At 34.1% G+C, this 56,256-nt stretch carries 50 protein-coding genes and 6 pseudogenes; 44 read left to right on the top strand and 12 right to left on the bottom strand.

The features are described from left to right. The 21 genes and pseudogenes from ACFVQC_RS25830 to ACFVQC_RS25730 all read left to right on the top strand — a co-directional run. A pseudogene (locus ACFVQC_RS25830) lies at nucleotides 1–424 on the top strand (hypothetical protein); the annotation flags it as partial. An 18-nt stretch (nucleotides 425–442) separates the two neighbouring features. Beyond that, complete coding sequence (locus ACFVQC_RS25825) at nucleotides 443–3,013, top strand: VirD4-like conjugal transfer protein, CD1115 family (protein ID WP_377899621.1); 2,571 nt, start codon at nucleotides 443–445, stop codon at nucleotides 3,011–3,013. A gap of 58 nt (nucleotides 3,014–3,071) precedes the next feature. Beyond that, complete coding sequence (locus ACFVQC_RS25820; protein ID WP_002166624.1) at nucleotides 3,072–3,281, top strand: hypothetical protein; 210 nt, start codon at nucleotides 3,072–3,074, stop codon at nucleotides 3,279–3,281. 23 nt (nucleotides 3,282–3,304) lie between these two features. Further along, a complete protein-coding gene (locus ACFVQC_RS25815) occupies nucleotides 3,305–5,992 on the top strand; it encodes a pLS20_p028 family conjugation system transmembrane protein (protein ID WP_377899620.1) in 2,688 nt (895 codons plus the stop codon). Nucleotides 5,993–6,039: 47 nt separating this feature from the next. Further along, nucleotides 6,040–6,327: a DUF5592 family protein gene (locus ACFVQC_RS25810; RefSeq protein WP_002130425.1), complete on the top strand. Its 288-nt coding sequence runs from the start codon at nucleotides 6,040–6,042 to the stop codon at nucleotides 6,325–6,327. Between the two features lie 14 nt (nucleotides 6,328–6,341). Next, entirely contained in the window at nucleotides 6,342–7,154 is an 813-nt protein-coding gene (locus tag ACFVQC_RS25805; RefSeq protein ID WP_377899619.1) for a hypothetical protein, read from the top strand. A 15-nt stretch (nucleotides 7,155–7,169) separates the two neighbouring features. Continuing rightward, nucleotides 7,170–9,107, top strand: a complete 1,938-nt coding sequence (locus tag ACFVQC_RS25800; RefSeq protein ID WP_377899617.1) for a VirB4 family type IV secretion system protein — start codon at nucleotides 7,170–7,172, stop codon at nucleotides 9,105–9,107. A gap of 4 nt (nucleotides 9,108–9,111) precedes the next feature. After that, the gene (locus tag ACFVQC_RS25795) at nucleotides 9,112–10,239 is read left to right on the top strand and encodes a bifunctional lytic transglycosylase/C40 family peptidase (RefSeq protein ID WP_377899616.1); all 1,128 of its coding nucleotides are present in this window, start codon (nucleotides 9,112–9,114) and stop codon (nucleotides 10,237–10,239) included. A 27-nt stretch (nucleotides 10,240–10,266) separates the two neighbouring features. Further along, nucleotides 10,267–10,845, top strand: a complete 579-nt coding sequence (locus ACFVQC_RS25790; protein ID WP_377899615.1) for a MerR family transcriptional regulator — start codon at nucleotides 10,267–10,269, stop codon at nucleotides 10,843–10,845. A 21-nt stretch (nucleotides 10,846–10,866) separates the two neighbouring features. Beyond that, nucleotides 10,867–11,763: a hypothetical protein gene (locus ACFVQC_RS25785; RefSeq protein WP_377899614.1), complete on the top strand. Its 897-nt coding sequence runs from the start codon at nucleotides 10,867–10,869 to the stop codon at nucleotides 11,761–11,763. A 259-nt stretch (nucleotides 11,764–12,022) separates the two neighbouring features. Then, nucleotides 12,023–12,283 carry a hypothetical protein gene (locus ACFVQC_RS25780; protein WP_377899613.1) on the top strand — a complete coding sequence of 87 codons (261 nt, stop codon included), beginning with the start codon at nucleotides 12,023–12,025 and terminating at the stop codon, nucleotides 12,281–12,283. Then, nucleotides 12,276–13,469, top strand: a complete 1,194-nt coding sequence (gene mobP2 / locus ACFVQC_RS25775) for a MobP2 family relaxase (protein WP_377899612.1) — start codon at nucleotides 12,276–12,278, stop codon at nucleotides 13,467–13,469. The genes ACFVQC_RS25780 and mobP2 overlap by 8 nt, the downstream gene beginning before the upstream one ends. Continuing rightward, entirely contained in the window at nucleotides 13,470–13,901 is a 432-nt protein-coding gene (locus tag ACFVQC_RS25770; RefSeq protein ID WP_377899610.1) for a hypothetical protein, read from the top strand. It abuts the gene before it with no gap. 42 nt (nucleotides 13,902–13,943) lie between these two features. Further along, entirely contained in the window at nucleotides 13,944–14,219 is a 276-nt protein-coding gene (locus tag ACFVQC_RS25765) for a hypothetical protein (protein WP_377899609.1), read from the top strand. Beyond that, entirely contained in the window at nucleotides 14,212–16,713 is a 2,502-nt protein-coding gene (locus tag ACFVQC_RS25760; protein ID WP_377899608.1) for an LPD25 domain-containing protein, read from the top strand. Before ACFVQC_RS25765 ends, ACFVQC_RS25760 begins: the two co-directional genes overlap by 8 nt. Before the next feature lie 145 nt (nucleotides 16,714–16,858). Further along, a complete protein-coding gene (locus ACFVQC_RS25755) occupies nucleotides 16,859–16,993 on the top strand; it encodes a hypothetical protein (protein WP_377899607.1) in 135 nt (44 codons plus the stop codon). Between the two features lie 15 nt (nucleotides 16,994–17,008). Next, nucleotides 17,009–19,666 (top strand): type IA DNA topoisomerase, encoded by a 2,658-nt coding sequence (locus tag ACFVQC_RS25750; RefSeq protein WP_377899605.1) that lies wholly within the window; start codon nucleotides 17,009–17,011, stop codon nucleotides 19,664–19,666. Between the two features lie 97 nt (nucleotides 19,667–19,763). Continuing rightward, a complete protein-coding gene (locus ACFVQC_RS25745; RefSeq protein ID WP_377899604.1) occupies nucleotides 19,764–20,741 on the top strand; it encodes a DUF3991 domain-containing protein in 978 nt (325 codons plus the stop codon). Further along, entirely contained in the window at nucleotides 20,734–21,396 is a 663-nt protein-coding gene (locus ACFVQC_RS25740) for a restriction endonuclease (RefSeq protein ID WP_377899603.1), read from the top strand. Before ACFVQC_RS25745 ends, ACFVQC_RS25740 begins: the two co-directional genes overlap by 8 nt. Before the next feature lie 303 nt (nucleotides 21,397–21,699). Further along, complete coding sequence (locus ACFVQC_RS25735; RefSeq protein ID WP_264541326.1) at nucleotides 21,700–21,888, top strand: hypothetical protein; 189 nt, start codon at nucleotides 21,700–21,702, stop codon at nucleotides 21,886–21,888. A 297-nt stretch (nucleotides 21,889–22,185) separates the two neighbouring features. Beyond that, entirely contained in the window at nucleotides 22,186–22,428 is a 243-nt protein-coding gene (locus tag ACFVQC_RS25730) for a helix-turn-helix domain-containing protein (protein WP_002130397.1), read from the top strand. A gap of 707 nt (nucleotides 22,429–23,135) precedes the next feature. On the opposite strand, the gene ACFVQC_RS25725 is transcribed toward ACFVQC_RS25730, so the two are convergent. Together ACFVQC_RS25725 and ACFVQC_RS25720 are read right to left on the bottom strand one after the other, a co-directional pair. After that, nucleotides 23,136–23,339, bottom strand: a complete 204-nt coding sequence (locus ACFVQC_RS25725; protein ID WP_377896363.1) for a hypothetical protein — start codon at nucleotides 23,337–23,339, stop codon at nucleotides 23,136–23,138. 85 nt (nucleotides 23,340–23,424) lie between these two features. Then, nucleotides 23,425–23,625 carry a hypothetical protein gene (locus tag ACFVQC_RS25720; RefSeq protein WP_016084107.1) on the bottom strand — a complete coding sequence of 67 codons (201 nt, stop codon included), beginning with the start codon at nucleotides 23,623–23,625 and terminating at the stop codon, nucleotides 23,425–23,427. A gap of 283 nt (nucleotides 23,626–23,908) precedes the next feature. On the opposite strand from ACFVQC_RS25720, the gene ACFVQC_RS25715 reads away from it, so the two are divergent. The 5 genes and pseudogenes from ACFVQC_RS25715 to ACFVQC_RS25695 form a co-directional block, all read left to right on the top strand. Next, complete coding sequence (locus ACFVQC_RS25715) at nucleotides 23,909–24,766, top strand: hypothetical protein (protein ID WP_377899601.1); 858 nt, start codon at nucleotides 23,909–23,911, stop codon at nucleotides 24,764–24,766. 714 nt (nucleotides 24,767–25,480) lie between these two features. Next, on the top strand, nucleotides 25,481–26,590 hold the full coding sequence (locus ACFVQC_RS25710) for an RICIN domain-containing protein (RefSeq protein WP_377899599.1): 1,110 nt from the start codon (nucleotides 25,481–25,483) through the stop codon (nucleotides 26,588–26,590). Between the two features lie 596 nt (nucleotides 26,591–27,186). Further along, the gene (locus ACFVQC_RS25705) at nucleotides 27,187–28,311 is read left to right on the top strand and encodes a competence protein CoiA family protein (protein WP_377899598.1); all 1,125 of its coding nucleotides are present in this window, start codon (nucleotides 27,187–27,189) and stop codon (nucleotides 28,309–28,311) included. A 62-nt stretch (nucleotides 28,312–28,373) separates the two neighbouring features. Next, nucleotides 28,374–29,540 carry a PDDEXK family nuclease gene (locus tag ACFVQC_RS25700; protein WP_377899639.1) on the top strand — a complete coding sequence of 389 codons (1,167 nt, stop codon included), beginning with the start codon at nucleotides 28,374–28,376 and terminating at the stop codon, nucleotides 29,538–29,540. A gap of 812 nt (nucleotides 29,541–30,352) precedes the next feature. Further along, nucleotides 30,353–30,823 (top strand): annotated as a pseudogene (locus ACFVQC_RS25695) (hypothetical protein); the annotation flags it as partial. On the opposite strand, the pseudogene ACFVQC_RS25690 reads toward ACFVQC_RS25695, so the two are convergent. Together ACFVQC_RS25690 and ACFVQC_RS25685 are read right to left on the bottom strand one after the other, a co-directional pair. Continuing rightward, nucleotides 30,813–31,478 (bottom strand): annotated as a pseudogene (locus ACFVQC_RS25690) (IS4 family transposase); the annotation flags it as partial. The pseudogenes ACFVQC_RS25695 and ACFVQC_RS25690 overlap by 11 nt on opposite strands. Nucleotides 31,479–31,681: 203 nt before the next feature. Next, entirely contained in the window at nucleotides 31,682–32,227 is a 546-nt protein-coding gene (locus ACFVQC_RS25685; RefSeq protein WP_377899597.1) for a transcriptional regulator, read from the bottom strand. Between the two features lie 124 nt (nucleotides 32,228–32,351). Here ACFVQC_RS25685 and ACFVQC_RS25680 point away from each other — a divergent pair, with 124 nt between their 5' ends. The 6 genes from ACFVQC_RS25680 (at nucleotide 32,352) to ACFVQC_RS25655 (ending at nucleotide 36,273) form a co-directional block, all read left to right on the top strand. Then, complete coding sequence (locus tag ACFVQC_RS25680) at nucleotides 32,352–32,591, top strand: PLD nuclease N-terminal domain-containing protein (RefSeq protein WP_001175967.1); 240 nt, start codon at nucleotides 32,352–32,354, stop codon at nucleotides 32,589–32,591. Beyond that, nucleotides 32,588–33,493: an ABC transporter ATP-binding protein gene (locus tag ACFVQC_RS25675; protein ID WP_377899596.1), complete on the top strand. Its 906-nt coding sequence runs from the start codon at nucleotides 32,588–32,590 to the stop codon at nucleotides 33,491–33,493. Before ACFVQC_RS25680 ends, ACFVQC_RS25675 begins: the two co-directional genes overlap by 4 nt. Beyond that, on the top strand, nucleotides 33,490–34,278 hold the full coding sequence (locus ACFVQC_RS25670; RefSeq protein WP_377899595.1) for an ABC transporter permease subunit: 789 nt from the start codon (nucleotides 33,490–33,492) through the stop codon (nucleotides 34,276–34,278). Before ACFVQC_RS25675 ends, ACFVQC_RS25670 begins: the two co-directional genes overlap by 4 nt. A 545-nt stretch (nucleotides 34,279–34,823) precedes the next feature. Beyond that, nucleotides 34,824–35,027, top strand: coding sequence for a DUF4083 domain-containing protein (locus tag ACFVQC_RS25665; protein ID WP_377899594.1), 204 nt, complete (start codon nucleotides 34,824–34,826; stop codon nucleotides 35,025–35,027). 24 nt (nucleotides 35,028–35,051) lie between these two features. Beyond that, nucleotides 35,052–35,483 carry an SMI1/KNR4 family protein gene (locus ACFVQC_RS25660; RefSeq protein ID WP_377899593.1) on the top strand — a complete coding sequence of 144 codons (432 nt, stop codon included), beginning with the start codon at nucleotides 35,052–35,054 and terminating at the stop codon, nucleotides 35,481–35,483. Nucleotides 35,484–35,619: 136 nt separating this feature from the next. After that, on the top strand, nucleotides 35,620–36,273 hold the full coding sequence (locus ACFVQC_RS25655) for a serine hydrolase (protein ID WP_377899591.1): 654 nt from the start codon (nucleotides 35,620–35,622) through the stop codon (nucleotides 36,271–36,273). A gap of 108 nt (nucleotides 36,274–36,381) precedes the next feature. Here ACFVQC_RS25655 and ACFVQC_RS25650 read toward each other — a convergent pair whose 3' ends face one another. Next, the gene (locus tag ACFVQC_RS25650; RefSeq protein ID WP_001061243.1) at nucleotides 36,382–36,510 is read right to left on the bottom strand and encodes a hypothetical protein; all 129 of its coding nucleotides are present in this window, start codon (nucleotides 36,508–36,510) and stop codon (nucleotides 36,382–36,384) included. Between the two features lie 466 nt (nucleotides 36,511–36,976). On the opposite strand from ACFVQC_RS25650, the gene ACFVQC_RS25645 reads away from it, so the two are divergent. The 5 genes and pseudogenes from ACFVQC_RS25645 to ACFVQC_RS25625 form a co-directional block, all read left to right on the top strand. Continuing rightward, nucleotides 36,977–38,329: an ABC transporter permease gene (locus ACFVQC_RS25645; RefSeq protein WP_377899590.1), complete on the top strand. Its 1,353-nt coding sequence runs from the start codon at nucleotides 36,977–36,979 to the stop codon at nucleotides 38,327–38,329. Between the two features lie 11 nt (nucleotides 38,330–38,340). Beyond that, complete coding sequence (locus ACFVQC_RS25640; RefSeq protein ID WP_377896110.1) at nucleotides 38,341–39,021, top strand: ABC transporter ATP-binding protein; 681 nt, start codon at nucleotides 38,341–38,343, stop codon at nucleotides 39,019–39,021. Nucleotides 39,022–39,140: 119 nt separating this feature from the next. Next, entirely contained in the window at nucleotides 39,141–39,395 is a 255-nt protein-coding gene (locus ACFVQC_RS25635; RefSeq protein ID WP_377899589.1) for a hypothetical protein, read from the top strand. A 299-nt stretch (nucleotides 39,396–39,694) separates the two neighbouring features. Beyond that, nucleotides 39,695–39,904 carry a hypothetical protein gene (locus tag ACFVQC_RS25630; protein WP_377899588.1) on the top strand — a complete coding sequence of 70 codons (210 nt, stop codon included), beginning with the start codon at nucleotides 39,695–39,697 and terminating at the stop codon, nucleotides 39,902–39,904. Between the two features lie 339 nt (nucleotides 39,905–40,243). Continuing rightward, a pseudogene (locus ACFVQC_RS25625) lies at nucleotides 40,244–40,825 on the top strand (IS6 family transposase); the annotation flags it as partial. 10 nt (nucleotides 40,826–40,835) lie between these two features. On the opposite strand, the gene ACFVQC_RS25620 reads toward ACFVQC_RS25625, so the two are convergent. Both ACFVQC_RS25620 and resA read right to left on the bottom strand, forming a co-directional pair. Then, nucleotides 40,836–41,579 (bottom strand): amidohydrolase family protein, encoded by a 744-nt coding sequence (locus ACFVQC_RS25620; protein ID WP_377899587.1) that lies wholly within the window; start codon nucleotides 41,577–41,579, stop codon nucleotides 40,836–40,838. Between the two features lie 700 nt (nucleotides 41,580–42,279). Next, a complete protein-coding gene (resA, locus tag ACFVQC_RS25615) occupies nucleotides 42,280–42,807 on the bottom strand; it encodes a thiol-disulfide oxidoreductase ResA (protein ID WP_377899586.1) in 528 nt (175 codons plus the stop codon). An 853-nt stretch (nucleotides 42,808–43,660) separates the two neighbouring features. Here resA and ACFVQC_RS25610 point away from each other — a divergent pair. Further along, a complete protein-coding gene (locus tag ACFVQC_RS25610; protein WP_377899585.1) occupies nucleotides 43,661–43,996 on the top strand; it encodes a transposase in 336 nt (111 codons plus the stop codon). A 22-nt stretch (nucleotides 43,997–44,018) separates the two neighbouring features. Beyond that, on the top strand, nucleotides 44,019–44,207 hold the full coding sequence (hfq, locus tag ACFVQC_RS25605) for an RNA chaperone Hfq (RefSeq protein ID WP_377899584.1): 189 nt from the start codon (nucleotides 44,019–44,021) through the stop codon (nucleotides 44,205–44,207). A 369-nt stretch (nucleotides 44,208–44,576) separates the two neighbouring features. On the opposite strand, the gene ACFVQC_RS25600 is transcribed toward hfq, so the two are convergent. The 3 genes and pseudogenes from ACFVQC_RS25600 to ACFVQC_RS25590 all read right to left on the bottom strand — a co-directional run bounded on the left by ACFVQC_RS25600 (nucleotide 44,577) and on the right by ACFVQC_RS25590 (nucleotide 48,618). Then, a complete protein-coding gene (locus ACFVQC_RS25600; protein WP_377899583.1) occupies nucleotides 44,577–46,004 on the bottom strand; it encodes a serine hydrolase domain-containing protein in 1,428 nt (475 codons plus the stop codon). Between the two features lie 283 nt (nucleotides 46,005–46,287). Further along, a pseudogene (locus tag ACFVQC_RS25595) lies at nucleotides 46,288–47,717 on the bottom strand (IS4 family transposase). Between the two features lie 346 nt (nucleotides 47,718–48,063). Continuing rightward, nucleotides 48,064–48,618 carry a cysteine hydrolase family protein gene (locus ACFVQC_RS25590; protein WP_377863289.1) on the bottom strand — a complete coding sequence of 185 codons (555 nt, stop codon included), beginning with the start codon at nucleotides 48,616–48,618 and terminating at the stop codon, nucleotides 48,064–48,066. Nucleotides 48,619–48,743: 125 nt separating this feature from the next. Between ACFVQC_RS25590 and ACFVQC_RS25585 the strand changes: the two genes are divergently transcribed. Together ACFVQC_RS25585 and ACFVQC_RS25580 are read left to right on the top strand one after the other, a co-directional pair. Beyond that, nucleotides 48,744–49,160 (top strand): Lrp/AsnC family transcriptional regulator, encoded by a 417-nt coding sequence (locus ACFVQC_RS25585; RefSeq protein ID WP_377899582.1) that lies wholly within the window; start codon nucleotides 48,744–48,746, stop codon nucleotides 49,158–49,160. A gap of 405 nt (nucleotides 49,161–49,565) precedes the next feature. Continuing rightward, on the top strand, nucleotides 49,566–50,021 hold the full coding sequence (locus ACFVQC_RS25580; RefSeq protein ID WP_098540440.1) for a MarR family winged helix-turn-helix transcriptional regulator: 456 nt from the start codon (nucleotides 49,566–49,568) through the stop codon (nucleotides 50,019–50,021). 259 nt (nucleotides 50,022–50,280) lie between these two features. Here the strand turns inward: ACFVQC_RS25580 and ACFVQC_RS25575 are convergent, their stop codons facing one another. Next, entirely contained in the window at nucleotides 50,281–51,711 is a 1,431-nt protein-coding gene (locus ACFVQC_RS25575; protein WP_377899581.1) for an IS4 family transposase, read from the bottom strand. Between the two features lie 116 nt (nucleotides 51,712–51,827). Here ACFVQC_RS25575 and ACFVQC_RS25570 point away from each other — a divergent pair, with 116 nt between their 5' ends. Beyond that, nucleotides 51,828–51,974 (top strand): hypothetical protein, encoded by a 147-nt coding sequence (locus tag ACFVQC_RS25570; RefSeq protein WP_377899580.1) that lies wholly within the window; start codon nucleotides 51,828–51,830, stop codon nucleotides 51,972–51,974. Between the two features lie 130 nt (nucleotides 51,975–52,104). Next, nucleotides 52,105–52,989, top strand: coding sequence for a peptidase MA family metallohydrolase (locus ACFVQC_RS25565; RefSeq protein WP_377899579.1), 885 nt, complete (start codon nucleotides 52,105–52,107; stop codon nucleotides 52,987–52,989). A 417-nt stretch (nucleotides 52,990–53,406) separates the two neighbouring features. On the opposite strand, the pseudogene ACFVQC_RS25560 reads toward ACFVQC_RS25565, so the two are convergent. Beyond that, nucleotides 53,407–54,303, bottom strand: a pseudogene (locus ACFVQC_RS25560) (IS4 family transposase); the annotation flags it as partial. 300 nt (nucleotides 54,304–54,603) lie between these two features. On the opposite strand from ACFVQC_RS25560, the gene opuD reads away from it, so the two are divergent. Continuing rightward, on the top strand, nucleotides 54,604–56,154 hold the full coding sequence (gene opuD / locus ACFVQC_RS25555; RefSeq protein WP_377899578.1) for a glycine betaine transporter OpuD: 1,551 nt from the start codon (nucleotides 54,604–54,606) through the stop codon (nucleotides 56,152–56,154). Nucleotides 56,155–56,256: the final 102 nt, after the last annotated feature.

Raw genomic sequence — 56,256 nt, 5'->3', positions numbered from 1 at the left:
AACAGATCCAGAAAAGCCAACAGATCCAGAGAAACCAACAGATCCAGAAAAGCCAACAGATCCAGAAAAGCCAACAGATCCAGAAAAGCCAACAAATCCAGAGAAACCAACAGATCCAGAAAAGCCAACAGATCCAGAAAAGCCAACAGATCCAGAGAAACCAACAGATCCAGAGAAACCAACAGAACCGGAAAAACCAACAGATCCAGAGAAACCGACAGATCCAGGTAAACCAACAGAACCGGAAAAACCAACAGAACCAGAAAAGCCAACGAATCCAGAGAAGCCAACAAATCCAGAGAAACCAACGAATCCAGAGAAGCCAACAAATCCAGAGAAACCAACGAATCCAGAGAAGCCAACAAATCCAGAGAAACCAACAGAATTAAATAAACAAGAATCAAAATCAGATATAACGGTTTAAAGGGGGATTTACTTACCCATGTATAAAGATGAAATATCAATTAAATATAAGTTAGCTGAAAAAAAAGTACTCATTCCATTGAGTACTTTTTTGTTTGTTGGAATGTTTTTAGTCGCTAATTTTTTACTCAATTTGACTTTAGAGTTAATAAGAACAACATTTAGTGATTTATTACATCCAAAACCATTTCATATGGATATAGGATTTCTTTTTCAAATGCCGATTGCAGAGCATCCGATTTATTACATGCTTGTTTTCCTTGTAGTAATTGGAACCATAGTAAGAACAGTGTACAAATTGAAATCTTCCTTTAAAAACTTAAATAATCATCAGAAAGGATCTAGTCGTTTTACAACAGTTGAAGAGCTGAAAAAGCAATATCGAGCCGTACCAGATCGAGAGAAATCATTTAAAGGTGGCGGTGGTGTTGTTATCTCTCGACTAGGTGACAAAGTATTCATTGATGATAGTCCTGTAAACAATTTAATCATTGGTACAACCCGCTCTGGTAAAGGGGAAACCTTTGTATTTCCTACAATTGATGTCTATTCTAGAGCGGAACATAAGCCATCTTTAATTTTTAACGATCCAAAGGGGGAATTATTCAGTGCATCGAAAGAAACGCTGGAAGAACGAGGGTATCACATTGAAGTTTTGAACTTGTTAAACCCACTTGATTCTATGAGTTATAACTTATTGCAACTAGTAAAAGATGCCTATAAAGACGGAGATTATTCAACAGCGCAAGCACTATGTAAAACACTTTCTCACACTTTGTATTACAACCCAACTGTCAAAGATCCTTTTTGGCAACAGTGTGCGATGAGCTTGTGCAATGCCATGATATTAGCTGTTACGGATAAATGTATTGCAGAAGGAACAGAAGAAAAAATCACAATGTATGCAGTAGCAAATATGTTATCAGAACTTGGTTCAAAAGAGGTAATCGTAGAACCGGAAGCCGATCCACAAAATGCATTAGATTTATACTTTGAAGGTTTGCCAGCAGATAGTGTTGCGAAAATGCAATATGCAACCTCAAACTTCTCGAAAGGAACGACACGAGGCGGAATCTTCACCCAAACAATGAACGGACTCTCTATCTTTACGTTTGATGAAATCGCAAAAATGACTTCGAAAAACAGTGTGGATTTAAAACGTGTAGGGTTTGGAAAAATGATAAAAGGAAAAGTAACATCTAGAAAACGAGTAGAAATTGTATTTCCGGATGGCTCAAAGGAGTCTATCAAAGCAGATATCACAGGACGTTTTGCATTGGATTATAAGCAAGTAGTAAAAGTCGGGGATACAATCCAATGTAATGAAAAGGGAAATGATAAAAAGAAAACATCTATTTCTATTACGAAAATAGATGAAAAGACGGGTCATACAGAGTTTAAAGTAGTAGAAAAAAATGAAGATATCCAGGTAACTACAGTGGATTATTTCGATAAACCAGTTGCTATTTTTATGATTACACCAGACTTTGATTCTTCTAATCATGTCATTGCTTCTATTTTCGTGAGACAGCTCTATTTTATATTAGCTAAGGGTGCATCCCTCGCTCGTGGAGGGAAATGTCACCGTGAGGTGGTTTTTTGCCTTGATGAGTTTGGAAATATGCCGAGTATTGAAGGAATGGCGAATATTATTACGGTTTGTCTTGGTAGAAATGTTCGTTTTAACCTTGTTATCCAGGCGTATGCACAATTGAAAAATAAGTATGGAGATGATGCAGATACCATTGATGGAAACTGTGGGAATACCATCTACATTCTAACAAACGATCAAGAAACAGCCGAAAAAGTGTCCAAAAAGCTTGGGAATAAGACAATTAACCTACCTTCCCGAAGTGGAAAAGGTCTTTCTACTGATAAAAATAAAACGGAAGGTCTAGATCAACGACCATTGTTAACATCAAATGAACTGATGAGTTTTAAGGAAGGAGAAAGTGCTGTTATTCGTGTCATAAAACGTCAAGATAATGAGCGGAAACGAATTAGACCACGACCAATTTATAATACAGAAGAAACAGCCTTAAAATATAGATGGGAGTACTTGGGAGTAGAGTTCGATACAGATAAATCTATTTTAGATATAGATATTGATTCCCTACATGATGATGTAGATCCGAAAACACTCATTGTAGATTTTTTAGGAGAGAGAAAGGCAGAACAAACCAAGAAAGAAGCACCAGAGCCAGAACAGGAAACTTCTTCACCAGTAGAGCCACCGCAGCCAACAGAAGAACCTAAAATGATGGGGATTGATGAAGACATTCCAGAAGAGGCGTTTCAGCAAGAAGATAATCCATTTGATTCACTCACTATTGAAAATTGGAAATCGAAAACGGTTATTGAATTTTTTGAAACTGATTTAGCGGTTTTGAAACTGGTTGATAAGTTCTTTTTAGCACAGTTAGGGAAAGCCATAGATGAGGTTGAAAATCAAGAAATGGGCGAGTTTTACAGTGAATTTCAAATGTTGGCTCACAATGACCATATCGACAAAGGTGTTTATCAAGCAGTTGAAAATAAGATTAATCGAATTTTACGTGATTTAGAAGAAAAAGAGCACGTAACGAGTTAGAAAAGCACTCAATTATTTGAGTGCTTTTTTGAATCCAAACATAAAGGAGGAAGAGAGAATGAGTGTACCGATAATAACGGATAAAATGCAATTGATTTTAGATAGTTACTCGCCGTTTGTAACAGAAGAAAATGAGGTCATTCTTGGTCTAGAAGATGCGGTTCTTTTCCTTTCAGTAGATCGGGAACAAAAAGGGAAATTGATTATTCGTATTGACAGACTGAATGAAAGGGTGAATTGGACAGCAAAGGAAGTATTAGGGCAGTAGTAAGCAAGAGAGGAGGATAAATGGTGAAAGATGAAGAGATTTTAAAAACGATAGAAGCGTTCTCGGATTATCTTCAAGTAGGAGACATCGTGAATTATGTATTCCGTTGGATAGGATGGTTCCTAATTGTAGGTTTATCTTTAATTGTAGATGCTTTAGAAGGTGTCACAGATGCCATACTGGGAATTAAAGGATTCTTTAATTCACCGGAAATACAAAATTTTGTTGATATGTTATATCCATTGTTTGTCGTTCTTTTAGCCATATCGTTTTTATATATTGGCTACATGTTCATTATGAACAAACAAATGAACCGTTCTCAAATTATCATCAATATTTTTGTAACACTGAGTGTACTTTGTTTATTAAGTACTGGTATGACAAAGGTTGATAAGTTTACCGATGATGCCATAGCAGTTGTAAAATCAGAACAAAAAGGTTCTTTGAGTGATGAAATTATTAAGAAGAACATAACAGATATTGCAGTAATAGATCAAAATAAGTGGAAAAAGAAAGAGGATATGAATCCGAAAAATAATATTCCCGAGAAAAACATTAGGCAGATAGATATTACCGAAAAAATAGATAAAGATTTTGAGTTCACAAAGGATAAAAATTTATCGGATGATGGTCAGAAAATTTTGCAGAATAAAAGAGTAATGGATGCGTTAGGAGTCGCATCTTTAGCCGAATTGAAAGATGGATGGTTTGATTTCTTTCCTGAAAAGTATTATCGCTGGCATTGGAACTTTTGGAATATATTCTTTACTTTACTGATAACAGGCGCAACGTTGTTATTGGTGAGTATTAAATTAGCTAGATTATTTTACGAATTAGCATTTAACTACTTGTTAGCGAACATATTAGCACCAGCCGATGTTGCGAATGGTCAGAAGTTAAAAGCTGTATTATCCAATATACTCAATATATTTATAGCAACGATTATGATATTCCTATCTTTGAAGCTATATATAATGGGAACGGCGTTTCTACATGACAAACTAAGTGGTGTACCGTATCTGATTGCATTAGCCGCATTTAGTATGGCAGTTCTAGATGGCCCGGCAGTAGTAGAAAGGCTATTTGGAATAGATATTGGATTAAAGAGCAGTTGGGGCATGTTAGTAGGTGGTTTCGCACTTGGTAAAGGAATTGGTGCTCTTGCAAATTCTAAACCAATGAAGGGTCTAGGAAATATGATTGGAAAAGGAACGAAAGGTGCAGCGGAAGGAACTGGTGTTGCAGCGGCTAAAACCGCAAGTGCAGCAGCGATGGCAACAGGTGGCGTGGCTGGTCTTATAAGTGGCATGAAAAAAGGTAATGAGTCTGAAAATAAAGAGTCCTTGCAAGATCAAATGAAAAAAGCAGATCAGAAGAAAGCAAATGGAAATGATTTAGCAAAAAATGAAAAAGAAAAAGGTAACTTAAATAAGGAAGAAGATAAAAAGAATGGTGGCTCGCCATCTATTCAAGAAGATATGAAAAAAGAAGGGAACGAAAAACCAGAGGTAGCAAATGGGCAAGAATCGGGAACAACAAGTCTTCAAGATGAAATGAAAGAAGCTGGAAAAGCAAATGGAGCGAGTGAAGGAAGTCAAACAGCAGGAGGAGTAAGACAAGGAACAAGTGAAGGAAATCCAAAAACAGCAGGAACAGTAAGACAAGGAGCAAGTGAAGGAAGTCAAACAGCAGGAGGAGTAAGACAAGGAGCAAGTGAAGGAAGTCAAACGGCAGGAACAGTAAGACAAGGAGCAAGTGAAGGAAGTCAAACAGCAGGAGGAGTAAGACAAGGAGCAAGTGAAGGAAGTCAAACGGCAGGAGGAGTAGGACAAGGAGCAAGTGAAGGGAACCCAACGGCAGGAACAGTAAGACAAGGAGCAAGTGAAGGAAGTCAAACGGCAGGAGGAGTAAGACAAGGAGCAAGTGAAGGAAGTCAAACAGCAGGAACAGTAAGACAAGGAGCAAGTGAAGGAAGTCAAACAGCAGGAACAGCACCAAGCGGAGGAAACCCGGCACCAATGGAAACATCAAGACCAGTAACAGGTGGAGGAAGCCCGGCACCAATGGAAACATCAAGACCAGTAACAGGTGGAGGAAGCCCGGCACCAATGGAAACATCAAGGCCAGTAACAGGTGGAGGAAGCCCGGCACCAATGGAAACATCAAGACCAGTATCAAGTGGAAGTAGCCCGGCACCAATGGAAACATCAAGACCAGTAACAGGTGGAAGTAGCCCGGCACCAATGGAAACATTAAGACCAGTATCAAGTGGAAGTAGCCCGGCACCAATGGAAACATCAAGACCAGTAACAGGTGGAAGTAGCCCGGCACCAATGGAAACATCAAGACCAGTATCAAGTGGAAGTAGTCCCGCACCAGTGGAAACATCAAGACCAGTAACAGGTGGAGGAAGCCCGACACCAGCCGATATCGTAACGGTGACACACAGTAGCCCAATTATTCCTTATGAAAGTGATAGAGAAGTGGCAGCAAGTAGTAGTCATGAAACACGGACATTAGGACAATATACAACGGATAAAGTTAAAAATACGACATCATCCATGAAACAAAAAGTAAAAGGAGTGCAAGAACGAATTAATAATACTGAAACGGTACAAAATACAAAGCGTTTTTATCAGATGGGTCAAAATACAGGTAAAAGTTGGAGAGATATTGTAAGCAAAAATAAAAATAATACAGATAAAAAATAAGCGTAATCGTACGCTTATTTTTTATTGTCGAAAAGGAGGAAATCCCGATGAGAAGCTATCGGATTCCGAAGGAAATCAGTACAGAATTACGGATTAATAAAGTGCTTTATTTAATAGACTTCTTTTTATTAATTGGTTTATTAGTTGTAACGATGATTCTTAGGAATTTCGTACATGATTCCTTTCAGTTACCATTTGTTATTTTCATGGCAGCTATTGCAATAATTATGATTTGGCGACCAAGTACGAATCCTCAAAAACGAATGTATGAAGTGTTGATTATTACATTGTTAAGAAGAAAAGGTGCATATTGTGCCATTGATAACGATCAATAAGGGAGGGATCACATATGGCGTTATTCAGTGAAAAAGATGTGGAAAAAGAGAAACCAAAACAAATAGAAAGACCGATTAAAAAGGCATTTCATTTTAACGAAAAAAATGTAGAAAAAACACTTTCCGAACCCAAAGAAATTGTTAAAGTGTTACCTACAAAAAAGAAAGAGGAAGAACAAACAAAGGCAGAAAGCAAAGTGAAAAAGCAGAAGAAAGAAAAGCAAAAGAAAGATGTTGTGAAAAAGAAAAATCCAAAACTTTTAGGCTTTTTATCTAGAAAAAAGAAAGAAGCACCACCAAAGGTGAAGAAAAGTATTGTGGAAATTATGCAAATCGTAGATATGACGGAGGATGGCATATTTGAACTGAAAAATGAGGAGTTTTTAGAAATCCTTCAAGTCGAAGGTGACGATATGTTCTCTAAGAATAGCGAAGAACAAGCATTTGTTATTTTCTCACATGCTTATTTTTATCAAGCCTACAAACATTCAATTAAACTCGTTTTTTTAAACTTCCCATGTCAAACAACCGAACAACAACGGTATATAGAGAAAAAAATCAAAGAATGTACCAGCCCTTTGTATGAACGGATTTTAAATCAGAAGTTAAAAGAACTTCAATTTTTAGAATGGGGACGAACAAATCGTGAAGCTTTCTTATTTATTTACGGAGAAACGGAATTAATCGTAAAAGAACGTGTAGATGCAGCAAAGCGATATATCAAACGCTCTACTGAACTATTAGAGGTGGATGAAGAGAAGAAGCTAGAGGTTATGTTTAAATTGCATAATCAAAATGCAAAATTGGGAACGAAAAATATATGGTAGTAAGGGGGAAATAGAATGTTTGCTTTCAAAAGTAAAAAATCCAAAAAGGAAAAACAAGAAGAACTAAAAAAGAAGAAAGGTTACAATCCTTATTTAGTGGCTAGAATTCAGCCACAAGGGGGAATCAGTTTTAAAGAAAGTTATGTTCAAACAGGTGACGGATTTGCTACTTGTATTCATATCTATGATTATCCAACAGAGGTAAATGATTTCTGGCTAGAACAAATTATGAATATGCCAAATGTGATCACAACACTAGATGTGATGAGTGATGATCGAAAAGAGGTTGTTGAATCCATTAATAAATCCATGAGTGAACAAAGTGTTCGGCATGATACAGCAAAGGATAATATAGATCGGATTGATGCAAAAAATGAATTTTTAGAGCTGGAAGCTCTCTATACGGATTTGAAACAAGGTGAGGTCATGAAACGTATTCATATCCGTATCTATGTTTCCGCTAGAACTTTAGATGAGTTAGAAAAACAAGTAAAAGAAATCATGGAAACATTAGAGTCTTATAATTTTCGAGGAGCTGTCTTTTTAAATGAACAAGAGTATGAATGGGATGCACTCGTAACGAGCTTTGATACACAAAAAAATTATGTGAACCGAAGAAAAGGAAAAGAAATTCCGGCAGTCAGTTTGGCTGGTGGATGTCCATTTCACTATTCTTATTTGAACGATCCATACGGTACGTATTATGGGACAACGAAAACAAAAGGAAATGTTATTTTTGATATTTTTCATAAAGACAAACAAAGAAAGAGTTATAACGGTGTAATGGTTGGAAAGCCTGGTGCTGGAAAATCAACCTTACTAAAAAAGAAAGCCGTGGATTATGCAAGTAAGGGACATTTTATCCGTATTTTTGATATTGTAGGTGAATTTGAGGAAACAGTACGTGACTTGAATGGAAAAACAATTGCATTAGATGGTTCGCAAGGTCAAATTAACCCACTTCAAGTATATAAGACAGCAGAACTTGAAGAAATTAGTTTCACTCAACATCTATCTAAACTGACAATTTTTTATCGATTCATTGCGCCAGAAGCAAAAGATGATGAAATTAAAGAGTATGAAAATTTGCTTCGAAAATTATATATTCGTATGGGATTATGGAATGATAAAAAAGGAGCAACAAATGAAATTACAACAAGAAAACCAAATGAGTATCCCATTTTCTCAAACTTTTTATCTTTTGTTCGTGATGAATTATATGAGAATGTAGAAAATAGAAAACACCATGAGAATTTAGGAGAAAGCAGAAAACATCGTTTAGAGTTGATTGAATTAAATCTTGTAAATTTAGTAGAAGCATATGCACAATTATTTGATGGTCATTCCACTATTGAAAACTTTAAAAAAGAACAAGTTGTATCGTTTTCCTTACGAAACATTTCAAACTTTAAACCGGAAGTATTCCAAGCGCAAATTTTTAATGTTTTTAATTTAATATGGGATGAAATGATATCCAATGGTGCGCCACAATTAGAGACATATACTAAACAAAAACTTGCTTTTGAAGATGTAATTCGTTATTTCATTATTATTGACGAGGCGCATCATATCATAAACACGAAAAAAGAAAGCGCTCATGCTTTACAATTTCTAACTAAATTTAGCCGAGAAGATCGAAAATATTTTGCAGGGCTTTTATATGCAAGTCACACGATTCGAGATTTTGTACCGGAAGGATCTTCACAAGAAATGATTGATGAAATTAAAAAGCTCTTTGAACTTACACAGTACAAATTTATCATGCAACAAGATAATAACAGTTTAGATATGTTACGAAAAGTATTTGCAGGACAGTTAAGTGAAAGTGAGATTGCAGCGATTCCACATTTACCAACAGGGGATGTCATTTTAAGTATTGGGGCTGTAAAAAACATTCACTTCCATGTAGAAGTAACAGATGAAGAATTGATGTTATTCGGGGGAGGTGCTTAATACTATGCATCTAGTTTTAAGGGTTATACCAAAGAAATGGCTCATCACTTTAGCGCTAATTGTGATGGGTCTTTTTTCTTTTCTTTTACTTGGAGTTATGAGTATTTTTATTGCGGCAATGGGTGGAGAAAGTGGAACAGACGCAGGTGATATTACGTATACAGGTGAAGGGCAAGTCATGAACGTTTCGCCGGAAGTTTTGAAATGGGAACCTACGATTCGGAAGCATGCGAAAGACTTTGGTGTGGAACCGTTTGTCGCTTTAATGCTTGCACAAATGATGCAAGAGAGCGGAGGGCGTGGCAGTGATCCGATGCAATCATCAGAGGGTGCTTTTAATACGAAATATTGTAAATCACCAAACTGTATTACCGATCCAGATTACAGTATTTGGGCTGGTGTACAGGAATTTAAACATGCGATAGAAAGAGCTGGTGTAACGAGTCCTGGTGACATGGATCATATCAAAACAGCCCTCCAAGCGTACAACTTCGGAACAGGTTTTTTTGATTTTGTTAATTCAAATGGTGGCAAATATACAAAGGAATTAGCCATAAAATTCTCACAGGAGCAATACAAAAAAGTAGCCCACACTGGTATGTATCATTGCCTTAGACCAGAAGCTGTACCGTATCAAGCGTGTTATGGCGATATACTTTATGTTGATGCCGTTTTGAAATATTATCAGCCGGGTTCTGTCGTTTCTGGTGGAGGAGGAAATCCAGGAAGTGGAGGCAGTAGCGGTTCACAAGTTGCCGATGTAGGTCGTCAATGGATAGGGCGTTCTACCTATGTATTTGGTGGAGGACGTAACACAAATGACATTGCAAGAGGTATTTTTGATTGTAGTAGTTTTGTACGCTGGGCATTCGAACAAGTAGGGATGAATGTAAGTCCAATGGGAGCTGTAAGTACGGAAACATTAAATAAAATCGGTACAAAGGTATCAGCAAATGATATGAAACCGGGGGACGTTATATTCTTTGATACTTACAAACATGATGGGCACGTTGGAATTGTAATTGATAAAAATACTTTCATTGGATGCCAAACAAATAAAGGGGTTTTCATTGAAGATTTAAATAATCCGTATTGGCAAAAAGTCTTTTCTGGTCATGTAAGAAGGTTCTAAAAATCAAAAGAATAGGAGACTGTAAGAATGAAAGATAAACGCAAATTTTTGTTTATTGTGTTTGTAATTTTAGTTGTAGGTGTGACAGGTTTTAATATCTACTTGAGTAAAAAATCAATGAGTGATGGTAAAGAAAAACAGTTAAAGCTTTCAAATGAATTATTAACAAGACAGAATGAGGATTTAAAGAAACGGCTGGATAAGGTACTTCCTTCCGCACAAGAACAACAGAGAAGAGCGTATTTATCGACAGCCGAAACGTTTATTCAATTATCTTTTCATCGAGAAAAAGAAGGCTATAATGAGCGGAAAGAAAAGGCAAAGTCCATTATGAGTGAAGAACTTTTACAACAATTCTATCCCACTGACAAATACGAGTTAGGAGATACCTATAAAACGAAACCCATAGAAATGAAGTTTTATTTACAAGAAAATGAACCCGATCAAGAGGAAGTAAATGTGTTAGCTGAATTTATAAATGTCACGACTGATTCAACACAAAATCGAGAAGAAAAAGTCGAAAATGTGTTACGAATCATCATAAAAAAGGAAAAGGAAACATGGCGAGTTACAAGTGTAGAAGAGCTCAATATGAAAGTTTTATAACAAAAAAGGTGAGGTGAGAATGTGATAGGTGCAATCGGTAAGAAGAGTGAAAGAATCAATTTGAGAAGAAATAAGTCATGGATCTACATGGCAATTATCAGTTTTCTATTTTTAGGTTTTTTCGCTTTTTTGACATCTAAAATTTACATGCCAAACGATGAAAAACTATTCCATTCGGAAACAAATAAAGTAATCAAGTTGTCGGGGATGGGGAAATTGATTGTAGAACAAAGGGAATATAATCCACATAAAAATTTCATAGAAATTCGATTTCGGATAGAAGGATATGAGGAAACTGGATTTACGTTTAAGGCACAAGAAAAAGGAAAACCAGGTGTTCAATTACCTGTCAAAGTGTTGTATGAAGAGAACGGGAATTACGTGATAGAAGTCAAAGAATTATCTCCAAATTGGGGAGCCTTAGCTTTAGATATTTACAATAAAAACAGTGAAAAAGAACAAATGGATATTCGGAAGTTTACAAAAGATGCTAACGAGTACGAGGAAGAAACTACAAGTACAAAGAGTCCCAATAAACTTGTTCAGACGATTTTTACCGATCAAAGAAAAACAAAAGCAAATGATGAATTGTTAGCTGAAAATAAAAAAACATATGAGTTAGATTTTATAGAAAGAGACAAAAAAGATATTGAAACAAAAATCGAAAATTATGGGAAAGCAATCAAGCTTGAAGAGGAAAATGGGAAGACAGTTTTTGAGAAAGTAAAAGAACTAAAAGATGAAATGAAGTACCAAACCGAAGCGGAAAAAACGGAAACCCAATCGAAAATATCATCTTTAGAATCTAAAATAAAATCATCAGAAAAGAACGTTGAATTGTTTAAAGGAGAACAAAAAATTGCACGAGATAAGATCAAAAAATTAGAGCAAAAGGCACTAGAAATTAATAAAAACTGAAAAAAGTCATGTCGTGAGTGAGTCTACATCAAGGGTTCTCGTGTCGTGAGTGAGTCCACATCACGGAAAAATGAGTCGTGAGTGAGTCTACATCAGAAGATTTTGTGTCGTGAGTGAGTCTACACCTAGAAGGTTTTCTTGTTCCCATCGTTTCGCTAGGCTCCGCCTAGCTTCACACCCTAGGTGGGAACAAAAACCCCTTATGCTCTTCTCACTATTTTTTGATCTCTACCCACAATTGCAGAAAGGAGAGGGAAAAGTGGAAATTAGAATTAGAGAAGTAGATCCAATTGCTGTAAAGAAAATAGATGAAATTGCAAAGAGGAAAGGATTATCCAGACAGAAATTTTTGAAAGACCAAATTGAAATGCTGGCATTTTTTCAGCAACAAAATAAAAGAGAAATGGAATTAGAAAATATCATTCAAAAGAACATCCATATGATGAGTGATTGTTATAACGAAATGAAAAAAATGAATGAGTTTATTCAAATGATGATGCAGGATGAAGAAAATGAGTAATGCGGTTCCTGTTCAATCTTCCAGCACACCGGGTGTTGTTTTAAAAACAAAATTTGTGTTACCAAGTTCGGATGCATTTCAGAACTATATTGAGTATGTAGACCGAGAAGAAGCACAAAGTGAAGTGAAACTGAATCCGAAAATGTTTGAAACGTATCAAGAATATATGGGGAATCCAGAAAAGACATCGGCGCTGTTTACAGAACACGCAAATCGTTTATCAGAAGGTGAGAAAAAATCCTTAAAGGAAATGTTTAAAACCGCTCACGAAAATGGCAGTATCATGTGGCAAGATGTCATTTCTTTTCATAATCCTTGGCTTGAGGAACAAGGCATTTATGATTCCGAGACAAAGACATTAGATGAAAAAAAGTTAATGGATGTAACCAGGCTTGCGATGAAGGAAATGCAAAAAAGGGAGGGGTTAGAAAAAAGTTCTACCTGGTCGGCAGCCATTCATTTTAATACGGATAACATTCATATTCATGTAGCAACTGTTGAACCATTTCCAACGAGAGAACGTGGCAAAAGAAAACCCAAAACATTAGATGCGATGAGGGGAAAAGTCGTAAACAATTTGTTAGATCGTAAGCAGGAACAAAAACAAATTAATGATCTGATTCGAAACAACATGGTGGGAAGTAAAAAAGAAGATTCCGTTTTTGATTGGCGCAATCAACATTTGAAACCATTGTTTTTACAAATCTATAAACAGTTACCAAGTGATAAAAGACAGTGGCAATATAGCTACAATACAATTCAGCCATTAAAGCCGGAAATTGATGAATTAAGCAGGAGATATATTCAACATCATCATAAAAAAGATTACGATCAGTTTCTCCAAAAGTTAGATAAAGAAGTGCAAGTTTTTAAAGAAGCATATGGGGAAGGCAAGTATGATAAGAAACAATATGAAAATTACAAGACGAATAAAATTAATGACTTGTATAAAAGAATGGGTAACGCCTTTTTACAAGAAATGAAGACATACGATAAAGAACAAAAGAGAATCTATCACATGAAAAAATCAAAGCCGTTTCAAAAATTTCAACAGAACGTATCTATTCAGTATTCTATGAAAAAAGTAGAACGTGCTTTTAAAAGTGAATATGAAAGCTGGAAGAACCAAAAGTATTATGAGCGTATGCAAAAAGAAAGTGCATATCAAAATGAGAGGGGTTATTAAATGAAGGACTTTCGCATGCAAATTACATTGGATGAAGAAACAGATACGTATATTAAAGATTATATGGAAGAACACAATATCAGATATAACGGTGAAGCAATTGTAAGGATTTGTAGAGAACATCAATCATCAAAAAATACAGAATGGTCTTTGAATTATATTTCAGAAATTGTTTCTAAAAATCTTCATGACATATTAAAAAATGAGCTAACAAAAATTCGTCTTGGTGCAAATAGTGCGGATCGAAATACACAAGTTTTAATTGAGTTATTAAATGGTTATTTCTTTTTAGAGGGCGTGGATAGCATTATCACAACTGATAAACAAGAGATGGAAAGTGTAAAGATGGCAAAGAAAACTGTGGAAGAACGAATTAGTCATGCGAGACAAAAACGTCTAGATCATGAGGCATCAAAGAACAATGTAACGTAAGCTACATTGTTCTTTTTTATAAAAAAATAGGAGGTTATTAGAATGTTATTATTTCATGAAGATATCGCATTAGGAGTCATTAAAACAATTGGAGAAGGTGAACTCGTTTTACTTGTAAAAGAGGAAGAATTAACAATCAAAATTACAAGAGAACAAGAGGAAGAACTTGCAGTTCATGTCATGAATCAAGAGAATATGTTAGTTCCGGTTAACGTAAAAACACATGCGCTTTTCTTTGATACAAATGAAAGATGGAATGAAGAAGACATGGAGGAATTGCAAAGAGCGAGTGAAAGAGTAGGAGAAGATCATGAGTAAGAATTATAAGAAAAAGTATCAAACAAAATCACCAGAAGAAAAGAAAGAAGCGGTGCAAGCTTTAACAAAAAAGATGGAAAAAAGCGTAGAAGGCTATTTTCGTACACCGGGAGATTTGAAAGAGTATTTAACGTTTATGGCAAAGTTTTATCACTATTCACCATCTAATATTTCATTAATACAGAGTCAATTCGAAGGAGCCAGTGCAGTTGGTTCCTTTTCTTTTTGGAAAGAAAAAGGGTTTGCGGTTAAGAAGGGAGAGAAAGGAATCCAGATCCTTGTTCCAAACCGGACTATAGCAAAATTTAAAGACACAGAAGTGACATGGAAATCCGTTACAAAGGCAAATGAAGAAGAGAAAAAGCAAATTGAATCTAAAAGCGTAGAAGTGAAACCAGGTCGTTTATATTTTGCTGTCGGTCATGTGTTTGATGTGTCCCAAACGAACGCAAAAGCGGAAGATCTTCCTCGTATTTTTCCGAATCGTTGGCTAGACGGGAGCGTAAAAGATTACAAGAGTTTGTATAGAGGAATGGAAGCTGTTGCGGAAAAGAACGGTGTGAAAATTATTGAACCAAAAGCAGAGCTGGGTGTCGCAAAAGGTGTGAGTTATACCCTAACAAAAGAAGTTGCCTTGAATCCACGAAACAGTGAATTGCAAAATGTAAAAACCCTTCTTCATGAATTAGCACATGCCAAACTTCATACAGCAGAGACACATATGAATTACACAGCACCAGAAAAAGAGTTCCAAGCAGAAATGATCGCTTATGCCGTTTCTTCTTATTTTGGGATTGATACAAGCGAATATTCTTTGGGGTATTTAGCAAGTTGGACACAAGGAAAAGAAATGAAAGATAAAACGAAATTATTGAAAGAAGTACATGAAACGTCGATTGAATTTATTGAAACAATTGAAAGCACATTAGAAAAGGAAAAAGAAAAAATAAATGAAAAAGAGGTGGAAGGTATGGCAAATAGAATTGAAAAGCAAGATGAAAAAAATATTTTATTGGTGGAATACATGAGTTTAAGTAATACGACACAAGAGCTTGTTTCCGTTACAGAGTTAAGGGAGCAAGCAGAAAAAAATCGAGCGTTTGAGCCTGTAGAAGGTGCAGAAAAATTGAGTGATAAAGAATTTATTGAAGCATTTAACAAGGCGAATCAAGAAAAGTATGCAGCATTAAATCAGGATGAAATTACTCGTCCAACTATGTTAATTCAATGGAGTGAAAATGAAAATTTTACAGGTAATCAATTGATCCCATTTGGAGAAGCCAATGAAAAAATGTCTGAAGTCATTTCAAATATTGAAAAAGCAAAAGAGGAAGCAAAAGAAAGAGATGATTACGTACCATATGATAAAACCCGTTATCATATAGCTATTCCCAAAGAAGTAGATAGAGATTTTGGGAGAATGGAGCTTGTGAGTATGGATCGTTTGGATATGGGGGATGGAGATTACAAGACACCATATGAACAAGTATTAAACGAGAAAAGGTATCTATCGGATGAAGTAAAACAAGCGTTACGAGATGAGGTAGTGAATCATAGAAATAACAAAGAAATACCGATGGAAAAAGTACAAGAAAATACATTAGAAAAATCGAAAGAGACACCCAACCATTTAGTAACAATTGAAGTATTAGCAAATGGTATGCAAGATGAAGAACTGGCAAGAATCCACATGATGGATGCTGTTACGAAAGATATTAATTATTTATCAGTATGGAACCAAGATAAAACAGATCGGGACGATTTATATGTTTCCTTAATGGAGAAAAACGGAGAACGAGAAAATGTCTATTTGGATAACATTTTGAAGCCGGATTTATATGAAAAAGTTCAAAGTTCTATTTTTGATGGCAGGGGAAATTTGTCATTTGTTGTTTATGAAAAAGATGCAAATATGAGTCTAGATGAAATCGTAAAAGATGAACGATATGGAATCTTAGTTGATAAGGCAGAGGAACAAAAAGATCCTTCATTTAGTGAAAAAGAAGTGGAATTGTATAAAGAAATGAAGAAAGAGGGCTATGCACCTATTGCCTCTTTAGATCAACAAATTCAGCCTTCAAAAGAAAAAGAGTCAACTACGTTAGATAAGGACTTAAGCCGAAAATTCGAGGCATACAGACGTTCACAATATGAAGAAGCACCAGATAATATTGACAGTATTGTCACTCGTGTAAAAGCTGAAGAGCGATATTATACAACAAAGTATGTTTCGATTGATAATGAGCTAGTAAGCCAGGAACATATAGTGAAATTAGAAAACCAGGTGGATGAGAAGCTTGGGAAAGAAGGAATAACGGTGAATCAGTCTACAACTTCAAAGGAAATAGATGTAGATAAAAAGTTTCAGCCATTAAACGGAAAACAAACGAATAGTAAAGAAAAAGACAAGGAGCCAGAACCTGGTAATGTAGAGCAGTCGAAGGCTACAAAGAAATCGAGTAGAAAAAGAGAAACAATGGAAATGGAACGATGAAAAATTTTATAACAGGAACATCAGATTAAATCATTTTTTGTTACTCAATTGAGATAACGGAGAATGATTTTTTTATATCTAAAAATGAAAGAGGGTAAAAGTAAAAGCCCTCTTTCTCATTTGTAAAACGAAAGGAGCGAATGTCATGAATGTATGGCTGTTTGGGGGCTGTATGTTCCTTGTAGCGGTCTTTTTGAACACGTTGTTATTATTCGTTCGCAGATTAATGAAAAAGCGGAGAAATAAGAAATGGAAGCGTGAAACTGAAATTACAGATTAATAGGAGGTATTACGTATGGGGAAAACATTGTTTATTGCAGAAAAGCCGAAGGTAGCTGTTGAATTATTAAAATCACCTAGATTTAGAAACTCACAAAAGCATCCAGGAAGCAAGCCATATTATGGCTACTATGAAAATGAAAATTACATTATTAGTTGGTGCCGAGGGCATTTATTAGAACTAAAATATCCGGAGGAAATGGATGAAAGATACAAAGAATTTAATTTTGATCACTTGCCAATTATTTTAGAGCCGGAATATAAAGCGAAATCAGATAGTCTTGAACAAATTGAAATACTGGTTAAGTTGTTAAATCGTCCCGATGTAGATCATGTGGCAAACGCTTGTGATGCGGATAAGGAAGGTGAGCTTATCTATCGTGAAATAGTTGAATATGCAGGTGTGAACAAGCGAGAATCCCGCCTTTTTATCTCTTCCTATGAGGCCGCAGAGTTAGAAGGAGCATTGAACCGATTAGAACCAGGAGCAGATTATGATGGACTTGCACAATCCGCTAAAGCACGGCAATACCTGGACTATATTCTAGGAATTAATGTTACAAGGGGCTGTACATCAAAACTAGCAAGAAACCAATTCTTATTGGCTTCTGGTCGTGTTCAAATGTGTATTTTGAATGAAATCCGTCAAAGGGAAGTTGCTATCCAAAACTATAAAGAACAAACCTATTACAATTTAAAGCTACTAACGGAAAATGGTTTATCACCAGTAATGAAAACCGAAGAGCAACTGATAGATCCATCGCCACTACAAAAGCTTGGAGATAGCTTGAAAGAAACGAATGTAATCGTAACGGAATTTAAAGAAAGTACGAGAAAAAAGAAACCAAAATTATTATATAACTTAACGGATATCTACAAAGATGCTCATGCCAAGCTGAAGATAAATGCAGAAACAGCAAAAAAATATATTCAGAGTTTGTATGAAGAAGGCTTTATTACGTATCCTCGTTCTTCATCCAGGCATTTACCTACAGAGCAAGTGGAACGAGTGAAGGAAGTAATGGCAGTATTAGAAAAAAGCTCCTATGCAAATCTCGTACAACAAGTAATTCCATCTTCTATTACGAAAAAACATTCTACTTTTAATGATGAATTAGTCAATAGTCACTTTGCCATCATCCCAACAACAAAATTATATGTCGGAACCAATCGAAATCCATTAGAAAAACAGTTATATGACTTAATTGTAAAACGATTTATCGGGAACTTTATGAAACCAGCAATCTACCTGGTAAGAGAAGTACATTTTATAGATCAAGAGGGCAACACATACAGTACAAAAGAAAAGATCCTACAAGAGAAAGGGTTTCTAAGTGTGTTTCAAGAGGATATAGAAGAGGGATCAGTTGAAGCATTTCAGATACCTATTTTACGAGAAGGAGATTCTTTCAGAATCGTTCAGTATGACTTGATTGAGTCAAGAACAAAGAAACCAGCCTTTCATACGGAAAGTTCCATTTTGACCTTTATGGAAACGGCAGGGCGTAAATTGGATGATGAACATTTGAAAGAACTTATGAAAGGAAAACGAATTGGGACAGTCGCAACGGAAGAAACGTTTATTCCAAAACTGTTAGAGCGAAGCTATATTGATGTTACCAACAGTCAGATTCGAACCACTAATATTGGTCGTGCGTTTATAGATGCTTTTCCGGTAGATGAAATCAAAAATCCAGCTTATACGGCTGAAATGGAAGGGATGATCTACATGATCGAAAAGAAAGAAATGAAATATGAGGAATTTGTAGAGAAAACAAATACGTTTGTAAAAGATACGGTGGAACAATTAGGCGCAATGGATGATAAGGTATCGGATAGTATTATTAATACCTGGAATCAGCAGATTGAGGTGTGCAAATGCCCTTGTAGAAAAGGAAAAATCCTTCATAAAGGTAATTTCTATGGTTGCAGTAATTATCCGGAATGTGAAATCTCCTTACCGAAAAAAATTAAAGAACAAGCGATTCCGGAAGCGCAAGCGAAAAAGCTGTTTGAGGATAAGAAAACAGATCTTTTAAAAGGATTTAAGTCCAATGAGAAGGAGTTTTCCGCTTATCTAGTGTTACATGAAGGGAAAGTTAAATTTCAGTTCCCAACACAAGAGGAGCTGTCATTTGGTAAATGTCCAAAATGTAAAAAAGGGGATATGCTTCATCGTAAAACATTTTATGGATGCACGGAGCATAAAAACGGATGTGATTTTATGTTACCAGCCAAGATGAAAGGGAAAGCAATCCCTGGTAATCAGATGAAAAAGTTAATTCAGTATAAAACAACGGATTTTATCAACGGCTTTCAAGGAGAAAAGGGAGAATTTACAGCAGCTATCTATATGGAAGCGGACGGAAGTTTAAAATTCCGTTTTCCAACGACTGAAGATCGTACCATTGGCAAATGTCCATTATGTAAAAGTAGAGTTCTTGTAGGGAAAAGTAATTACTTATGTGAGAAATACAAAAAAGGCTGTGACTTCATTATTTTTGGTACATTCTCTGGTAAAAATCTAAGTAGTAACCATGTGAAAAAGTTATTAGAAAAGAATGTAACGGATCAGATTAAAGGGTTTATCTCGAACAAAAACGGGAAAAAATTTGATGCTCGTTTATCATACAGCGTACAGGAGAAGCGATTAAAATTCTTATTCGGCAAATAAAAATGAAATGTATCAACTATAAGTAGCAAAAGAGGACTAGGAAACGGAATAGTCCTCTTTTTTATTTCATTTTATAGAGTAAAGGGGGGATTCCGTAATGGCACATGTCAGTACGGAGGATGCGATGAAAGCAAGAAATATTGACTTGATTTCATATCTGGAAGCAAAGGGAGAAACGTTTAAGAAAGAGGGAAACTATTACCGTCATACGGAACATGACAGTCTCATCGTTAAAGGGAATCAATACGCCTGGAATAGTCGTGGCGAAAAGGGCTATGGAGCGATTAGCTTTGCGATGATGTACTATGACATGACATTTCCGCAAGCTGTATTAGACATCAATAAAGGGGATTACAAAGAGTTTGATCGTTCAAAAGCTGAAGAGGAACGCAAAAAAGAGCAGCAGCCTTTTAGTTATCCAAAACACTTAGAGGTGCCGAAACAAACAGAGATTAAGCAGTACTTAATTGATGAGCGGAAAATAGATCCTCGCCTGGTGAACTGGTTAATTAAAAAGGATCTCATCGTCCAGGATAAGAAAAATAATGTCGTTTTCAAATGGAGAGAAGAAGGGGGCAAAGGGCAAGTAATAGGAATGAACCGTCAAGGTACTGTCAAAATGGAGAATAAAAGAGGAAGCTTTAAGCAAATTGTCCCGAATTATGAAAAAATCCATGCAGGTTTTACGGTTGATGTAGGTAAGCCGGATAAGATCTATTTTTATGAAGATCCAATCGACATGTTATCTCATTGGAGCATTAAACAAAACAATATCCAAAACGCTCGCTTGGTTTCTATGCATGGATTAAAGTCAAAAACAGTGATTCAATCTTTAATGGATGCGAAAAAAGAAGGGCACGATATTAAAGAAGTCATCATGGCAGTTGATAATGATAAGGCTGGGAAAGACTTCATTCAGACAATGAAATGCTTTGTAGATCTTAAAGAGGACATTCCAACGAATGAAAAAGATTGGAACGATGTCCGGAAGAAACAAGTGAGTGAGCAACAGGCAAAAGAAACAGCCCAACCAAAGAAAATGAAACCAATTAAAGAGGTGGAGCGAAGTGTCTAATCTACCAGAAATGCCAAACATATTACAAATTTTGATGTATGGTTTTATCCTTTATGTTCTTTTTCGTATTTGTAAATTCATGTACCGGAAGATCCAGGAGCGAAGAATATTAAAGCGAATGGCTAAGTCTGGTATTCGTTATATAGACAAAATGGACGGACATCAATTCGAAGTATACCTAAAAGCTCTCTTTCGAGAGTTGGGTTATTCTCCAACAGTCACAAAACAGTCAAATGATTTCGGAGCGGATCTGATATTGAAGGGGAAAAATCGTATTGTAATCCAGGCAAAACGCTACGGGATGAAAAATAGAGTCGGCATTAGTGCCGTACAAGAGATATATGCAGCACAAGCCTATTACAAAGCACATGAGGGCTGGGTTGTAACAAACAGTGTATATACAAGACAAGCAAAGGAATTAGCGGAAGCTTGTCATGTAAAACTAATAGATCGTGTAGAACTTCAGAAATTGATTAATAAAATTAATCCCGAATATTCGGCTGAAGATGTATATCAAGGGGTAAAACCTGCAGAACGGAAATGTCCAACATGTAAACATGATTTAGTGATCCGTAATTCAAATAAAACCGGAAATAAGTTTTTTGGTTGTTCTCAATATCCTACATGTACACATACAGAACCAATTCATACATGAGCTGTGATGAAAATCCAGCTCTTTTGTTATTTTTAGGAATTAATTAAAAAAATCATATTCTCATCAAAAAACGGCGTCTCAGATTCCGTTATAACAAATGTTTATTTAGAAGTGAATGACATAAGACCTAAACAACAAGAAATGTGTTATAAGCGAAAAGAAACGGTTTAAAGCGAGTTAAGGATGTTATCAATAATTTTTTATAAAATATCTGAAAAAAATATATAATAACCTTGTAAGGTTGTTTGTTTTGTTATAAAATAGCCTTACAAGGTTATTTTATAGAGATAAGGAGTGAGAATATTGGAGAATACAGTAAAAGAAATCATTGATGATTTAGAGTATCTGTTCAGGAATGGAGAAATTGGCATGGAAGTAAGTAATCCGTCTTACTATCAGAGATTTTGCAAAGTACTGGATGCAACAGAAATGCGCTATGATTTACACATTCATGAATATGATGAGGATTCCCTAGTTGTTAAATTAGTGTAAAATACAAATGTTTTAAGGGGTTAATTTTCTTGAAGTATAAAAAGGGAATGGGGAGGAAAAGGATATGAAAATTGGTACATCTGAATGGCTTTCTCTTAGTAAGGATATTAAGCTGAAGTTGATCCGTTTGGCTGTCATAGATAGTAAATATAAACAAGCAAAATAAAAACCCTTCATTTGCTTAACAGCAAACAAAGGGCTTAGTTAATGAGTGACTGAAGAAGAAGGAAATCTAGTCCATTTCCTTCTTTATTTATTGTAACATAAAAGGAAACGCACAAACAAAGGAGAATTCCCATGAAAGAAATTAATAAATACATGACACCATCTGAAGCAGCTTTTTATTGGGGGATTCCTCGTGAGACAATTAAGAATAAATATAGCCCCTCTTTAATGAACGAAAAGCAAATAAATGATTTAGAGCGCATGTTACAAGAAGGTTTAGTGAAGTACTTTTTGCATCCGGAAGGGAAGCGTAAGGAATGGATTATAAGCCGACAGGCAATGTATGAATGGTTTGGAGAACCAAAGGACAAGTAAGAAAGGATGATAATAATGCAAGAGGAAACATTTTCTCTCTGGGGAGGTTTCAAGAGTGCATTTAGTTTGATTATTTGGTTTTGGATCGTTATGTTCTTGCTATTTGGTGAAAGCTTGCTACAATAGAATCGAGTCGAAAGTCAAAAGACCCTTAGGTAGCTCTCATAGGTGTAAAATCTATGGGGGCTTTTTTACTACGACATACAATAATTTCACGTACCGTAATAAGTAATACAAAATAAAACAACACCCAAAAAAGTTCCCTAAACGGTATTTAATGTTTCGTATGATACTTTGTTTTTAGTAATGGGGTTTTTATATGCAATTTCAAAACTTGTCTTTGCAAATAGGGGTCTCACCAACAAAACGCGGATTTCGTACGTTAAGGAATTTTTCATATAAAAAACTTGCTTTTTCCGTACGTTAAGAAGGTCCCATAAACGATATTTGTTGTTTAGTATGATACTTTGTTTTTGGTAATGAGTTTTGGAACTAAATTTTAAACATACTTCAGTCAGTTTTGATAGAAGTAAATAAAGTTCCTTAAACGACCGTTTTAGGGACCATTTGGTACTGGTGAATCTACCTCAGTCGTAATAACTATAGGGTTTTTAAAACAAACTAGTGGATCAAACCCATTTGTTGGTTAATCTAAACGTACGAAATCCGCGAAATGTGGTGCTACCCCTTAATGATTTTCTTCTTAGTTAAAAATTTATTTGCGTCATAAACAAATAACCAAAAATTATTACAGCCAGTCCCATAGCAGCACCTAATAATATTTGCCCATCAGTATCAGTCCAAAATTCTTTTAAATCTGCTTTTGCCTTTTTCCTATTTTTGCCTGTTGAAAATAGATAACGAATAGAATATATAACTAGTAAAAAAAATGACGTGATTATATCTATCATGACTTATGTACCTCCTAATATATATGTACCTTTAATTATCCAGTAATTTTCTTGCACCTTGTATCAGCCTGAGTAACTGGAATGCTTAGTTCAATAAAAGCCAAATGACAAAAATTACTCCTGTAACTGCTGCAGATCCAAAAAAACCTACCAACATTTTCCCCTCAGGACCATTAATAAGCTCTTTTAAAACTTCTTTTGCTATTCGCTGACCTTTACCACTTAAAGATATCGAAAGAATAAAGAATATTACCACTAATACAAATGAAAAAATTATTAGCTCCATGACTTATGTACCTCCCTAATATATGTGCGCTATTAATTAACCAATAATTGCCTTATATATTATATCAGCTAGGGTACATGGAAGTATAACAAGTTATTTTTATAATTTGTTTTATTAATCGACATGTTAAAAAAAGACACCGAATAATTCCTTAGCGTACGAAATTCGCGTTATGTTGGCGGGACCCCAAATAGACATTGCTAACGTCTCCAATTCATAAACTTTAATGATACAATATAAAAGGAATTTCAAATCAATTCAGAAAATAGAGGGGGAAACAACTATGTCACGTTTACAGCAACATTTTGAAGAAAGAAGAGAATACATCTTTAATCGCCTTAAACAACCAGAATACATGGAAAGAAGTATAGAGAAAGTTCGACAAGCTCAAAAAGAGATTAAAAATACAGTACGAACGATTAAAGATTTGTTACTCTTAGACAAAACAACTGATCCTTGTTTACCAGAAGTCGCTCAATTTTCTCTTCAACGTATTATTAATTCCGAGTCTTTTGAGAATGTAAAAAACCTTGTTCCATCCTCTATGAAAAAGTTAAGTGAAGAAGAACGCGCAAAAGTGTTAGATGAAACATTAAGCGTCGCAAACCAAATCATGAATCTAGAACGTACCGTTTTTATCATGATGTTTAACGAAAAAGAGAAAATCCTTATGGATTCTTATAAGAAAAAGCGTAGATCACAAACAGAACTTCATTATGATGTTGCTGACAAAGAAGGGTTCGACAAAACGTTTTATGAAGAGCGTATTGATTCATTACAAAATGATATTCGTATGATATCTTTTAAAAAGCTATGTGATAATGAACCAGCACCAGAGGACTTAGAACTATTCAAAGAACGTTATGAAACAGTTATTTTACCAAAGATACAGGAAATTGTTTCCCTAATTGAACCAAGTCTAATAGATATAGACGTATTTTTAAATCCAGTAATCGAATACGGTGTAAGAGAAATCACTTTAGATGAAATGATTCAAAAATTACACGAAAACCTTTCTTTATTTCATAAATTATCAAAGGCTGAATATTGCCCAACGGTTGAGCTAACAGTAAAAGAATATTTATTCTTAGAAGCTATGAACCGTTCTAAAAAAGGAGACGAGTTACAACCATCTAAATGATGTATACATAAGAAAAGTTTTATGAAAAGCTAATGGGTTACGGAAACGATTCAATGAGGTTCCAATACGTGGGCAGATCCTTAATTCTCCAAATAATAGCCTGTTTAAATACAAAAAAAGAAGATTGATTGATCTCAATCTTCTTTTAGATAAGGGTACTAATGACAGATTACTACTCCAACTCCTAATTAATTATAATAAAATATGCCATAATATTCAATTTATTTAAAATTTTCTCAATGTGTTTGTTGTATTTTAAAATTATAATATAAGTAATTCTTTTTTTTATTATATATTTGTTCTTTCTTGTTGCAGAATCCTTATAATAAGGGTTCTATTTTTTTGCATTAATTTTCTATAAACAAAAATGGGTACAGCCGAGATACATGTAATTTTGAGTCATAGGCTTACTTTTATTTCCAAACATAATCAAATCGGGGGTTTTTCTATAATTTTTGAACCTATTACCATACACCCTAATCACACAATTGAAACGAAGTGTTTTCAGTAACTAACTAATGGATGATTAGGGTTAACCCATAATAGACGAATTCTTTAATAAAAAGATACAAGCATACAAACATCCAAATAATCTAGACATGTTTCTCAATAAGCTATTTGGGCTATTAGTGATTTGAGAGCCATATACATAACCGGTATGGGTGATATCATAAATCACTGATATAAATTAGGTAAAGAGGAGTGGAAGAATCAATGACATTCAAAGTAGGTACGAAGTATATGTTTAAAAATAAAAATAGTAAGAAATATCTAGACATATTAGGAAATTCAACAGCAAATAACGGAAATGTCCAGCAATATCAATTTATACCAGATGGACCTTCTGAAAGGTTTTTTCTTCATCCACTAGATAACAATTATTATGCAATGATTAATTTTAACAGTGGTAAGGTTATAGATATATCAGGAAATTCAACAGCAAATAATGCTAATATTCAACAATATGAGTGGCGTGGTGATTTACCATCTGAATACTGGTACTTTCATCGTGAAGCGGATGGGTATTATGTTATTGAATCAAAACTTAGTGGAAAGGTATTAGACATAAAAGGAAATTCAACAGCAAACAATGCCAATGTTCAACAATATCAATTTATACAAAATGCACCTGCTGAAAGATTTACCGTTGAAGAAGCTGGAAGCGTTGCCCTTCCATCAATAGGCACGCAACCATTACCACTTGTACCACAATATAAAACTATTGATGATCAACTTCCAAGAGAAACAGAGCGTGCAGTAACATGTTTTACAATAGTTCCGTCTATCGCAGTAAAAGATCCGCAATATGGTGGAGATACAGCCAAGCAAATAAAAGAAAACCCTTATTATATGGTTGTGAAAAAACAATGGTGGACACAAGAAGTATCTCGTGTTTTAACTCCTGGTGAAACATATAAATATACAACAAAAACTGGTATAAAAGTAATTGATCAAGAGACATCTACAAAGACGGTAAGTTGGAGTATTGGTGCTGATATGGGATTTAGTTTTAAAGGATTTTCATTAGGGATGTCCGCTCAATATTCAACACAATTACAGACTACTATAAGTCGTACAAATGAACAATTAAAAGAAGAAATAAGTGAACACGAGATAAAAAATACATCTTCAAATAGAATGGCATATTCTAGATATATATTAACGACGGAATATTCTGTGCAAAGAAAAAATGGTACGATTGTAAATACTCCATGGACGCTGACTGATAAAACAAACACACATTCCGTGACTTATCCAAATTCTAAAGAAAATGGATTAGAGGAAAGTACAAGACAACTGTTAGAAACTGAAAGTGTAAATTAAAGGATATTTATGAAAAACACCTGATTTCTATACATTGAATCAGGTGTTTTATATTCTAATTTCTTTACTTGCTTGGTTTTGAATGTATACTTTGATAATCCTTTTTAAGGGAAATGGATAAGTTGTGATAAACCTAATTAAATGAATAAAATGAAAGTAAACTAACATTCAATAGTTTACATTGAAATAAAAAAACTCCTTCCACGATTTGTGAAAGGAGTTACGATACTTTGAAAGGGTATTTCCATTTTAGTATATGAGATAAAAAACTTGTATTGATAAAGTGTACTTTTTGACATGATGTATAAATTTCTAATGAATTAAGCTGATTTTCCCGTTTCGGGGATTATGTAATTGATTTACAAAGTTTCATTCCTTTTTGATTAAATTTTTTTATAAAAATCTCATATGTAACTAAAAATGATAGGTTCTAACGATTGAAAGAATAGCTTCCATAACTTGTATTTTAGTCCTTTGAGCCCCTTTTTGTATAGGGATATGCAAGAGTATAGAAAGTTAGAAAAAGAAGTATATGGTATTATTATAGCTATATCATAATATACAAATTTAATTTTATAGAAAGGGAGTGCGTCTGGGTGAGTGTAAAACTTAACTTCGCCTTGTGTGGAACGAATATCGTACATATTGAAGATAGACTATATAAAAATATTAAATATAGGTGTCCACACTGTCATGAAGACGTAATTTTTAAAAAAGGGAATAAAAGGGAACATCACTTTAGTCATAAACCTGGAAGCGATTGTACTATATCTCGTGAAACCCTCTTACATTTCGAAGCGAAGCATTTTCTTGTTAATAAGATAAATAAAGAAGAAGACATAAAGCTTAAAATTGATTTGAGTTATTTTAAAAAGAAATACAAAGAATTTTTAAGGGCCATTAATATAGATTCTTACGAAATATTATTATTAGAAATGTTGAAGTTTTATAAAAAGAGGTTTGCTAAAGTTGAGCAATGGGTAGGGGATTCTATAGCTGACGTTGTAGTAAAAGACGAATATGACAATTCTCAACCTTTTGTAATAGAGGTTTATGTAACACATGCAAACGAAGATGTGAAAGTACAATATTTTGATGAAGAAGATATACCGTTTATAGAAGTAATTCCAACCAGAAAGAACAGTGAATTCATATTCGAGGTATCTGATGCTTCTATTTCTAAGTATGTTGATTATATATCTTCAAAAATTTTATCGTCTGCAGCTGATATTAGTTATAACATCTTTAAAGATGAATTGATTGATATAGCTAGAGAAGACTTAACAGATGAAATATTGCTTCAATACAAGCAACAAGCAATCTCTGAGGTCGAGGATGCAATAAAGCATATAAATTACCGTTACTATATTAATGGAGACATTTATAAGAAAATGAATAGTGTTGAAGCTAAATCCTATATGAGTATTGAATCTAGCCGAGAAGAACTATTTGATATATCTTATAAAAGTTCTTCTCAATCTAGAGATAAATACTTGATGGTAAATGACCGTTATTTCTTATCTAACGAACAAAATTTATTATATTCATTAATATACGAAATACAGGAACATTACCAGGTTGAAGCTATTGTAGGTGGTTGGGAACATACCAAAAAGAAAAAAGTAATAGGATTTAATATATTAATGCCAAATAGTAAAATTGTAGTAAAAGAAATGAATAGAATACTAAATGATATGTTATCTACAATCAAAAGAGAATAGATAAATAATTAATTTTCTACATTGGATGTGATTATATATACAGGAGGGTAATATTAGTGAAAATGCAACATCAAGAAAGGGTATATAAAGGGATTAAGATAGCTGATTCGGTTAGGCTATACAAAAAAGATGGTAGTTACAATTTACAGATTAAAAGCGCTTTAGATAGGTTGGTTACCAAATTAAATGAAGACAAGCATAAGCTGTTAAGTGATTATGTGAATACTTCGACCAAAATTTTGATTGACTTTAATTGCGGTCATGATCCACATTGGATAACACCGAACGACTACAATAGTGGGTACAGATGTGCAAGATGCGGTGGGACATCCTCAATACAAGCAGAAGAAGAGTTAAAAAGACTATTAGAAGGTAATGGTCACACACTTTTAAGCGAATATAAAACAGCCCAAATTCATGTATTAATTGACTTTAATTGTGAGCATGACCCACATTGGATAAAGCCTTTTAACTATAAAACGGGGTATCGCTGTCCTAAATGTAGTGGTAAATCCTCTGATCAAGCTAGAGAAAATTTTTATAAAGAAGTTGAAAAAGCAGGCTATACATTGTTAGGTAGCTATAAAAATGCGTATATCAAGGTTAAACTGGAATGTGATAAAGGGCATGTTTTTGATGCGAAACCCAATAGTTTTACTTCGACGGCTAAATCAAGGTGTCTGAAATGCTCAGGGAAAGACCCTGAACAAGCAGAAGCAGGATTAAGAAAATTGATGAAAGAAAATGGACACGAACTGTTAAGCGAGTATATAAATACGGATACAAAAGCCCTAATAGATTTTAAATGTGGGCATGCACCGCACTGGTTGCAACCTTATTTGTATAAACAAGGACAACGCTGTCCAATATGTAGGGAATCCAAAGGTGAGAGGGCAATACGGGTATATCTTGATTCTAACGGAATAGCGTATATACATCAATATAAGTTTCCAAACGAAAACAAAGCGTACGATTTCTATTTACCAGTTGAAAACACTATTGTAGAGGTACATGGACAACAACATTATGAAGAAGTAAAAATCTTTCATCACCGTAGCCATAAAACATTTGAAGATGAGAAACGTAATGATTTACGCAAAGAGGTGTTTGCTAGAGAAAAGGGTTGCGAGTATATTGTGGTCGATTATCGAGAACATAAGCCGGAATTAGCCTTACAGCGGTTTATATCGGCGTACAACAAGTTAAAGGAATCAAAAACTTTTGTATAATGTTGTAGAAAATCTAAAATGTGTATTTTAAATTGTAATCCATATCGGATTTGGATTATTTTGTATTAATCTTCCTTTTCAGGGTGATGGTAAAAACATCCTTTTATTGTTTATATTTTGGTATTTCCTGTTGCAGAATCCTTATAATAAGGATTCTATTTTTTTGCATTAAATTTCTACAAACAAAAAAAGATAAGATCGGAGAATACGATCTTATCTTCAGCACAAGGAGTAAACATAAGTGATAACCATCACATTTTTATTATACTTTAATTTTTGTTAATTTTGAATATTAAAACCATAATTGACAAGTATATCTATATTGAGAAATTTAATACAAATTTAGTTGTAAATATTTTCAAAACCCGAATGTAAACTTTTAGCCAGGAGTTTACTTTCAAATCACCTGAATCATTGACTTCACAACAAATATCTTCATGTCCTCAAAATTAACAACAAAAGTATACATTCAAAACATTGACAACGAAGCGGTTAAATCATACATAAACAAAAAATATAACACTAGATCCATGCTAACGTTATTTATATGTTTCTGATTAAGACACCTTATTAGTAAAATGAGTTTTTTATTTAAAAGAGGAGTCCCACAACAACAAGCGATACCAGCAAGTTTAATTTTTTCTCAATATATTTTATGGATAAAAATAGTAAAATACGAAGTGCAGTTAGAAAAAATTCACATTTGAAAATCCCTAAAATAAAAATCCCTTATGGAGCATGTGAACAATATGTATATTAAGAGACATCTGTTTTAGGAATATACTCAAAAGGAAAAGGAGTGTTTTGCACATATGACTTCAAATAAGAACGAAAGTGTTAACACGAACTCTAATAGTCAATTAACACCAGCAATTCCAAGAGTACTACCGATAGCTCCAATTGTAACATGGGTAGGATCTTCTATTGGCGGTTGGACTTTAGGTGAAGGGTTGAATTTTCTAAAAAGCTTAATTTTCCCAGGATCTTCACCACTTACTATGGAACAAATACTTGCAGAAGTTGAAAAACTGTTAAACAAAAGACTTACCGAAGAAAGAAAGAAGATATTAAATGCAGAATACAAAGGATTTAATGATCTTGCTAATCGATTTTTAGCAGCAACAAAAACAATTGCATCTCATGAGAAAAATGAATCTATAGAGGTAGAAGAAGCTAGAGCAACTGCACGAGAACTTTTTGTAGCTTTAGATATTTTAATGATTCAAAGGTTACCACAATTTGAAATCGAAGGTTATGAAGGAGTTTCTTTACCTTTATTTGCAGAAATATGTACTTTACATCTAACGCTATTAATTGAAGGTCTTTTAAATGAAAATAACCTAAATCTCGGATACATAAATCATTCGCTGTCACAGTTGGAGCACACAGAGAGCCGTAAGTACGATCATGTTGTTTACCTGGACCTGTATGAATATGTAGGAACTGTCCACTTAACAAATCATACTCAAGTTGAATTTTTATCCCAGCTGTATGGCTGCATCCTCCTGCACCTGGATAAACCGATGAAAATACATCCGGGAGTTGAAAGGCAGTTGAATCTAAAATACGGATACGCTTGAAAACAGAAGTATATGGAGATAAAATCGGCATAGATGAGGTCAATTTTTGCTTTAATAGTTCAGCTAATAGATGTTGTAAAAATTGGACAGCCGCTTGATTAAATCGTTGATTCAGTCCTTCAGGACTGATGAGTACTTCTGTTGATGCTTCTAAACAGCTAGATAACTGAGTTAAAGACGTCGTAGCGACATTTTGGTTCATCCATACACATAAAGCGACTAAATCTTTTGCTTGGTACTTACTGGTTCGTTGCACAAAACCAACATCTCTAGCAAGAGTTCGTAAGATATTTGGGGATAAGAAGCTTTGAATTTCTTGAGCAAATAATTGTAATTCATCAGATACAGAAATAGACATACAAAAACGCCATCCTTTCCTATGATTCTACAGAAAGAATAGCGTATTTTTTCATTTTAAGAAAATTTTATTTTATTAGCTTAATAGCGATAAAGTCCTATCAATAAAAGCGAAAAACATACGCTAAGTAAATTTCGACTTAAAAAAGCCGATTTTTCCTACGCTAAAGAATCATCAGCCTGTATTTTTTATATCGGATTAGTTTAAGTTTCTGGAATAATTGTAATAGCGATGGTCCGAACTGGAGCCTCTATTGCGTTGCCCTTACTTTGGGCATGGTAGTATTTAGTCATTAATTCATTAAGTTCGTTTTGAAATTTTATAAAGTGTTCCTCATCTAACTTTAATTCCACGACAGAAAAAGTAGCATTATCTTCTTGGCTGTTTTGTTCATCTAATTTCTTAAGATAACTTTGATATTGTGTCATAAGTGATAACTGGTAATAGGAAATGTAGTTTAACTTTTCCTTATTAGATAATCCCTTCCATTCACTTCCTTCAATTTTTGCATCTTCTTCATTTATTGCGTAATATTTTTCAGAAACAGATTTCACTTTTTTTTCTTTAATCACATGGACAATACCAGAATCAACCATGGTTTGTAGATGTCTATATAGAGTTGCTTGTGGTACATTTTCAATGATTTTTACCATTTCTAATGGTGTTAACCCATTTTCCTTATTTCTCATAAGTACTTGGCAAATTTTCATTCTTACGGGATGCATTAAAACTTCAACTTTATTACTCACTATATCACCTTATTTATTATTTATTTTATTCTCATTATAAATAATGAGAATAATGATTGCAATGTATCCACTCTTGTTTTATCATTATTAATAATGATAATGAATTTAGGAAGGAATGGTGAAAATGCAACTACATTATGGATTGAATGACCTTAAAGACATTGATATTATGGCTTTTCTCCCCATTGTATTGCCGATTATTGCAGTGGGGGCACTATTAGTTTTCATTGCACTAATTGATTTATACCGACATAGGAAAACAAGAAAAAATGTACTTGTATGGACGCTAATTATTCTTTTTGTCAATGTATTGGGACCTATTCTGTACTTTGTTATAGGGAGAAAGGACAGTGAGAAATCGTGAAATTAGAGATTAGAAATGTAACAAAATCATTTAAAGGGAAAATTGCTGTCAATAATTTCTCGATGGAACTGCAATCGGGGGAATGCGCCGGATTAATTGGACCGAATGGAGCAGGTAAATCCACATTAATAAAAGTGATTTCGGATATTATTAATCCGAATGCTGGTGAAGTTTTGTTGAATGGGATAAAAATATCAAAAATGAAAAGAGAAATTGGTTACCTACCGCAATACCCTAATTTTTTTCATTGGATGACAGCGAGAGAAACCCTTACGTTTATGGGGCAACTTTCGGGATTGAAAAAAGAAGAATTGTCTAAGTCAATTCCAAAAATTTTGGAGAAAGTTGGACTAAGGGGCGAAGAAAACTCAAAGGTTGGTACATTTTCTGGTGGAATGAAACAACGACTTGGTATTGCACAAGCATTATTGCATAAACCTTCACTAATTGTCATGGATGAACCGGTATCCGCATTAGATCCAATCGGCCGACGGGAAGTATTGAATCTGATTGAAGAAATAAAAAAAGATACAACCATTTTATTATCAACCCATATATTAAGCGATGCAGAAGAAATCTGTGAACGATTTGTCATTATAAAAGATGGAACAAAAATAGAAGATACAACGATTACTGAGCTTTTACACCGTAATAATGAAAATAAATTAATTATTGAAATCACAGCTAAAGATCAAAAATGGATTGACGTTGTTAAAAAATTACCTTATGTGAAGGACGTAGAAGTGATTGGGCTTAAAGTTAAAGTGAAGGTTGAAAGTATCGAAGTAAACAAAAATTTATTGCTCCAAAATGCACTCGAACATAAAGTGGACATCGTTAAGTTTGAAGTGAGCAACGATACTTTAGAAGAAATTTTCTTGAAATTGGTGGTGCAAAAATGAATAACTTAATGGTATTGATAAAAAAAGAATGTGTTCAAATGTTACGTGATTTTAAGGTGATTTGGCTACCAGTTGTTTTTATATTTTTAGGGGCAACACAGCCGGTAGTAACTCATTACTTGCCATCAATTCTAGAAGCATTAGGTGGCGGTCAGGGTATTACCATTGATTCGAGTATGGCAGCACAAAAAGGAGGCGAAGTACTAGCGAGTACTTTGGGATCCCAGTTTGATCAGCTTGGAATTATGATTCTAGTAATTTCTATGATGGGTGTCATTCAAACAGATAAAGCAAACGGTATGTTGGCCTTTATTTTAACAAGGCCCGTTACTGTTACTTCATATATAGGTGGGAAAATAGTATCAAATTATTTAATGGTAGCTTTTAGTGTAACAATTGGATACTTTACCTCTTATCTATATGTAAATTATCTTTTTACTGCTGTTCCATTTTTACACATGATTACTGGGTTAATATTTTATCTAATTTGGGTTCTTTTTATCGTATCTTTCACAACAATGATAAGTACTATTTTTTACAGTCAAGGTATTATTGCGTTAATTTCAATAGTTTTCCTTTTAGGTTGTAGATTAATCGTCGGTTTGAGTCCAATAATGAATCAGATTAATCCAGCCAGTATGAGTAAACATGCAATGGAAACGCTAGTTACGGGATTAGTAAATTCAAACGCAATAAGCAATATACTACTAACTGTTTTTTTGATTTTATTGACACTCTTCGTAACGAATTATTGGATTATTAATAAAAAGTTTAATCATGAATAAGCAGGGAACAACCGTGATGAGGATATGGGATTTTTGCGTTGGTTTAGTGGCAAGGATCTTAATTCTGTATTTATTACCTTACTATCAATCTTAATAATTGGGAACCATCTACTTACTCATGAATGTACAGAAACTTATAATTTAAATAAATTAAAGCCGATGGTTCTTTAACGTGGGAATAATCGGCTTTTTTTATGCCGAAATTTACTTAGTGTATATTTTCGTTAAAATGTTGGCGGGACCCATACCCATCAACTTAAGAAAAATAAACGCCTCCAAAACGATAAAAGTGAACTTCGGTGCTAAAAAACACAAAAATTCCATTTAGGGGTTACTTTAAAATCTTAGGTTGATGGCGATGGGGTACCGCCACATCGCCATCAACCTAAAGAATCAAAATCCCCCCATAACGAAAATTTTATTCATTATTGACTACTGATAATGAGAAGTTATGTTAACCCCACATGAATACTATATACAACCAAAATTACACAACATATTACTCCTCCTAAATGGTACAATAAGGAAAAAGGGGGTTCTGAATAATGCCTTTAGGAACCACTATTTCTTACATCATTATTGCAATAATCATCGGTGCACTGTTTGGCGGGATTATACGTATAATTCGGCATACCAGCAATCGCAAAAAGCAAGATCCAGTTGAGCAAAAGTTAGATAGGGTTATTCAACTGTTAGAAAAACAAAACAAAGATTGGCCCTCCCTCCAAACAGGAGGGGTTTGCTGTTGAGATGAAAAAAGGAGAGGAACATAAATGGAGTTGTATCGCAGTAAAATTAGAGAACTACTTGAATTCAATAATTTAAGGGAGCATTTCTATAAAGAGAAAGAAGAAACCATTCAAGAAGTTGAAGAGAGACTGAACGTAAAGCTTTCGGGCAGTTACCGATGGTTTCTAAAGGAATATGGCGGAGGAGGCAATGGTGTAAATGTGAACGGCTGCAACGATATTTTGTATTACCATGACAGATTTAAGTCCTTCAACATTCCGAAAGGATATATTATTATTGAGCATTGCGATGAGTATTCCTATTGTTTAGATACGGAAAAAATGATGAACAATGAATGTCCTATTGTAAACTGGAGTGCCCATGAAAAAGGTATCTATCCAGAAGCAGACAACTTTTACGAACACTTATTAGAGGGAATTGAAAATGCAATTGAAAATGAGTGGTGGGAAGAATAATATATAACAAACCACAATACAACTCCTTTCAAAAGATACAAGCAGAATTACTTCCGCCCTCGGATTTTATGTGAACTAAAAAATATATTGAATCTAAGCAATGCGTAAAAAATAGGAGTTGGAATGGGAGAGAGCAATGATTTTAAAGAGTGAGATCACACAGTTAGTGCCGTCAAATGTTAAATTAGGGTTTTATTTACTAGATACCAAAACAAAAGAGCAAATAGTGATAAATGAAAATGACTGGTTTCCATTAGCTAGTGTTTCAAAATTAATCACAGCCATTTTCGCTTTAGCTAAAAATATCAATATAAATAGAGAAAACATTTTTAATGTCATTAGTAAGCATTGTGGTAGTTCTTATAAAAGATTATTGGAAGAAATATCAAGCGAAGAAATAAACCGCCGACTTGTAGAGTTAAATATAGAAATAAAAGTTGATAATGATAATAAAGACATAGCCAATAACTTGGGTACTCCTAATGGAATACATAAAATTTTGTCACTTTTATTAGAAGGAGAACTTTTGGACAGTATCTCTAAACATTTAATTATAAAGAGCTTAGAACAACAAAATGATGAAGATGGTTTTAAGTTAAATAAATATTATAATTGGTATCATATGACTGGTGGTCTCGATGGGATCTGTAATGATATAGGATATTTCGAATTTGAAGATAGAAAGATTATTGTAATAGGTCTAATTGAAACTACTGATACAAATGCTGAATGGTATCACCTTGAAGAGATTCTACAAAAAATAGGAAGAATAATAGTGAGTAATTACTAATAATACAGATTATATCTAGAAAAGTCCCTTCAGATCTTCTGAAGGGACTTTTCTAGATATATTGAATACCGATAAGTGGTGTTATGTTAATTAACACCACTTCTTGTTTTATAATGTGAGGTTTGTAATAAAATAGCCAAATTCATAACCTGTTCTTATTACTCCGGCTCCTAATATTATATATAAAGAATATTTAATAAAAGGGTTCTCTTTTAAGAAGTTTTTTAGATTGTTCATGTTTAATCCTCCATATTAATATTTGTTAATTAAAATATTAACATAGATATGTAATGATTGATGAATTTAATTTTATTAATAGGGGTACAGACCCATCACCATCAACCTAAGAAAAGCAAATACCCCAAAATGAGAAAATTGACATCTCCAGATTAAAATGTACAATTTTCTCGTTTTGGGGAACTACCAATTTATTAAGTTGATGGGCATGTATAGTGACCCCTAAAAGGAATAAATTTTTCTTAAAGTAGAAGATTGACTCTTTCTATGTCGAATTTGCTTATCGTATATTCTCGTTAAAATGTGGGCGGTACGCCTATTAGTATGTCCAAGTTTAAGAGGTTACTTCTAATTATTCTGAATTTTTTTCGCGCCAAAACCTCATATAAAATCCACATATCTCTAGTTAATCTACATATATACTCCAGATTGATACTTTACTATGGCATCAAGGAGGTTAGAGAACATGAATTTTATCAAACGATCATTTTTAAGTTTACAATCAAGGAAGGGAAAGTCACTTATATTAATTGCTATCTTTCTAGTTGTTATTAATTTGGTATTCGCTGGTTTTACGATTCAAAGTGCATCCAGTAAAGCAACCGATTTAGCCAGAAAACAATTAGGAGCTGATATCAACTTAAAAATCGATATAAATAAGTATTTAGAAGAACAAAACAGTAATCAAAATGCTAATGAAGCAAGAAAGGTACCTGGTATCGAAGAAAAAGAAGCTGATAAATTAAAGAACTCTAAGTATTTAGATCACTATAATTATCTAAAAAGTGCTATTGCTGAGCTGAAAGAGCTTCATAATGTCGAACCATTTGGAGGAGCTCAATCATTTGGCCCAAATAATAATTTAAATTTCACTTTACAGGGTGTTAGAGACTTTTCTTCATTAGAAGCTGCTCAAGACAAAAAATTAAAGCTTGTTGAAGGAGAGGAAATTACGCCAAAAACAGTAGGAAAAAACGTTGCTATGATTGAAAAAAAACTAGCTGAAAAAAACAATTTAAAAGTGGGTGATAAACTACAGATAGGTGAAGTAATGGATGAGGAACTTACCACGAAAGAGCTAGAAATTATAGGTATATATGAGACTAAAGAAGAGGCCCCATCTTTTGGAGGACAATCTTTTGCTTTATTAGAGCCTGCTAATCAAATATATGTACCGTATTCTGTTATGAATTCATTGGAAAATGCAATCTATTCATTAAAGGACCCTAAGGATATTGATGCATTTAAAGAGGAAGCAAAAAAATTAGGGTTACCAGCGTACTATGAATTAGATGCACAAGATAACGTTTATCAACAGATGATTGGTCCAATCGAAAATATTGCATCTTTTTCGAAAACGATTGTAATTATGGTGTCTATTGCAGGTGCAACTATTTTAGGATTAATAATTATGCTCTCTATTAAGGAACGTAGGAAAGAAATGGGGATTTTGTTATCTATAGGTGAGAAAAAGTGGAAGTTAATGGGCCAATTACTAGTTGAGGTAGTATGTATTGCTGTATTAGCATTTGGTTTATCTTTAGCAACAGGAGAGAAAGTTTCCCAAAAAATCGGTGATAATCTGTTATCTAGTGAAATAGCAAAGAATGAAGATAAACCGGAAGATCCTATAGCAAAATTCAGTGGTAATCCTACTGCAGGCGTAGATCCGGTTGATAAAATCGATGTAAGTATTTCAACTGAAGATTTAGGAAAAGTAGGGGGGATTGGATTAGGAATCGCTATGCTGGCAACGATTCTTCCAGCATTATCAATTCTTCGTTTAAATCCAAAACAGATTTTATTAAAAGACGAATAAGGAGAATTCATATGGAGACAATTTTGCAGTTTAAAAATATCAATTATCATTATGAAAGTAATAATAAGAGAACTACAATCTTACAAAATGTAAATTTTTCTTTTCAAACTGGAAGTTTTTATACTATCTTAGGGCCATCCGGTTCAGGAAAAACAACAACTCTTAGTTTAGCCAGTGGATTAGACGTTCCAAAAAGTGGATATGTCTTATATAAAGGAACGGATATACGTAAAATTGGTCTCGACTCCTATCGAAATCAGTATGTATCCATTATCTTTCAATCTTATAATCTCATTACTTATATGACTGCACTTCAAAATGTTATAACAGCAATGGAAATAACAGGAGTCGATGTAAAAGATAAAAAGACAAGAGCATTGGATCTACTAAAAAAAGTTGGATTGACAGAAATAGAAGCAAAAAGAAATGTATTACAGCTTAGCGGTGGTCAACAACAACGTGTCGCAATCGCTCGTGCGTTATCTTGTAATGTAGATTTGTTAATTGCAGATGAACCAACTGGAAACTTAGATCAAGAAACGTCCATGGAAATTATTGAGTTGTTTAAAGAATTAGCACATAAAGAAAATAAGTGTATTATTGTTGTAACTCATTCACAAGACGTGGCCAAACAGTCAGACAAAGCTGTTTATCTACAAAAACAGAATTTAGTTGTACTAGATGTTTCTTGAAAATGAATGTATTTACTTTAGAGAAAACAAAGAATGGCATAACTTCAAAGTAACTGTAAGTTCAACTTATACACTTTTTATAAAGAATAGATGCTACAGCTAAGAGAGGAATGAAGAGAATGAAAGGAACGTGGATTAAAGTATGTGTTTGCAGTAGCCTAATTATAATTGGTATTTTAATAGGATATGTAACACATGTTATTATTCAAGATGACATAAATGAGTCTAACCAAGATCAAGTAAATACTTTCCAAGATGGGATAAACTCGAATCAAAGACAACCCTCATTTATTGAAGGTGGGAATTCAGGACACGGTACTACTAAAGAATATAATGAAGACGAAGTGAAATCTAAGCCCCAAGGAAGTAATTAATAAAATATAACTTCTTTAAATAAGTCAACAACCGGTTCCTTAACATACAAGGAACCGGTTAATTTATATACAAAATATGTATATGTCGAGGCAGACTTGACTACTCTCCAGAATATATCGCCAACGATAGTGATTAAGAAAGTCGAGGTATAAAATCACACAGTAATTTATTTGTAAAAAATTAACCATTATAAATTTTAGAGAAAACAAAGAATGGCATAACTTCAAAGTAACTGTAAGTTCAATTTATACGCTTTTTATAAAGAATAGATGCTACAGCTAAGAGAGGAATGAAGAGAATGAGAGGAACGTGGATTAAAGTATGTGTTTGCAGTAGCCTCGTTATAATTGGTATTTTAATGGGATATGTAACAAATGTTATTATTCAAGATGACATAAGTGAGTCTGACCAAGATCAAGTAAATACTTTCCAAGATGAGAATTCAGGACACGGTACTACTAAAGAATATAATGAAGGTGAAGTGAAATATAAATCCGCAAGGAAGTAATTAATATAATATAACTTCTTTAAATAAGTCAACAACCGGTTCCTTAACATACAAGGAACCGGTTAATTTATATACAAAATATGTATAAATGTCTAATTTCCTTTAAATTATATGTCGAGGCAGGCTTGACTACTCTTCAGAACATACCACCAACGATAGTAATTAAGAAAGTTGAGGTATAAAATCACACAGTAATTTATTTGCAAAAAATTAACCATTATAAATACTCAGGATAAATCATAAATAAACTCCCCTATTTAAGGGGAGTTTATTTGGTTCTGTTGCAAGGTTTTCTACATGAAGCTACACTCTAGAAAACAGAATCTAGGCGAATCAGACATGGAATATTTAAAAGGAAAACAATTCAAGAAAGATATTACTTTAGTAGCCGCCCTGTACTACTACCGTTTTTCTTTAAGTTATCGCGATGTATCTGAGATCCTGAAAGAACGTGGTCACCCAACAACCATCATGCGATGGGTTCATGAATATGGAAATCTCATTTATCAAATTTGGAAAGTGAAAAATAAATCTGCACGCTTATCTTGGCATTTGGATGAGACTTATATCAAAGTTATGGGAGAATGGTATTATCTCTATCGTGCAATTGATAAAGATGGAATCACATTGGATATTTAACTTCGTAAAAAACAGAATCATCAGGCTGGCTATGCCTTCATGAAAAGATTAGTAAAACATTTTGGAGGACCAACGGTTCTCACTACAGACAAGGCGCCGGCATTACTTTGCGCATTTAACAAATTAAGAAAACAAGGATTTTATCAAACTACAATCCGTTGTATAATCAAACATTTAAACAATCATATAGAACAGGATCAAAGGTATGTAAAGAGCCGTTTTGCCAAATCAGCAGGATTTCAAAATCTTCGTCATGCTTCACGTACAATAAAAGATACCGAGGGTCGAACCCTTATTTTAGATACCAGTCAAAGGCGTTTTTATAAAGAATTTTTTTTATGGCTTCTTCCTCAAATTCATTTTTAATTAACTCTATATCTGAATATCGGAATGGTATCTTTGCCCTTGTTGAAGGCAGATCAGTTCCAAACATTAACGCATCAGGGTTAATCGAATAAATTGCTTTCATTGCTTCAGCAGCATCAAAGTCAATTCTTCCAAATCCAGTAGCTTTTATTCGAACCCCTTTTTCGACTAATGCTAATAAATTAGGGAGACCTTCTTTTGATAAACCTAGATGATCAATTGATACTTTTGGCAGTTTTTCTAATATATTAGTTATCTCTGGTAAGGCATTTGAATTAATATAAAGCTCTGTATGCCAATTTACTAAATCATATACTCTTCTAGCAAAATTGTCTAAACGTGATATATCCTCTGAACCACCTCGATTTACGTTAAAACGAAGTGCCTTAACACCTTTCTCATTCAATTTAATAATTTCATCATCTGATGTATCATAGGGTAACTGCGTGACACCAACAAAGTTCTTCCCTAATGTTTGTAATGCATTTACTAAGTAAGTTTGATCAAACTTTTGAAAGGAACCAGAGACAATTGCCCCACCAATTACATTTAAATTGCTGACAGTTTGTAAATAATCTTCAGACGTAAATGGATCTGGCATATACCCTTGATTTTCGTACAATGGAAATTCTGGATCGATAATATGTAAATGTGTGTCAAATACTTTCATAGTTTCACTCCATTCAAACGAATTTATAAATAAAGCATAGACTTCTTTCTGCTATAAATAAATTGGTTATTAATTATTAAAGTTTATAAGCATATCTAATCGAATAACAATAATACAAAAGATGTGTAATGAAATTTCATTACATAATCAATATTTTTGAACAACTTTATTATTCACGAACAATGTATACATAAAAAAGCTAGTAAAATATTAACTTTTTTGTACTTCTCATAAGAATGATTATGAGAAGTAATCAGGTCGCTTATTTAACAACAGCAATTCTTTTTACGTATATAAACTTTAGTTTGTTAGTTTATTGAAGAAAAGTAAATATTTCATTTAGGGGGCATTTCTTTTTATTAGCTTGATAGCGATGTGGCGGTACCCCATACCCATCAAGTTAAAATCTAATACCACTCCCAGAACGAAAATTTTGTGCATTTTGCTCGTATTTATTGTTTTGGGATAACTCGTTCTTTTAGCTTGATGGCGATACTCCTTTATGAACTTTCCGATTTAAAAACAAATTTACGAGGTGGTAAACAATGAATAACACTGAAATCAAAACAATGATGGATCTTTATAAAAAATGGAGCAAAGAAGATTACAAGTAATAATTCGATATAAAACAAAAAAGGAGCTGTTCATATATCAAACAATTCCTTGTTAATTACTCTTTTTAATAATTATGCTTGTTTTATTAATGTGTGATTTGTTTCATCCATCCCTCTAACATCTTCTCATCCATTTCGCCAACATTCTTTTTGATGACTTTTCCCTTTGAATCTAATAAATAGGTTGTTGGTACTGTTGTAACTTGATATTTTTTACTCACTTCACCTTCAGTATCTATAACAACCGGAAATGATAACTCTTTTTCTTTTATATATTTCTTCACATCAGTTTCTGGCTCTTGTAGGTTAATTGAAATGATTTCTATGTTTTTATCTTTGTATTGCTTATATATATTTTCAAAGGCAGGCATCTCTCTTTGACAGTAGTCACACCAAGTTGCCCAAGAGTTAATGATGACACCATCTTTTGTTATATTATTTATTTCAACCTTTTCATTATCAATGGATTTTAGTGCAAAATCCGGAGCCTTATCACCTTCTACAACGTTAGGATATCGTTCTTTTATTATCCCTTCGTATATTGCATATCCAATAGCTGAAACCAGTGCAACAATAATAAGAATTCTAATAGTACTCTTTCTGCCCCTTTTCATTTTATATATCCCCCTCCTATCATCTAATTGTACAACATATCAGCTCCCAATAAGGAAATAATTGTTAAATATATTTTTGATACAAGGGGTACCCCCACACGCCCATCAACTTAAGAATTTTATAACACTCCCAAAACAAAAAATTGTACATTCCATATCCATTTCATAACCTCCTGTGTATGTAATAATTATTTTACAAATGAATATATCTCCATTTATTAAACTTAATATAATAGATACTGTTTACGGAACACATTTAAAATCGATGATACATTAAGTTTATGGAACACAATTGAAGAAAGAAGCATAACAGTTAAGAATTGGGTATTTTTGCCCATCCCCTCGAAATGGGGGAATAAGAAAAATATATCGTGAAAATTCCTTATAAATAAGGGTTTTAAGGTTACTTTTAAAAAATATACATTTCAAAATATGTACAATTGCATTGACACGTTTCAAATGTTATTAAGTTGTAATTTTGAAACGGAAAATTCTAGTTTTTCAGCTATGTCATAAAGTGTACTTTTTGACACAACGTATTATTTTTTAATTAACCAGGCTTAATCCCCCATTTCGGGGCGATGGGCAAAAACATCCAACCTACATTTAACAGTAGAAACAAAAAATTTCACGTACCGAAATTTTCAATAAAAAACAAAAACATAATCAATAGTCTACATTTAATTTTTATGCCTAATTAATCCGCTCAATGGATTCGGTCTCGTCTGTTTTGGATATTATTTTTATTTCGGATAGATTACTTGCGAAATATGTACCTAGAGCCGTATTTTAATTTAAATGTGATACGATAGTTGTATATATGCATTTAGATGGTAAAAGGGGATGAGTGTTGATGAAAAACCATATAAAAGTAAATGGAAAACTCCTTCAGACAAATAAAAAGTGGTCACATCTCCGGCAAAAACAAAAAGATCATATTTCTAATTGGTTACGTAGGGAATACATACAGTTTGTAAGAACTCATCATCGAAAACCTAAAAAATACGAGCATGATGAGATTCTTCATGAAGTGATGGATCAAATACAGGAACGTGAAATTTGGATTCCGTATGGTGAAGTGAAAAAATACTATGTAAGCAAAATAGGAAAATGGTTTAGAAAAATAGAAGGTGAATGGGAAATACAAATAGACAACAATGAGCGGCAGCAAGTATTAAAAGAAAAGTAAATACAAAAAGGGGGCGCATTTCATGTATAACTTACAAGAAGATATGTATGAGCAATTAAAAGGAAAAAAAGGGGACATCACTATATTTTTAAAGAGTGGCGTTCCCATACGTGGGCAGATCCTTGCAACAGATAAATTCACCGTTCTTATGATGGCTAATGGTAAGCAACAACTAGTCTACAAGCAAGCTATTTCCACAATTCTTAAGTAATTATTTTTCCTTTTTTCGAGGGAAGAGGAAAAAACACAAAAAAAATAGAAGATTGAGATCAATCTTCTTTAAAAAAGGAACAGATGACAGATTACTACTCCAACTCTTAATCAATTATAAATAAGTGTGCAGAAATAATAAAGTTGTTTAATTTTTAATAAAGTCATTTAAAAAATAATATAGTTGTTTAAAAATCCTTATTCCACGAACGGAGCAGGTTAGTGGAAGCAATAGTAATTAGGTTTGACTGGGAAAATTGTCGATGATATTAAAAAAGACACCGAAGTGTCTTATGTTTTTCAAATTAAGCATATCGATAAATTGAAATTTAATTACTTAACATTATGCTTATCTTGGGAGCGAGGTATTTTATCGGTGAGTGTATACAAACCATGTAATGCTTGCTGTTAATAATGCTGACGAAATCAAAGCTGTAAGAACACTATATGTTTGCCAAATAAGTATCGTTGACCAATCGAAAGCACAGCACAGTATACCCAGGGCAATCGTAGCGATCAGGAAAATAACTGTTACGATTATTCTCTTTTTTGTCATTGGCTGCCGCTCATTCGTTTTCCTTCTGCGTAATCCTAAGAGAAATAGCAAAACGGCCAATAGGCAAAGAATAATTGTGATAGACGACAAAATAATATCCAAAAGCTGTGTGCCGCTTATTTCATATGACTGAGTTAGATTGCCGTCTAATATATCTTTAACTTTTAGTACCAGGTTTATATTGGTATTTGCGCCGTTGCTCAGCAAGCAGACGGCTGTTCGTTCATTTAGCAGTATGACTACTTCGGTTCTGAAATTTGGATTGCCCCCAGTGTGTTCTATAATCGTTTGGTCGGCGTTTACCGACCAGCCTGCCGCATAATACATATCGTTGACAGCCGAAACAGACATATCACCCCTATGTGATTTTTCGATAACCGTGTGAAATATTTCGGGTATGTCCTGCACAATACCCATCTGTATGCCCATCCAACGCGCCATATCTTTTGTATTAGAAATGATGTAGCCTGCGGGCTTATTCCCAGCATAATCCGGAGCTTTAAATGGAGTTGTCATAAAAAAGGAAGAACGGTAGCCCTGTGCCAACTGTCCAGTGGCTTGAGCATCTTCTTTATAAACATACGTCTGGTGAAGACCTAACGGCTGAAATACCTGTTCCCTCATAAAGTCTTCATAGCTTTGTCGCGACACAATCTCAATAACCAAACCCAATACGTCATAATTAACGGTTCCATAGTTATACTGTTCACCGGGAGGGAACGCCAATTCAGCATCTACGAGCATTTCCACAGTCTTTTGCAACATATCCGGTGTATTGCCTTGTGGAATACTTTGAGTATGCCTAATATTTGTTAGACCACTGGTATGGTGAAGAAAGTTATTTAGTGTAAGGCTTTGCATATCAACAGGTTTCCCTTGATACTTTAACGTAAACCAAGGTAAATATTTTTGGACAGGGTCAGTCATTGAGAGCAGCCCTTGCTCTTCCAACAGCATAATACCCATACCGGTAAAAGCTTTACTGACCGAGGCTAACTCATAGAGTGTATTTTCACTTGCAGACAACCCCTTTTCACGGTCAGCATACCCTGAAGAAAAGTAGAACACTTCATCATCAGCAAGTATTGAGATTGACATTCCCGGCACACCTGATATACGAGTGGCATCATCTAGCAACGCTTGTATTGCCGCAGATTTCGAATCAGACAACGCATAACTTTGTGTTGCGAATCCTGAGAATAATATAAATATCGTTAATACAAAAACAGTAATCTTTTTCATAAACTCTCCTTTTTAAAAAATTATAATAGAATAATATAAATAACCTACTTTTACAACTACTAAACTAAATTTTAATTTATCTTTCTATTCACCTATATAATATCAAGTAATTGTGAAGAGTTACACTTAACGAACAGATGCGTTAGTTCAATAAGGGGTCCCGCCACATGCCCATCAAGCTAGCCAAGTAATTTACTAGGTACGAAATAATCCTTGTTTCAAAACTAGCAAGTGATAAAAAAGTAGGCATGCTAAATAAGCCTATTAAAACGCGATTTTTTCGCTAGGCAGCTTGTCTATGCTTCACCGTCGTTTTATACACAATCCCTAGAATATCAAAGACGGTCATCTTCTTATGTCTATGGCATTTACGACCGTTCTTTTTGAGCAGTTGATAAAGGCGATGCAGAATTTTTAAAAGTTCTTCTGTGCCAACAGCTATCGCTTGAAGCAGTAACGGAAAGTAATCTTTAATCATATAAATCGCTTTGTATTCACTCAGTTCCTGCTTTTTCTTTTCAAGCAGAAATTGTCGCATTTGAAACATCGTAGAAGAACAGAGGAGAATGCCGATGAGTTGTCCATATAAATGGCACTCTAGGCGTTCTCTTTTTATATTTTGACATTCATCAATTTCAAAGAATGACTTCCACGTTTTAAACAAAATTTCAATCTGCCAACGAAGTGAATATAATGAATGCACGTAGTTCGTCGGTACTTCTTCTAGCGACGTATTCGTGATATATACATTCATGCCCATTAAACGTTTACTTTTATCCTTCATGACAATGCCTTTTTTCTTTTCGCGTATCGCTTGGTTTTTCAGACGTGTTGTGTTTGATCATCGGTTAAACGATGGATAATGACACGTGCTGGAAGCTTCTGATTTTGGCCAATGAATGCCTCGGGGATTTCCAACGTTTCACCAGGGATTAGACCAGACAACATTTGTGTCATATCAAGCTGGATGTATTCTGTTTGCTTTTTTAACGTACCATTGTTGAAGTATTCTGGCTCAGGGTTCTTGATATAAATGCGTGTATTCAGCTTCAACCGCGAGATATAGTAAGCCTCTTTATCATGAATGGTCTGTAAGTCTCCTAAATCGAAGTAACCAAGATCACGTAAACACAAATCGCCCGCTTCTACGGTTTCAAGGCATATGGTACCGTATGTTTTATCATTATTCTTTCCTGGTCCAAGCTGCACGTTAAGAAATTGACCACTAAGTAAATCATATTCCAATTGGATTTTCACGCCTGCCGTATTACTACTCCCACCTGAACCTTGATAGTCAGTGGCGAAATGGTCAGGCAGTTGAAACACTGTTGCATCTAAAATACGGATACGATTGAAAGTAGAAATCACGTGTGCAGAAAGTGAGTGATTTGAACAAATTTTTTGTGTGAGAAGAGAAGTAAAGACTTTTCGAAGAAATGCGACAGCTGCTGGATTAAAGCGTTGATTTAATCCTTCTGAGCTCATCAGTACCCCAGTTGAAGCTTCTAACTGACTGCACAATTGTGTAAGTGATGTGCTAGCAATTTCTTGACTGAGCCATACACAAAGGGCAATGAGTTCGTTTGCTTGATACTTACTAGATCGCTGTACAAAGCCAACTTGTTTGGCGATATCTTGTAGGACTACTGGAGATAAAAAGTATTGTAGCTCTTGCGCGAAAAGATTCAGTTCATTTGAAATGATAGGATTCATTAAAAACGCCATCCTTTCTGTATATTTCTACAAAAAGAATAGCATTATTTCTTTAAACTGTGTTCCGTAAACAAACCTTGTTAAATTCATTTCAAAAAGTTTACGGAACTTTAATTCTGTTAACTAAAATAATAAGTGGCCCCAAAAGTAGTAATCTTTGCCGTACCCCTACAAGATTTTATGCAAAAAATAGGGAGACATAGGGAACAGTCGGAAGGCCAAAAGCCGCGCTAGGATAGAAATATATAAAAAGATGTATAAGCGAATGCAAAGAGAAACAGGTAGATCTCTGATGAGAGTAATGGATCCTCATGTTTCCTCGTTACCAATAATGATGTGTTATGTCTTATATAGTTGCTTTTTGTGTCAGGGCGTTTGATGTGGTTATTTCCGCATATACATTGTTTAAAGCACTAATAAAAGATTGATGTACCTGTTGGGCAGGAATAATGTTTTCTTGGAATGCTAAATCTTTTGTAGTACAAGCATTTTCTATAACAATACAGTTAAATCCTAAATCATTAGCAGCTCTTACAGTTGCATCTATACACATATGAGTCATCATTCCACATATAACAAGAGTGTCAATATTTTCTTTTTGAAGAACATTTAATAATTTAGTATCTCTGAAGCTATTTGGAAAATGTTTTTGTATCAAATATTCTTCTTCCAATGGTTCTACTTCTTGATGAATTTCTGCTCCTTCAGTATTTGGAAGAAAAAAAGTAGCATTTTCTTTAGTTGAAATATGTTGGACATGGATAATAGGTCTTTTTTTGTCTCGGAAGAAATCTAAAACTTGTTTTGCATATTGTACAGTTTCTAATGGTTTACTTAACTCCATTTTTCCATTTGGAAAATAATCGTTTTGAATATCAATTAATACTAAAGCTGTTTTCATTTTTCATCCCCCAATATTCTGAAAATTATTTTATAATTCTATTATAGGGAGATGAAATGAAATTTGTAATATTCTCATGAAAGATTTTAGCTTCAAATAATTTCATCGTGAAAGGATTTAAGATTATGGTTGATTATACAGATATTAAGATATTAAATTTGTTAAAAGAAAATTCGAGGGTACAGTGGAAAGATATTGGTAAAGAAATACATATGACTGGGCAAGCTGTTGCGAATAGGATTAGAAAACTGGAGGAAGAGGGAATTATAAGAGCCTATACAATTTTATTAGATGAGATGAAATTAGGGAAATCTCATTTGGCTTTTATTACTATTTTTATGAAGACTAATGAACATTCTAGTTTTTTAGATTTTATTGTAACAAAAGATTCTGTTGTAGAGGCTCATAAGATAAGTGGAGAAGGTTGCTATATATTAAAAGTTTTTTTAGAGTCACAGGAACAGTTGAATAATTTGTTAAATGAGATTCTTATATTTGGAAATTATCGCTTGAATTTATCAGTTAATAAAGTAAAAGGATAAGATAAGGAAAGAGATCATCTTTTAGGGATCTCACCACACCAACATCAAGTTAAGAAATTCATTATTTCCTAAAACAACAAATGAATTGGATTCCCATAGACAACTATGAAGAGATAAAAATTTCGTTTTGGGGATACTTCAAACTCTTAGCTTGATGGGCATGCGACTGAACCCCTATTTTACATAAATTGTGTTGCGTTAGCGACCAATCTCAATAGTTTTACTTCTTTTAATACAACACAAATGATATTGTGTTGTATTAATCGTTCTTATTGTTTTTAGAATTAAGTAGTTTTATGTTGAAATTGGATTAATTGACTTTTCTCTGAAAGTAGTTCACACTAAAACAGTTCATCATCGAACTGTTTTAGTGTGAACTATGTAAAAAGAGAGGAAGTTACTACAATGATACAAAAAAATCAGAACCTCAAAAAAGAAGAGGAAGTTGTACAGTCATTTGTAGCAATAAATAAAGAAATTATAAAATTTATAAATCAAAATGCCTCTAGTTTAGGATTAACAGTACAACAAATGGGAATTTTAAACACAATTTATGGCATTCCTAATATTACTCTTAAAAGTATTTCAGAACGACTTTCAGTCCCTAAAAGTACAGTGAGTGTAAATGTGGATGAATTAGTTAATCTAGGATTAATCGAACGAAAGCCCTCATCAGAAGATCGTAGAGAGATAAAATTAAAAGTAACAACGAAGGGTCAAGAAACATCAAAAAAATCTATTGAAAATTCTACTTCCTATAAAGCTATGTCATTAGCCTTAGAACAACTTCAGGAAACAGAAATTCAAACATTATTACGTATTCATAAAAACTTATTAAATTCTCTACAGCAATTTAATTAATTTATACAAACTATATTTTTACGTTTTTTAAAGATTAAAGAGCCGCGTTACTCTTAATAGGGTAAAATGTGGCTCTTTTCTTATCCAAATTTACTTAGCGTGGTTTTTTTCCGAAATGCTGGCGGGACCCCATCGCTATCAAGCTAAGCTTATGCAAAGTCAATTTTAGGCGAGATTGTTTCTTTTTTCTAAAGGGCAAGTGTAGATGATTGAAAGATTTGCATACGAAATAACCCCTAACGGGTTCCACTTTTTTGAATTAAGCAGCTTGATTATCAGACAGGGTACAATTGTAAACGACACCTAATATATCAAAGACCGTTTTTTTCTCATATCGATGAGATTTCCGCCCGTTTTGCTGTAGGAGATTGAACAGACGAAGTAACACCTTTGATAGCTCTTGGGTGTTTTTTTGTATAGTTTGGAATAGAAGAAGAAAATAGTCTTTAATCATATAGATGGCTCTATACTCACTAAGCTCTCGTTTTTTCTTCATGAGGAGCAATTGGCGCATTTGAAACATGATAGAAGAACAGAGTAGAATGGCAATCAATTGACCATATAAATGGCACTCCAATCGTTCTTGTTTTATCTTTTTACAATGATGAATTTGAAAGAATGACTTCCACGTTTTAAATAAAATTTCGATTTGCCAACGCAAAGAATACCAGTCATGTACCTGTCCCATCGGGACAATATCTGTAGGGGTGTTTGTCATATATACATTGATACCACTGAGTCGTTTACTACGAGGAGAATACTTCATTCCTTTCTTTTTTTCTCTTACAGCTTGATCTTGTAATCGTTTTTGTTGCTGTTGTTTTGTTAATCGATGAACAATTACACGAGCTGGCACTTTATCAATCATTCCTACATAAGCATCAGCTATTTCACATGTTTGTCCTGGTTGAAGGGAGTTCATTAACGTCTCCATATCTATCTGTATATACTCTGTACCTTTCTTAATTCTTCCATCTTGAAAATAATCAGGGTTAGGATTTTTTTGATATATACGTGTATTCGACTTGATACGAGAGATATAGTAGGCCTCTTTATCTTGTATATATTGAAGGTCTTTTAAATGAAAATAACCTAAATCTCGGATACATAAATCATTCGCTATCACAGTTGGTGCACACAGAGAGCCGTAAGTGCGATCATGTTGTTTACCTGGACCTGTATGAATATGTAGAAACTGCCCACTTAACAAATCATACTCAAGTTGAATTTTTATCCCAGCTGTATGGCTGCATCCTCCTGCACCTGGATAAACCGATGAAAATACATCCGGGAGTTGAAATGCAGTTGAATCTAAAATACGAATACGCTTGAAAACAGAAGTATATGGAGAAGAAATTGGCATAGATGAGATCAGTTTTTGGTTTAGTAGTTCAGCTAGTATGTGTTGTAAAAGTTGGACGGCCGCCTTATTAAATCGTTGATTCAGTCCTTCAGGACTGATAAGTACTGCTGTTGATGCTTCTAAACAGCTAGATAACTGAGTTAAAGAAGTCATAGCTACATTTTGGCTCACCCATACACATAAAGCGACTAAATCTTTTGCTTGATACTTACTAGTTCGTTGTACAAAACCAACATCTCTAGCAAGATCCCGTAAGGTATTTGGAGATAAAAAACTTTGAATCTCTTGAGCAAATAGTTGTAATTCGTCAGACACAGAAACAGACATAAAAAACGCCATCCTTTCCTATGATTCTACAGAAAGAATAGCGTATTTTTTCATTTTAGGGTGCTATAAAATTCTTAAGTTGATGGGCATGCGGCTGTACCCCTGAAGGAGGACTGATGTCGAAAAGTCTCGCGATTGTCGTCATTGGAGGTCTTATTCCATCCACACTGCATATATTAATAGTCGCATCTATTATTTTTGAGTTGATAGAGAGTATGGCTTCGAGAAGAGAGAAAAAACGGAGCGTCACCCTATCCGTCTAACTCTATAACATTCTGGGAGGATGTCACGTTGATAATTGATTTAATTGTCGCCAATTTAGTAATACCTGGCTTGTTGTCGTTGTGGATCTGGAAATCGCAAGGATCGAGCTTGGTTGGGACCGTAACTTGTTTGTTGACTACTATGTCTTATTTCATATTTTACTGGCTCGGGGATTCCTATAAAGCATTGACAATTTTCGGTTTAATTTGGATGCCATTTATCATTTTCGCATCTTATCGATTAATTAAAAAAACATATGGAAGTCCTGTATTTCCACACGAAATAGGTAAGTTGGCGACTCTAACTATCATCATCATGACCTCTTTTATATTTATTTATTTGAACATGACTGCCTTACAATCAAGTTTTTATAAGAATCAGAAGGAAACAGATCACTTCATCTTTTACAGCTCTAAAGCGGATTATTCAGAGGTTGTAAAGCTTGCTGACAATTTAGAACAGCATTACGGGCGTATCATTGGCTTACTTAAAACAGAGCCAAAGACGAAGACAAAAGTAACAGTTTTTTCAAATCAAATCAATCTGGTATATTCGTTGGGGCTATTTTCTAATTTTTGGTCATTAGGCGTATTTAGCGATGACGAACTATTTATCTTATCACCGAAAAACCGGTCTTCTATATTAAATTCAAGCATTCATGAATTTACACATGTCGTGCTGTCTCATATTGACAGTAAACGACCTACGTGGCTGGAAGAAGGAGTTGCCAATTATTTGGGGAATACGGATCTTAATGCCCAAAAAGTGCTCCCAACCTTGGTTTCTGCTGATAAAATACCTAGCTTTGACGAGATAAATGGGCCAGCATTCGTGTATAGGAACGGGTATCCATATTCCTATACGATCGTGGAATTTTTGGTAATTAAATATGGATATGAGAAATTAAACGACTTCATTCGGCACCCAGAGGAATATAACCGAATATTTGGCGTCAGCAAATCAGAATTACACAGTCTTTGGGTTGATTATTTAAAAGCGAATTATAGCCACTGATCCTAGACTGTTTCAGAAAGGATATCCCAATGAAACCAAATGTATTATATTGTTTGCCGCACGCGTATCTCTCTGATTTTCACCTGTATTTTTCTTTCCTTGTCCAGCTTTACACACGTACATGCCGGCGTCCTTGTTAAACTCGAATTCTTCTTCTTTTTGACGTTTACTTTTATTCCTTTTCGATTAAAGAATTCTAAGTGAGTTTTATTCAAACTTTTTTATAAAAAATAACTCCTCTACAAAATTATACCCACCCATTTTGTTCAATCTTTTTTCAAAATAAAAGGGCTTATTCTATTACAAAATCAACGTTCGTGACACTTTCTTAATCAAACTTTGTTTTAAACCAACAGTATTTTTTCATTTTAGGGGGTATTTTGTTTTATTAGCTTGATGGCGATGTGGCGGGACCCCCGTATACACTTGTTTTTTCTTACGTTCTCGAAGTTGTTTTTCAGTTAATCGATATATAATAACGCGTGTAAATAGTTTTTTATCCTTTCCAATATAAGCATCTGTTATTTCATAGACCTGTCCTGGTTTTAAGGTATTCATAATGTGTTTGATGTACTGAGACTGTTTTTTTACTGTCCCATTTCGAAAGTATTCAGGAAACTCATTTTTGATATACACCATATTATTTAGTTTAAGCCGCGATATATAATACACACCTCGTTGGTCCATTTGATCTAAATCGTCCAGTGAATAATAGCCTAAATCCCGAATGCATAGATCGCCAGGCCGTAATGTCGCTAAACATTCTGTTCCAAAGGTCTTATCATTATTCTTCCCTGGTTCAACTTGAAAATTTAAAAACTGTCCGCTATGTAAATCATATTCTAATTGAATCTTTATACCCGCTGTTTGTGCACAACCACCTGATCCAGGATACACACTAGCTAAATGTTTTGGCACTTGAAAAATCGTCGCATCTAAAATACGAATCCTTTGAAAATAGGTGATTGAAGAGCTTGGAATCACTGAGGTTTCACAAATCTTATTTTTTAATAATGCAGAAAAAACATGTTTTAAAAAGCAAACAGCTTTTTTATTGAACCGTTTATTTAGTCCTTCTGGACTAATAAGAGTTCCTGTAACTGCATGTAGTTGACTACACAGTCTAACTAAAGAATCACTCGCTATCCGTTGACTCACCCAAACACAGATAGTGGCTAAGTCCTGTCCTGAAAACTTACGCTTTCGTTGAACAAAATCTAATTCTCTAGCAAGCCCTTCTAAAAATGAAGGAGTAAAATATTGATATAATTCCTCAGCAAATAATTGGAGTTCATCTTGAATCAAAAGATTCATAAAAAACGCCATCCTTTCTGCATATTTCTACAAAAAGAATAGCAATTTTTTCGCTATATGGATACAAATTTATCTTAACTTGATGGCGATGTGGTGCTACCCCAGTAGGCGATTCAAGCAAAGCATTGTAACAAAAATGTACAGTATTTTTACGGTGCAAATAATTCTTAACGTGGGTTTTATGTTAGTACGTTGGCTGTACCCAATATCACCTATGAAAAACGAATTTTTTGACAATTAATCCTATCATTGTTATTATTAATATAATTTTTAACTTTATTAAATAAAAGGTGGGATTCTATGATAAAAAAAGAAAACAGTGTATTCTATATCTCCATCTTGCTTACAACCTTATTTATTATATGGGGTGTAATTCCAGCAAGTTGGATACAAGGCTATGATTTACAAAGTGTTACCTCTTCTTTAAACGCATTTATTCTCAATAAGTTTGGATGGTTTTACTCTCTACTTATGACCACAATGATTGTTTTAGCTGGTTATTTAGCATTTTCAAAGTATGGCTCCATTCGTCTTGGTAAAGATGATGAAAAACCGCAATATAGTTACCTCTCTTGGCTTTCCATGTTATTTGGAGCAGGAATGGGCATCGGACTTCTCTTTTATGGAATTACTGAACCCATTTCACACTTTGGAGCGCCGCTTACTGGTGAACCTGGAACTGAGGAAAGCGCTAAACTTGCTATGCAATATTCATTTTTCCACTGGGGTCTCTTCCCTTGGTCACTTTATGCAATGGTCGCTCTAACAATTGCATATTTTACATTCCGAAAACAAAAAGGTAGTACAATTGGCGCTACAGTTACTCCATTATTTAATCGATCGAAACATTCTCCTATTGGAAAAACAGTAGATATTTTGGCTGTTTTAGCAACTGTATTTGGAATCGTACCATCCGTAGGAATCGGTGCACAACAAATCGCTGGAGGATTAAGCTATTTATTCCCTTCTATTAATAATGCAATTGGTACACAACTCGTACTTATTGCCATTTTCACTGTACTCTATTTAACAAGTGCACAAACTGGCTTAGATCGTGGGATTAAATATTTGAGTAACTTAAACTTCTCCCTCGCTGGAATATTACTCGTTTCCTTTTTAATTTTAGGGCCAACTGTCTTTATCATGAAGTATTTTACTTCCACACTAGGCTCTTATATTGGAGCATTACCAAGCATGGGATTAAATTTAGGTGCTTTTAGCAAAGAATCCTCTTCTTGGATTGAAAATTGGACTATTTTTTACTGGGGTTGGTGGATTTCTTGGTCTCCATTCGTCGGTACATTCATTGCCCGTGTTTCTCGCGGACGTACAATTCGTGAATTTATTATCGGCGTCGTATTAATCCCAACATTCATTTGTACATTTTGGTTCGCTGTCTTTGGCGGTACAGCTATTCATATGGAAATGTTCCAATCACTTGGAATTGCTGATGAAATTGCGAAAAATGGTACCGAAATTGGGTTATTCGCTGTCATTTCGCATTTACCATTCTCAACATTTTTGACCATTATTGGACTAATTTTAGTCGCAACATTCTTCGTTACCTCTGCTGACTCCGCAACATTTGTTGTTGCTATGCAAACAAGCAATGGTAACTTATCACCGAAAAACAGTTTGAAGCTTATTTGGGGATTAACAATTGCAGCTATTGCAGCCATTCTCTTGCAAGCTGGTGGGTTAAATGCACTGCAAATTGCAGCGATCATAGCAGCTTTACCATTCTCTATTGTAGTCGTTCTTATGGTCACGTCGCTCTTTAAAGAATTACGAAAAGAGAATATCATTACTCAAACGAAACAATCACCGCAAAAAATAAAAAAAGTTATATAAGGGGTAGCACCACATCGCTATCAAGCTAACAAAATAAAATCCCCCCTAAAATGAAAAAATACGCTATTCTTTCTGTAGAATCATAGGAAAGGATGGCGTTTT

Source organism: Bacillus sp. NPDC057893 (assembly GCF_042796455.1).
Classification (GTDB): Bacteria; Bacillota; Bacilli; order Bacillales; family Bacillaceae_G; genus Bacillus_A.
The sequence above is the reverse complement of the archived record's forward strand: the minus strand, read 5'-3'. Positions and strand labels throughout refer to the sequence as shown.

Excerpts from the sequence above, each read along its gene's own strand:
- ACFVQC_RS25825 (WP_377899621.1), top strand. The coding sequence starts at position 443 with ATGTATAAAGATGAAATATCAATTAAATATAAGTTAGCTGAAAAAAAA.
- ACFVQC_RS25820 (WP_002166624.1), top strand. The coding sequence starts at position 3,072 with ATGAGTGTACCGATAATAACGGATAAAATGCAATTGATTTTAGATAGT.
- ACFVQC_RS25810 (WP_002130425.1), top strand. The coding sequence starts at position 6,040 with ATGAGAAGCTATCGGATTCCGAAGGAAATCAGTACAGAATTACGGATT.
- ACFVQC_RS25805 (WP_377899619.1), top strand. The coding sequence starts at position 6,342 with ATGGCGTTATTCAGTGAAAAAGATGTGGAAAAAGAGAAACCAAAACAA.
- ACFVQC_RS25800 (WP_377899617.1), top strand. The coding sequence starts at position 7,170 with ATGTTTGCTTTCAAAAGTAAAAAATCCAAAAAGGAAAAACAAGAAGAA.
- ACFVQC_RS25795 (WP_377899616.1), top strand. The coding sequence starts at position 9,112 with ATGCATCTAGTTTTAAGGGTTATACCAAAGAAATGGCTCATCACTTTA.
- ACFVQC_RS25790 (WP_377899615.1), top strand. The coding sequence starts at position 10,267 with ATGAAAGATAAACGCAAATTTTTGTTTATTGTGTTTGTAATTTTAGTT.
- mobP2 (WP_377899612.1), top strand. The coding sequence starts at position 12,276 with ATGAGTAATGCGGTTCCTGTTCAATCTTCCAGCACACCGGGTGTTGTT.
- ACFVQC_RS25770 (WP_377899610.1), top strand. The coding sequence starts at position 13,470 with ATGAAGGACTTTCGCATGCAAATTACATTGGATGAAGAAACAGATACG.
- ACFVQC_RS25765 (WP_377899609.1), top strand. The coding sequence starts at position 13,944 with ATGTTATTATTTCATGAAGATATCGCATTAGGAGTCATTAAAACAATT.
- ACFVQC_RS25760 (WP_377899608.1), top strand. The coding sequence starts at position 14,212 with ATGAGTAAGAATTATAAGAAAAAGTATCAAACAAAATCACCAGAAGAA.
- ACFVQC_RS25755 (WP_377899607.1), top strand. The coding sequence starts at position 16,859 with ATGAATGTATGGCTGTTTGGGGGCTGTATGTTCCTTGTAGCGGTCTTT.
- ACFVQC_RS25750 (WP_377899605.1), top strand. The coding sequence starts at position 17,009 with ATGGGGAAAACATTGTTTATTGCAGAAAAGCCGAAGGTAGCTGTTGAA.
- ACFVQC_RS25745 (WP_377899604.1), top strand. The coding sequence starts at position 19,764 with ATGGCACATGTCAGTACGGAGGATGCGATGAAAGCAAGAAATATTGAC.
- ACFVQC_RS25730 (WP_002130397.1), top strand. The coding sequence starts at position 22,186 with ATGAAAGAAATTAATAAATACATGACACCATCTGAAGCAGCTTTTTAT.
- ACFVQC_RS25725 (WP_377896363.1), bottom strand. The coding sequence starts at position 23,339 with ATGATAGATATAATCACGTCATTTTTTTTACTAGTTATATATTCTATT.
- ACFVQC_RS25720 (WP_016084107.1), bottom strand. The coding sequence starts at position 23,625 with ATGGAGCTAATAATTTTTTCATTTGTATTAGTGGTAATATTCTTTATT.
- ACFVQC_RS25715 (WP_377899601.1), top strand. The coding sequence starts at position 23,909 with ATGTCACGTTTACAGCAACATTTTGAAGAAAGAAGAGAATACATCTTT.
- ACFVQC_RS25710 (WP_377899599.1), top strand. The coding sequence starts at position 25,481 with ATGACATTCAAAGTAGGTACGAAGTATATGTTTAAAAATAAAAATAGT.
- ACFVQC_RS25700 (WP_377899639.1), top strand. The coding sequence starts at position 28,374 with ATGCAACATCAAGAAAGGGTATATAAAGGGATTAAGATAGCTGATTCG.
- ACFVQC_RS25680 (WP_001175967.1), top strand. The coding sequence starts at position 32,352 with ATGCAACTACATTATGGATTGAATGACCTTAAAGACATTGATATTATG.
- ACFVQC_RS25670 (WP_377899595.1), top strand. The coding sequence starts at position 33,490 with ATGAATAACTTAATGGTATTGATAAAAAAAGAATGTGTTCAAATGTTA.
- ACFVQC_RS25665 (WP_377899594.1), top strand. The coding sequence starts at position 34,824 with ATGCCTTTAGGAACCACTATTTCTTACATCATTATTGCAATAATCATC.
- ACFVQC_RS25660 (WP_377899593.1), top strand. The coding sequence starts at position 35,052 with ATGGAGTTGTATCGCAGTAAAATTAGAGAACTACTTGAATTCAATAAT.
- ACFVQC_RS25655 (WP_377899591.1), top strand. The coding sequence starts at position 35,620 with ATGATTTTAAAGAGTGAGATCACACAGTTAGTGCCGTCAAATGTTAAA.
- ACFVQC_RS25650 (WP_001061243.1), bottom strand. The coding sequence starts at position 36,510 with ATGAACAATCTAAAAAACTTCTTAAAAGAGAACCCTTTTATTAAATAT.
- ACFVQC_RS25645 (WP_377899590.1), top strand. The coding sequence starts at position 36,977 with ATGAATTTTATCAAACGATCATTTTTAAGTTTACAATCAAGGAAGGGA.
- ACFVQC_RS25640 (WP_377896110.1), top strand. The coding sequence starts at position 38,341 with ATGGAGACAATTTTGCAGTTTAAAAATATCAATTATCATTATGAAAGT.
- ACFVQC_RS25635 (WP_377899589.1), top strand. The coding sequence starts at position 39,141 with ATGAAAGGAACGTGGATTAAAGTATGTGTTTGCAGTAGCCTAATTATA.
- ACFVQC_RS25630 (WP_377899588.1), top strand. The coding sequence starts at position 39,695 with ATGAGAGGAACGTGGATTAAAGTATGTGTTTGCAGTAGCCTCGTTATA.
- ACFVQC_RS25620 (WP_377899587.1), bottom strand. The coding sequence starts at position 41,579 with ATGAAAGTATTTGACACACATTTACATATTATCGATCCAGAATTTCCA.
- resA (WP_377899586.1), bottom strand. The coding sequence starts at position 42,807 with ATGAAAAGGGGCAGAAAGAGTACTATTAGAATTCTTATTATTGTTGCA.
- ACFVQC_RS25610 (WP_377899585.1), top strand. The coding sequence starts at position 43,661 with ATGAAAAACCATATAAAAGTAAATGGAAAACTCCTTCAGACAAATAAA.
- hfq (WP_377899584.1), top strand. The coding sequence starts at position 44,019 with ATGTATAACTTACAAGAAGATATGTATGAGCAATTAAAAGGAAAAAAA.
- ACFVQC_RS25600 (WP_377899583.1), bottom strand. The coding sequence starts at position 46,004 with ATGAAAAAGATTACTGTTTTTGTATTAACGATATTTATATTATTCTCA.
- ACFVQC_RS25590 (WP_377863289.1), bottom strand. The coding sequence starts at position 48,618 with ATGAAAACAGCTTTAGTATTAATTGATATTCAAAACGATTATTTTCCA.
- ACFVQC_RS25585 (WP_377899582.1), top strand. The coding sequence starts at position 48,744 with ATGGTTGATTATACAGATATTAAGATATTAAATTTGTTAAAAGAAAAT.
- ACFVQC_RS25580 (WP_098540440.1), top strand. The coding sequence starts at position 49,566 with ATGATACAAAAAAATCAGAACCTCAAAAAAGAAGAGGAAGTTGTACAG.
- ACFVQC_RS25575 (WP_377899581.1), bottom strand. The coding sequence starts at position 51,711 with ATGTCTGTTTCTGTGTCTGACGAATTACAACTATTTGCTCAAGAGATT.
- ACFVQC_RS25570 (WP_377899580.1), top strand. The coding sequence starts at position 51,828 with ATGTCGAAAAGTCTCGCGATTGTCGTCATTGGAGGTCTTATTCCATCC.
- opuD (WP_377899578.1), top strand. The coding sequence starts at position 54,604 with ATGATAAAAAAAGAAAACAGTGTATTCTATATCTCCATCTTGCTTACA.